The organism is Paenibacillus silvestris, assembly GCF_009882985.1.
Taxonomy (GTDB): domain Bacteria; phylum Bacillota; class Bacilli; order Paenibacillales; family NBRC-103111; genus Paenibacillus_E; species Paenibacillus_E silvestris.
In genome coordinates, this window is sequence record NZ_WTUZ01000014.1 from 69688 (window position 1) to 124676 (window position 54989).

Genomic DNA, 54989 nt, shown 5'->3' on the forward strand with positions numbered 1-54989 from the left:
TGTTCTCCTCATCGGAGAGCCATCCCTCAGGCTCCCACGCCACATGCGGCAGCTCCCACATGCGGGCTAACAAGCCCTCCTGCGGACGCTGTCTGATCAGCCATTTGCCCTCATTCTCACCCGTACCTTCAATCAAAGCCACTGCCCTCAGCTCTGGACGAGGCGGTTTGGCTTTCTTTTTGATGGGCAGAGCCTCTTCCATCCCGGCTTCGCGCGCAGAGCAATGCGCCATGACGGGACACGTTAAGCAGTGCGGCGACCGAGGCGTACATACCATAGCCCCAAGCTCCATCAGCGCTTGATTAAAGTCACTCGCCGTTCCTTCCAGAATCAGCTCGCGCGCCAGCTTCTCCATGCGGGTCCGAGTCGCCGGCTTCATAATATCCTCTTCAATGAGGAAATAACGCGACAACACGCGCATGACATTACCATCTACAGCCGGCTCCGGCTTATTGTAGGCGATGCTTAGAACCGCTCCAGACGTATAGGGACCAACACCTTTTAACGATGAAATCTCTTCTTTCGTTTGCGGAACGATACCGCCATAACGCTCGTGAACTTCGCGCACCGCATTTTGAAGATTCCTTGCACGCGAATAATAGCCTAGTCCCTCCCAGGCTTTCAGAACATTCTCCTCAGGTGCAGTCGCAAGGGCTTCTACTGTTGGAAATTGATCGATGAACCGATGGAAATAAGGAATGACCGTATCCACTCGGGTTTGCTGCAGCATGACTTCGGAAATCCATATATAATAAGGGTTTTTACTTCTTCGCCATGGTAAATCACGTTTGTGCGTATGGTACCAATCCAGTAAATTTGTGGAAAAATAAAGCATTTGTTCTTGACTGTACATGAGCTCTCCTTCTCTATGGGGCGCGTTCCAGTTATAATGAATGAATGGACATGACTCCATTATACGAGAATTGCGGAACATAAAACTAGAGGTGAATGTATGCAAAACGAGAAGCAAGTACATAAAAGGAAAATATGGATCGGCGAAGCACGTGCCCTCCTTCCTTTACTCTTCATCTGGGGTGCGGAATGGATATTCAGTGCGCTTGTGGATATAGCGATCTATTGGCACGACCTGGATTGGCTCAAACAAGCCGCACTCCTTACAGCTGTCATAGCGAGCTTAGTGCAGCTATGGAGTCTGCGGAAGGATTTCCGCGCTGACGGGGAAGGCTTGAAGGACCAAAGTGGCTGGGGACACCCGGCTTTGCTATTACTGCCAGGCGTGATGCTGATCGCCGCTATCGCTTTGCTTGAGGCCATCGGCGCTATCGGGCCTTTGTTCGCTCCTGTGCTGCGAGCTTTCATTCTCGCGATTGGATTTGTGCAGATCGGGCTGCTGCTGGGCAGACCTTTGATTTATTTGGGATTGTGGCTGTTCGCCCTGTCCGCTGTGATGGGCGTGTGGTATTTGGGCTACTCCGCCGTCATACTCGAAGGCATGGGCGGCATCAGCCTGATCGTAAGCGGATATATGCTGCGCGTTTGGGGGCGTTAAGATGGTTAGGACGGGTACGGGAACATCCAGTGGGAATAAAGAAGCCATGCTGCGTGCAGCATGGCGGAGGAGAATCGGCGCACTCATCGTTGCGCCGATGGTGCTCGCGTTAGCCGCGTGCGGCGGGGCTTCAAGTGGCGAAGCCACACCGAAGCCTCCAGCCGCCACCGCAGCAAGCGAGAGCAACCCTGCGTTCGTGAAGGCGCAGGAGCTCTTCACAGCGAACAAGTGCATCAGCTGCCACGGCGTTGATCTGGCTGGCAGAGCCGGCGCCAAGACCAATTTGACAAAGGTCGGCAGCCAAATGACCAAAGAGCAAATCGCCGGCCAGATCAAAAACGGCGGCGGCGGCATGCCCGCGTACAGCAGTAAGCTGTCCGAAGAAGAAGTCGGACTGCTGAGCGACTGGCTCAGCTCCAAAAAATAGCAGCCCTAGAGCTGCTCTACAATCGCATAGGCGGCAGCCATCGATTCCGTATGCGTTATGCTGATATGGATGCGCTGGTTGCCTATCAAGCCTGCCCGCTGCAGCGCTTCTTCACGCACGTGGCATACTGGCTTGCCCAGTCCATCTGGCAGCACCTCGACATCCTGAAAGCCAATCTGCTTGCCGATGCCGCAGCCGATTGCTTTGACAACCGCTTCCTTTGCCGCAAAACGGCCGGCAGCAAACTCCGCTAACCGCCCTCGGCGTTTATGCGCAAGCTCTCTCTCCTGAGGCGTCAGAATCCGTTCCAGAAACCTTTCACCTGCTGAACCATCCAGCATTTTGCGCACTCGCGCAATTTCCACTAAATCCGTTCCGACGCCAATAATCATCGCCCGTGAGCACCACTTTTCTGCTGCGTTTTGCGTCCACTGTACACGATTCGGTCCTCACGGTCAAGGGGACTGTTTACTTTCCGTTTGCTTACAGGGTGGTCCCGAGTTACTTTCGATGTGTTTCCTATCCACTTCTTAACCACTTCCAAATTACTTCTAGTTACTTCCAGGTAAGTAAGTTACCCTATTTTCAGTTCTTCTGCCAAGCAGGAACTAGGCGTATACTATACATAGATTAGAAGCTGGGAGGCTTACATAAATGAGAATAATGCCACTTGAGAAACGTGGAATATCGAATAGCCGAATTGCTTTTGGATGTATGAGCCTTGGCGGGGATTGGACAGCAGCTCCCTTGACCAAAGAAGATTATATCGTTGCCGAGAAAGCGGTAGAAGCTGCGCTTTCCATTGGCATCACCATGTTCGATCATGCGGATATTTATAAAAGAGGAAAGTCCGAAGTTGTCTTCGGCGAAGTCCTTAAACAAAGACCTGATCTTCGCGATCAAATCATTCTTCAATCCAAAGTGGGCATTCGTTTCCAGGATGATGTGCATCCACAGCGTTTTGATTTTAGTAAAAATCATATGATTCCCGCAGTCGATGGCATTCTTAGCCGTCTAGGCGTGGAGCATCTGGATGTTCTGCTGCTTCACCGTCCAGATCCACTTATGGATCCGGAAGAGATCGCAGAAGCTTTTAATCTTTTGCGTTCTGCTGGCAAAGTGCGTCACTTCGGCGTCTCCAATATGACTGCTGCGCAAATGCGCTTCATTCAAAATTCCTTGCCGGAACCGCTTGTTGTGAACCAGCTGGAATTAAGCTTGGCTCGCTTGGACTGGATTGAACAAGGCATTCTTGTCAATCAAAAAGCCGGCGTAGGCGTCAATTTCGCCGATGGCATCCTGGAACATTGCCAAATGGCGGATATTCAAATCCAGGCTTGGGGCCCGCTGGCTAAAGGCATCTTCTCCGGCAAAGTGTTGGAAAATGCGCCGGATACTGTTGTAAAAACAGCCGCCCTCGTCAAGCAGTTGGCTGCCGAGAAAGAAACAAGCTTAGAAGCCATCGTGCTTGGCTGGTTAATGAAGCATCCGGCTCGCATTCAGCCGGTCATCGGTACTTCATCTGTTGAGCGCATACTCGCTAGCCAAGACGCGATCCGCGTCTCTGAAAATATGACACGCGAAGAGTGGTATACGCTGCTTGAGAGCTCACGTGGCGTGCGCGTTCCATAGACTGCACGCACTCTACGTGCCTGCTCTTGCATGCACGTACGCACACAAACTCGCTCTTCAGCACTCGCTCATGCAAATACATGGAATTTCTACCGCTAAATTCTTGGCAGAATCACATTCCGCCCCATTAACTGGAATTTCTCCTGTTAATAATTAGCTTCAGACGCAATCAAGTAGATTTCCGCTGAATTAGCGTGAGTTTATCCCGTTAAATCGAGCAACTCCCCAGTCCGGAGTCGAATTAACGGTAGATTTTCCAGCTCATGCAGCTGTCGATCACTCCGGAGCACTCAACACAACACAACCAACCCCCGACCTGAAAAGGCCGGGGGTATTTATTTACAAGCTTAAACACCCGGAATCGGAATACGTTTATGCTCCGTTTTGAGATATTGCTTCTCCAGCTTCTCTTGGACGACTGGATCGATTTGCTTGCCTTCCAAATAGTCGCTGTTATCGTCATATGTAATGCCAAGCTCGTTCTCGTCCGTCTGACCGTCCCACAGGCCGGCAGTCGGCGCTTTATCCAGCACGCTTTGCGGAACGCCCAGCTTCGCTGCAAGAGAGCGCACTTGCCGCTTGTTCAGCGTGCTCAGCGGTGTGATGTCGACGGCGCCGTCGCCATATTTGGTAAAGAACCCCGTAATCGCTTCGGAGGCGTGGTCTGTGCCCACAACGATTAGGCCCAGTTCGAAAGCAAGAGCGTACTGCATCACCATGCGCGTCCGCGCTTTGATGTTGCCTTTGCCGCCACGGCTCACGTGTTGATGAACGCCGATATGCTTAAGCCCATACTCGACTTCAATGGCAATTTCGTCGACAGCTTCTTCAATATTGTTCTCGATTTGATATTTCAAATCGAATGCTTTGGCCACCGCGTAGCTATCTTCGATGTCTACTTGCTGACCGTAGGGCTGAAACACGCCAACCGTCTTGTACTCGGTGCCTTTCTCCGCAGTCAGCTCGTCCGTTGCCTGCTTACAAAGACCTGTCGCTACAGCGCTATCGATTCCGCCGCTGATTGCGATCAGCAGACCGTTTGCTTTTGCGCCAAGCACATAACTTTTCAGAAAGTCCACACGTTTGCGGATTTCTTCATCACTATCAATTTCCGGCTTAACGCCAAGCTTCCCGATAATTTCTGCTTGCAAACTCATGGCCTCTCTCCACCTTTTCTATAGTTTGAAACACAACCTTCTTTGAAATCTAGTATAGACTTTCAACCCCGAAATTTCAAAGAATAATCGCATTTTTCTGCCCATAAAAAGGAAAAGACCCACCATGCATCAGCTGCAATAGCGGGTCTTCATTCCTTATTTGCAATATTCGTTGAAAGCACCGATCAAATCGCCAGCGATCATATCGGCGGAACGGTCTTCAATTTGGTGACGTTGGATGAAGTGAGTAAGCTCACCATTCTTGAACAATGCGATGGATGGGGATGATGGCGGGTATGGTGCCAAATACTCACGAGCCTTCGCTGTTGCATCCTTCTCTTGACCTGCGAACACAGTGTATGTGTACGTTGGCAGTGTATCATTTTGAAGCGCTTTGGCTACACCAGGACGACATTGACCTGCTGCGCATCCGCAAACGGAATTGATAACTAGCAGCATCGTGCCATCTTTGGACTTCTCAATCGCTTCGTCCACTTGCTCCGGAGTCAGAAGCTCCGTAATTCCCAGACGAGTCAAATCTTCCCTCATCGGTTTAACCATATCTTTCATGTAAGAATCAAAAGACATTGCCATATGTTCCACCCCTTAGGATTTAATAGTTACTCTCAAAACGTAATCGTTACAACTTATATTATACATCCGATGGCCGCGAATGCAAAGTACTAGTCGACCTGTTCCATTAATTCGCAGGGAAAACTTGAACCATTTTAACCTGAGACGGTTTCTCCCTTCTACAAAAAAAGACCTCCCGAATACTATCGGCAGGTCTATAGCTGTATGAAAACTCGGCCTGTGTCTACGCCTCATCCTTCTTCTTCGTACTCGAAGCCTCTCCCGGCTCAAATGAAACATCTTTGTCCGGATGCGTAAAAATTCCGCTTTGCGGTAAGATGCCTTTTTCGAATAAATCGCGGTTCTCGGCGGATTGAAACCCAATATCCTTGTACGGATGAACCCACTCATCGCCTGCCATGACTTCGGGATCGGTCTCAGCCGTCCACTGCTCCAGGGGAGAGTTGTCCGATTCGTACTCATGATCGCCGATGACGACACCGTGTTCGTTCACGAACGCCTCACGGGGACCACGCCCCTGCTCAAATTGCGGGAGGAAATCGATCTCGAAAGGATCGAGATTGCTTGGGTCCTGAGCCGATTGGGCTGCTTTCTTCGGATCCTTACTCATGTCGATGGCCGGTTGGGTCCGTCCAGTTTCTTGTCCACAAAGCCCTCTTTACCTGCGCCTGATGACTTCTCGCGTTCCTTATTTTGCTGCTCTTGTTGAATTTGGGTTTTGGAATCGTTTTGACTCATTAAACTCAGCTCCCTTCTGCCAGTATTATGTGCCAAAGCAGGTAGAAGCATTCCAACTGCGAGCATGAAAAGAAAGATCAGTTGTGCCAAGCTTAAATAGAGCAGTTCTGGCTTCGCAGCAGCAAAGAAACTAGCTAGCATTCCTGCCGCGCCACCATAAATCAACGTGTATTTCAGTAAAATTCCACATCCGAAGCGATTCCGACGCCCCTCGTAGCCAATCTGCCAAATAAGCAGTGGCACAAGCAGCAGCGAAAAATAGACGCGATATGGCTGGAAACGGGATATTGTGCCTTCAACACCGATGCCCCATGGCCATGTAGTCGGCAATCCGTACGCTGGGATCAGCACACAATATACAAATACTGCCGCAGTGAGACCCGTTACGAATGCATCTAGAAAAACGTATAGCGGTATACGTTGTTTTGATATTTGAACATACATATAAATACAAGCCAATAGTAGTCCAATCACTATTTCTGTACTTGAACCAACCACCATAAGCAGTTTCAATGGACTTGTCCAAAGCAAGGAGGGCTGAGTGATGATAACGCCAAGCTTCCATGTGAGCAGTACAATAATAGCCCCAACAAAAACGATATCATCTATCGGTTTGGTCGCAGGCTTCTCTTCTTGACTGCCTAATTGCCGTGCTGCTCTTCGAATCAACCATAATCCCAAAGCGCAGGCTAGAAGCAGCGCCACAAGCTTCCCTTGCAGCTGCAGCGGTCCGAGCTGAAATACATCTGGCATCATTTACGCCATCCCCTCTCTCCATTACCTCCATCGTAACGAGCAGAGACGAGATGTGCAACTATCAAAGCCCTAGGAACTGAAATGTAAATGACGATTTCTGCAATTTCTCAAAACGGAAGCCGGCTGCTTTCAGCTTTTGGATCACGATAGGCAGCGCCTCAAGGGTTGTCGTCTTATATGTGTTATCGTGCATAAGTACGATGATGCGCTTCTTCCCTTTGCTTGCGCTCAGCACAGAGTCAATGATCATGTCCCTATCCTGCACGGGAGCAGCCGCGTCTGTCGAGCTAACGTTCCAATCAAAATACTGGTAGCCCTGCGCTTTCACCTCGGCCGCCACCTTACTCATAACGCCCATTCCGCCGGACTTACGGCTCAAATGATTGTTAGAACCTCCTGGAAACCTTAGAATGTCAGGTCGATAGCCTACCGTCTCCTCCAGCAGTTGATCCAATTTGCGCACATCGCTCATGAAGGCTTCAGGAGATTTATAAATACGGTTATAGTTATGCGAATAGGTATGATTCCCAAGTGCGTGCCCTGCCGCAGCGATTTCCTTATAAAGCGCTTTTCCCTCGCTCGTTTCTGTGCCTATGACGAAGAAAGTGGCCTTTACCCCATAGGTTTTTAAAATATGTAAAATCTTCCTTGTACTGTTTGACGGACCGTCATCAAAGGTTAGATAGGCGATCTTATTCCCGACAGGAGATGGCTTATGGTGGGGAGGTCCTGTATAAAAATGTCTCGTTTCCACGACTGTTGCATCAAAGTCCTCTTTCACCGGGGCAGGAGAAGGGTTTCCCTCCAAGACGTCACTCGCTATTTTAACTGACAACGGTTTACGAACTTGTGCCGCTTGTTCCGTATGTATTTGTTCGGCCGCACACCCTACTAAATTGGCACTAATCATTAACCCTATGAAATACACGCTTGCTCGCCGCTTCCGCTCGCTCATGACCGTTCCCCCTCTTCGCGCATTTTCTGTGCTACTCTAGTATGGCTATCCTCGCTTTCGACATTAAACCCAATATTTCCCGGGAAATCCGACAGGAACAGCCTCAACTCCTCTTTATGCGACTATGTAAAATTGGAGCACAAAAAGGCCTATCCTCAGGTAAATTTCTACCCAAGAATAGGCCCCTCGTAACTAGCCGCTTACTCAGCAGCGTTGCCGTTTAATTTCTCTTTCAGCAGGTTCATCTGCTCATCAACCTTTGCTTGCTTCGCTACATCAACAGGTGTGTAGCTGCCTACTGTGCCAGCCGGTACATATGGCTTGCGAGCGATTTCCGCTTCAACCTCCAGTTGAATGATCTTTTCTTCCATACGTTGGAAGCCACGGGATGCACTGCCGCTCTCGATCACACCGTTATAGGAAACTTGCGCCATTTGCTTTTTCGCTTTGGCGAGCTGAGCACGGGATACGAGCTCGTTGCGTTTGTTGCGCATTTTGTAGAATTCATCTTTCATTTCGTGAAGCTGTTGGGTCAGCTCATCAGCATGCGCTTTGGCGGAAGCATATAAATCCGTGTACTCGACAATTTTATCTTCATGATACAATTTTTCTTCAACGGCTTGGCGAGCAATGCCTTCTTGACCGTTTTTGATCGCCGTGGAAGCTTTCACTTCACGGTCAGCTACTAAACGAACGGACTCCTCAAGGCGTTGTTTCAATTTACGCTCACTTGCAATTTGTCTAGCTACAGTTACTTCAGCCTGTGCAATTTCTTGCTCCATGTCACGCAGATATTGATTCAACATGACGATCGGATCCTCAATTTTATCCAATACCTCGTGAATTGATGCTTTCGTCATATCTTTCATTCTTGTAAATACTCCCATGGTTTACACGTCTCCTTTTTTAATATCAATTGGTTGTTGTTCAAAACGAGCGACTTTGGCTCTTAATTCTTCCACTTCTCTTTGCAAAGCTTTCTTCTCAATATCTTTCATCATTTCATCGATGTTGTTCGTGTTTTTGCTTGCCTCATAAGCAGCGTTATAACCTGCGTGATGCGGAGGTACGTGACCTGGGTGCGGCTTATGCGCCGCCGTGTTCCAACCACCATTGTACGGAGGGCGGGAATACGAGCCCGCATACGGATCAAACGGTGGATGGTCGTAGCCAGGTTCCTTCGGGATCACAATAGCGGCGATAAAGTAGATGAAAATGACCGTTCCACCTGTAAAAAATGTCGTGATGACCACTAGCAGTCTTAACAGCGTTGCATCAACGTTCATAGCCTCGGCGAGTCCACCGCAAAGACCTGTTACCTTTTTATCTCTTCGTGAGCGGTATATTTTGCTCATGATTGTTTGCTCCCTCCTGATTCAGCCTACTCCGTAGGGCTTCAAGCTCAGCGTCTACTGCCGGATTCCCCGCACCGTAATAGCTTTCGCGGCCCATACGACGTACATCTCGGAGCGTTCTTGCATGAAGCTCCATATCGGATACGCGCTCTTCCAAGCGACCGAACATCCGTGGTGACGCATCCTGCGACACACTGCTGCGAGCATGTAATCTTTGCTGCAAGCGAGCGGATTCCATTCGTGCTAGGTAATAGCTGCGTTTATCTGCCACTTCTTTGTAATCTGCTTTAAGCTGCTGCAGCTCTTCATCCAAGTCTAGGATGGATTGCTTGGCTTGCTCATACAATTCGCGATATTGCTCGCTTTTCTCCTCAGCTTGCAGTTTCTCTTGAAGCACGATGCGTGCCATATGTTCTTCGCCGGCCTTCAAAGCCAGAAGCGCTTGATTCTCACGCTTCTCTTTGGTTTCTAATGCCGTCAAATATTGCTGCCGTAGCGAAGCTGCGTGAGTGACGCATTGCTGGTACAGCCTCTCGGATTGCTGAAGCTGTTCGCGCTGAGCAGCTAAGTATTGGTCGATCAAGCGAACCGGATCTTCGGACCGTTCCAAATGTTCATTCAGGGATGCTACGGTAATGTCTCTCATACGCCTTAATAGGCTCATCTCTCATACCACCTTTTCCACTCTGTTTTTCCAACCTATTAAACGGTTCTTCTTGTCAACATCGAAACCCCGTAACCAATCAATCCAATCGCCAGAAGAATAATGATCCAGCCCGCTAACTTGCTGACCAGGATGATACCTCCGATCCCTGCAATTAGCCAACCGAATTTATTGCCATTCTGAATGCCAATATATCCTAGACCGACCATACCAATCGGAATTAGGTATCCCATCACCGAACCAATAAAGGGTCCCATGTGAAGTCCCAGTTTGTTAAGCAGAATCAGCGCGCCGAACGCGATTAGCAGAGCGGCTAAGCCTGTATTTCTTTTCATGATTTCGTCACCGCCTTTCGTTATGTGCTGTGCTCTTGTTCATGTCTTTATTCTAGGTAAAATCGAGCCTTTCCAAAACGGACCGTGGACGGTATTTCATACTAGACCTTAGTCGGGGCGCTTCTACGACCTCTGTTCGGAGCATAAATATCGCGGTGGCAGATAGGCTTCCGTGTACATACAATAAAAGTGATTGGGAAGGGGGCCGAACCAATGCCTTCAGTGGTCTATGGCGGTGTCAAAATTCTAAGTGTGAACTCGGGTTCGAATGTCCAGTTTGGTGATACCGCCTTAATACGGCTATCGAGTAATTCCAAGATTTATGCGGGCGCCAACTCATTTTCCCCGGGGGATAGCTTCGGAAGTGTTCAGAACGTTCTTAACGGCAGTGCCAACACGGTTGATCCGGATCTCATCGATACGAATACCAATAATGTGGTGTAACGCAAAATGAACCCAGGAACAAGATCCCGGGTTCATTTCTTTTTCATTTTGACTGGCGTGGGAACTACGTTCCGCTATTCGTGCCCATTTCAGCCAAATTCAAACTATTGAGGGCAAATAAGACCATGTAGTCCCCTCTGCGTCTAAAATCAGCTGATTTGGCTCAAATAACGCCCTGTAGTTCCCCATCATCCTTCACATCTTAGCTGAAAGAGTAAATCCTACTAAGCTGCTGCCCTGCGCAACAAGCCATATGCGGCTAGTAAATAAACAGCAAGCAAAGGTACCATCCACCAAAATAACTCTAGATAATGATGGACGACCCAGGACGAAATACTTCCCCACATGCCAAACTGGGATAGTAACATAGATCCTCCAGTACCTATTAGAAGCGCTACAACGAAGAAAATTATCATGCCTAACGCTCCGAAACGTCTATGAATACTGGAAATAGCAAAACCGAGAAAGTACATTTGCAGCAGGAGAATCAAATAGATACCGAAAACCGCGATAGGAGAGAGATCCCCCAAAAAGGCGACTTTGAAAATATGCAAACGAACGCCCCATCCACCTGTGCCTTCTTCAATTAATGCCAAAATTACCAACATCGCCGCTGTACAGACACTATAGAGGAAAGTTGTTAGAGCTGTTCCAACGAAATAATCCTTTCTTCGGATGCTGAGTCCCAGAGCAAATGGGAAGGTGTCCTTAAGGGTCACGGCGCCTGAAACTAATGTGTAAATAAATATTGAGAACAGGCCACCTGTATTCATAGTTTCTCCGTCGTTCAAGGACAGCGAAATGATATAGCTGATAACAAAGTTCAAACCAAGAATGATCCAAGGGACGATTAACCACGACATTTTATTCCTCATATGAAGCTTAATGACGTTATTTACTCGATTCATACCCGCTCAGACCCCTTTCCCGCAAGTGGTGTACGTGTCAGATGCACAATGAGCTGCTGCAGCGATACCGGCGCAAATTCCAGCCCCAGCGACTCAGCTTCTTTCCGTTCACGATCCGTTAAAGCCCCCAAGATCGTAGCCGTTGCAGCAGCACCGATGGACTGACGTTCGAGCACTTCCTTGCCTCTTGAGAACGCCTCTACCGCCGTAGCCAACCCAGATACTGTGCAAGCACGACCGCGCAGCGCATCCGCATCTTCATCAAGGATCAGCTTACCGTTATCAATCACCAAGATATGCTCAAGCAGACGGCTTACTTCATCAATCAAATGCGTTGAAAGAATCACCGTTCGTGGGTACTCCGCATAATCCTCCAGCAGACGGTCGTAGAATAAGGCTCTAGCCACGGCATCCAAGCCTAAATACGGCTCATCAAATATCGTAAGCGGCGCACGGCTAGCCAATCCAACCACAATGCCAACGGAGGAAAGCATCCCTCTGGACAACTTCTTAATTCTTCTTTTCAGCGGCAACCGAAAATCTTCAATGAGCGATTTGGCATACGCATCGTCCCAATCTGGATAAAGTGTCTTGGCAATCTCCATCACATCTGCGACACGATAGCTCTCCGGATATCTTTGACTTTCCTTAATGAAGCAAATTTGATTCAAAACACGGCTATTTTCAAACGGTTTTTCACCAAATACCTTCAACTCGCCGCTAGTTGAAAACTGCTGGGCTGAAAGGATATGCATGATCGTTGTTTTCCCAGCACCGTTTCTGCCTAGTAAACCATAGATTTTGTTCGCCTCTACCTTGAAGCTAACATGATCAACTGCTGTTACGTTCCCATAGGACTTCGTCAGCCCGTTTACTTCCACGATGTGGGTCATCACACTTTTCCTCCTCTTCGCACCATTTCAGTTAGCTGTTCTACCGTTATACCTAGCTTTTCAGCTTCTTTTACCATCGCCACGACAAACTGTTCATAAAATAATTCTTTTCTCTTCTCCATCAGCTTCGTTCGCGCTCCCTCCGCTACAAACATGCCAATCCCGCGTTTCTTATACAAAATGCCTTGGTCCACCAACAAATTAACACCTTTCGCCGCGGTCGCCGGATTAATTTGATAAAAAGCTGCGAATTGATTCGTAGAAGGTACCTGCGATTCCTCCGGCATTCTTGCCTCAATAATGTCATCTTCAATGCGTTCCGCGATCTGCACAAAAATCGGGCGGCTGTCATCCATCGTCAAACCCATTTCCTCACCACCAGATTGGTTAGTTACTCATGTAATTAACCATACAACCAAAGGACTTCATTGTCAACAGGCAGCGTGCAATTTGGGCACTCCTTCAAACATAAATCCCCTCCAAACTGGGAATACCACTAGAACAAACCGTCATCCACTACTCCCATGAGAGGTAAATCAGCCTATGTTTTTATCTAAAATACGACTAACCTTCGTTGCCCTGTTGCTTATATCAACGTCAGTTACCACCTATCGCGCGGAATCAATGGTACAAGAGGTGCAGAGCACTGGGGGCCAGCAAGCTGGAAACAGAACAAACGAGGCTCCCTCTGCCCTGCAGGGACCCCCGTTGTTTTCCTTCTCCGTGCTTAGTGATACTCATATCATGACCACGGATAACGTGTCTCAATTGCTGCTCAGTCGCGCGTTGGCGGATCACCACAAGCAACGCCCAGAGAGCAAGCTGCTCGTCCTCAACGGCGACCTGACGGGCGGCAGCGAGGGCGACTATCGCAGCTTGATGGGGCTGCTCAGCAGCCAGCCGCATGCCCCTGTGCACGCGACCATGGGCAACCACGACTACTACGGCGTATGGCGTACGCCAGAGGGTGGCATGGATACATCGAAGATGAATCCAGCCTGGTCCAGTAAGCAAGCGGTCGCGTTATTCGACCGCGTATGGGGCTACGATAAGCCGTATCACGAGCTTATCGTGGAGGGCTACCGCTTCCTCTTCCTTAGCGGGGAAGCGTATCGTGACGTGAACGCCTCCAATAAGGAGGATGCGTTCCTCTCGGCCGAGCAGCTCACTTGGCTGCGCGACAGGCTTACGGCCGCGGGCACGGCGGATGCCGGCAAGCCCGTGTTCGTGTTCCTCCATCAGCCGCTGCCGCAGACGCTGGATGGCACGGATCGGGAGCTGGGCGTCGTCCAGCACCAGGAACTGCGGGAGCTGCTCGATGCGCACCCGAATGTTATTTTGTTCAGCGGCCATACCCACTGGAACCTGGAGACAACCAACCAAGTCAAGCAGCTGAAGTTTCTGGCCGCTTCCAGCGCCTCCATCCGCGAGGTATGGAGCGCTCAGAACGAGCCGGAGACGATTGGCGTCAGCCAGAGTCTCATCGTGGACGTCTACAAAGACCGCGTGGTTATCATGCGGCGTGAGCATACGACGAAGCGCTGGATTGAGCCTTCCATCGCCAAAGGCTACGACGTCAAATAAAAAAAGCCGCACTCCTATCCCCTATTATTGGGGGAAGGAGCGCGGCTTTTTATTCGATTAGTTCGTCGCTGCTGGAGCTTGCGCAGCTTCATCTTGCGAAGGTTTGCCTTTAGGGCCGAAGCCTTTTTGCTCGACTTGCTTTTTGATGCTATCTGTCATGCTGTCTTTGATTTTGCTGATCAGATCATCCTCGCTGATGCCTTTGGCAGAAGCCACTTCAGCAAGGGATTTCCCCGCTTCCAATTCGGTTCTCAGCTCTTCTTGCGTCATGCCCAGAATCTGTGTCAACGCTTCAGGGCTGCCGAAGAATCCAGGACCAAATCCGCCAGGACCGGGGTGATCGCCGCCTCTGCCTTCAGGACCGCCTTCAGGACGAGTGCTTTGCACTTCTTTCGTGATACGGTCGGATAGATCCGAAAGCATTTTATCCGCTTGCTCTTGCGTCAGCTTGCCAGCCGTAACTTCCGCGTTGATCGCCGTTGTTTCAGCAGCCACTAGCTTCGCTACGAAATCTGCTTCTGTCAGTCCTTTTTCAACCGCGAATGCGGATAATGTTTTGCCTGCCTTTAATGCTTCATGCACAGCACTTGGCTCAACACTAAGGATAGTTGCTGTTTGCTCAAGTAGTTTGTCGCCGCCATGCCCTTTGCCGCCTCGGTCACCGCCTGGGAAGCCACCTCGGAAGCCGCCTTTGAAACCAGTGCCATCGATTTGTTTCGTCAATTGGTCAGAGAGACCACTCACAATCTTGTCTGCTTGCTCTTGTGTAAGTTTACCAGCCGTCACCTGAGCTGTGATTGATGTCGTCTCTGCTGCGACCAGTTTCTGCAGGTAGTCGGCTTTCGTCAAGCCCTTCTCTTCTGCGAATGCGGATAGTGTTTTGCCTGCTTTCAATGCTTCTTGCACTGCGCTTTCCTCAACACCCAGGATCGTTGCTGTTTCTTTCAGTACGTTTCCTCCACGGAAGCCACCGCGATCACCGAAATCTCTTCCGCCCTTGCCTGGACCTGCTTTATGAGTCATATCGTTGGCGGAAGTGCTTGTTGGCGTAGCTGCAAATGCTTGATTATGTAGGGCTCCAACAAAACCGACACCAAGTACAAAAGAAGCGATTAATGAACCTGTAAGAATTTTTCTGGAGATAGTTTTCATCGTTTGTTCCACCTTTTCTTTCAATTATTTTTGTTTGTTCCTTACAAAACCAAGTATAGATGCCTAACCTGAATTTGATCTGAGTATAAACTGAAGGTTAGTTGAGAGGTTTCTGAGAATTGGCTGAAAAAGGAAACTCCTTGGGACGAGCGCATGGAGAGCTAATTGGTGGGTTTATGGGACTCTGACTTGTTAGCTACTATTGGCGGGGTTATGGGACTCTGACTTGTTAGCTACTATTGGCGGGGTTATGGGACTCTGACTTGTTAGCTACTATTGGTGGGCTTATTACTTTAACTAGTTAGCTGCTATTGGTGGGTTTATTACTTTAACTAGTTAGCTACTATTGGTGGGGGCATGTTACTTCAACCACCAAGTTACCACTAGCATCTCTGTGGGCTAACGGACTGAGGTGACTCTATTTGCTGTTTTGGGGATAGGATTTTCGTCTAACGGACTCACGAGTCGCTAATGGCTATAAAATTGCCTAAAACTACGACAAATCACTAGATAACAGCTCCTGAGTCCGTTAGCCTCCAAATTCAGCTGAATTTGGCAATATAACGGCTTCTGAGTCCGTTAGAAGTGCTGCCGTCGAGAGAGAGGGGCGCGGCCTGGGTTGAGCTTGGGCTCCTGTTCGGCCTCAGCCTCCAGCCAATCCCCCAAAAGCAAAAAACCTACCCCGGCATCCGCCGAGATAGGTTCTCATTTCACCCCAGGGAGGATCACCTTAAAGGTGGTTCCCTCCCCAACAATACTATGCACTTCAATCAATCCGCCGTGGAGCTGGACTATCGAATGTGTGATCGATAAGCCCAGACCAGCGCCGCCGCTCCGTCTTGCACGCGAGGTATCGATACGGTAAAACCGGTCAAACAGATGAGGAAGATGTTCAGGGGCAATCCCCTCCCCATTGTCATGGATGGCAATTTCCACGCCAGTTGGCGTCTGCGCTAGTGTAAGCCCGACCTGCCCGGTCATCGGGTGCGTATGCTGCACAGCATTGTGGAACAGGTTAAGCACAACCTGCTTGATTTTATCCGGATCATACAGACATCGGGTCTGGCGGGCTAAGTGGAAAGTAACTTTCCTGTCTCCTGCCAGTAGACGAAGCTGAGGCTCCATCTCATGAAGCATCTCATCCAGCACTCCTTCTGTCTTCTGAAAAGTGGGTGAACGGTCAAGCCGCGCCAGCAGAAGGAGGTCCTCGACCAGCTTGTTAATTCTCACAGACTCCCCATGCATGCTCTTCAATGCTTTCAGCAATGGTTCCGGCTGCTGATACGCTCCACGAAGCAGCACCTCTAGGAAGCCGTGTATAGACGTAAGCGGTGTGCGAAGCTCATGCGAAGCATCTGCCGCAAAACGGCGCATCTGCTCCTTCGCTTCCTTTTCCGCCTCAAAAGATACCTCCAACCGTTCTAGCATCCCATTAAATGAGGCGGCCAGACGATCCATTTCCAACTGTCCTTGATGTGCGGGGAACCGTTCGTTCAGGTTACCTGCATCAATCTGCTTGACCGTATCCACCATGTTGGAGAGCGGAACCAGCGTTCGGCGTAAGACGGGAAGGAAGCCCAGAAGACCAAACACCATCGCTAACAAAGATAGAAAAATAAAGGTCAGCAGCTGCTGCACCAGCACATCCCGAATCGGCGCAACACTGGTGCTAGCTTGAATAATGCCCTGAAATCCAGGCCCACCGGGGCCGCCCCGGGATCGTTCTGGCTCTCCGCCAATCTGATGAAAAACGACTAGCTGATCATTGCCGCTTTCATCTTTGATGATGCGGTGTTCTAGCTTCATCTTCTTCTTTGCCAGAAGACTCAGATATTCCTCTTGGCTTAATTGGGGAGTGGGCTGCTCAAAAGGTGAAGAGATCAGCTTATAATTTCCTTTGTCATCAATAAAAGCAATGGATAATTCCGATACGAAAATCCGCTCCTGCTCGCCCGTTAAACCAGGACGGTTATCACGGTTTGAGGGAAACACGGGATTTTGCCCCTCTCCAGCTCCCAAGCCCAGACGCAGCATATTCGGCGGCAGCGCAGCAAGTTGGTTGCGGATCGTCTCCGCTTTGTTTTGATACATGAAACGTTGCATAACCACATACTGAAACACACCAATGAGCAGCAGCAGCACGGACAGCACCAGTAAGGTCCTAGAAAGCAGTTGAAATTTCAGAGAGCCCGTCACAAAAAGATCGGCAAACCGGCCCTTCCTTTTCATGTCAAATCCATCCGGTAGCCGGCCCCGCGAATCGTGCGAATCAGCTTATGCTCCTTATCGTTCAGCTTATCGCGCAGAGACCGAATGTACACCTCCACGATGTTCTCTTCGCCTCCAAAATCGTAGCCCCAAACTTTATCGAGAATCATCGATTTGCTGAGCACAAGCCCATGGTTAATTGCCATAAATTTAAGCAGCTCATATTCGGTTGGGGATAGCTCCAGCACTTTGTCATGCAGGCTAATCTCTTTGCGCCGGTCATCCATACGAAGGGGTCCAATCACAACCTCGCCGAACAAATTCGGAAAATGATTGCGGATCCGCGCATAAATGCGGGCAAGCAGCTCCTCAAAGCTGAACGGTTTGACCATATAATCGTCCGCGCCGATGGTAAGTCCCTTGACGCGGTCATCGATTTCGTCCTTGGCTGTCAGCATGATAACGGCGACATTTTCCGTCTTTTTGATCATACGGCAAACTTCGAATCCGTCCATTCCTGGCATCATCACATCCAAAATCGCGATATGCGGCTGAAATTTATTGCACGTCGTGATGGCAGAAAGGCCATCCGATGCGGTCATGACCTCAAAGCCTTCATTCGTCAGGCCTAATTCTAAAAATTCCAAAATATGAGGCTCGTCATCTACGAGCAGAATTTTGATTCCTTTTAACTGGCGCATGGGGTTGTTCCTCCCGGGTTCAATTCGATACAGACATTTTCTATAGTCAGTATCCCATATCCTGCCTAAAAGCAACCTGAGCAAAAGCTGAAAGGTTGCTGAATACTTTTGCCGCCAGACCCCAAATCCGCGTGAATCTGAACTTTTCAGTAATTTTTCAGCTAACTATCAATTGAATCTCAGGTAACACTTCTATAATGAAATCATCAAAGTAAGGACACAAAGAAAAGAGGAAACACTTATGGAGCCATTTGCCCCTTCCTTCCATTCGTTCCATTTCCAATCGCTCAGATCTGAGATCGAATTATTGCTCCGCTGTGACGATCAAGAACGCACACTCATTACTAAATTAACCGATGATTGGTTTCGCAATGTCGACAAGCGGTTCAGCCCCGCTCTTGCTGACAGTGAAATCTCTCTGCTTAATACATTAGCTGGGGAAAACTGCATGGTTTCTAATACGATGTTGGAGGTGCTTTTTTTAGCTGAAATGTACCAAGCTGTGACTGATGGCTATTATCATCCTCTCCATGCGAATGGTCTAAGTGCCGCCGCCCTTCTGGAATGGGAAGTAGATCCTTCTACGAAATCGATTAAGCTCCCCTACAATGCCAACATTCAATTGAGAGGGCTGGAGCAGAGTTGGGCGGTCAAGCGATTAGCTGAATATATGCGAAAAAAGCTTTCCCTGGAGCAAGGACTAATTCTCGCGGGAGGAGAAATCACCGTCTGGGGGCGAAACACACAGGGAACAGATCCTTGGATTATCGGTATTCAAAATCCCTGGCATGATAGCGCCAAACTTGGCGCCATCGCTTTACCCGAGGGTTCCCTATCTACGTACAGCCGATTCGAAGAACCGGACGCAGGCTCCGCCCATGATGTCGTGCAGTGCACGGTTGCCGGCCAAGATCTTGTGGAATGCCAGGTGTGGGCTAGGACGCTTGCACAACTTGGAGTGAAGGAAGGGCTGGCGCTGCTGGCCAAACGCACTTCCGTATGTGAAGCAATCGTGGTCACTGCCGAGCAGGAACTTCACTATTTCGGAAAAAAAGCCTCTCTCCACCGAAGATGGCTGGATATGCGAATTGATCATTATCACTTCCAGGATAAGGTATCGTAAGGGCTTGGAACCTTTATCCACAAACTTGCGCACATTATCCACAATATTAAGATGATTTACCCACAAATATGATTATTTTATTCACAAGTTATCCACAGGTTGTTAGTAAGAACGAAAACATGATACAATTTTTCAAAAATGAACTAGAGGTATCGTATGAAGTATGATGTCATTGTCATCGGCGGAGGCTCGGCTGGCCTCATGGCCAGTATTGCCGCAAGCCGCCAAGGTGCGAAGGTTCTCCTCCTCGACAAAGGGGATAAACTCGGCCGCAAGCTTGGCATCTCCGGGGGCGGCAGGTGCAACGTAACGAATAACAAAGACATGGATGAGCTTATTCAGCATATCCCGGGCAACGGGCGCTTCCTATATAGTGCTTTGACGCAGTTCGGCAACAAGCACATTATCGATTTCTTTGAAAGTCTCGGAATCCGTCTGAAAGAGGAGGATAACGGACGTATGTTTCCCGTCAGCGACAAGGCCAAAACCGTCGTAGACGCGTTGGTCGGCCAAGTTCGCTCGCAGGGTGTGGAGATCCGGACGAACAGTCCGGTCAAAAGGGTCCTGTTCCAGGACGGCAGCGTCCAAGGCGTCCAGCTCCACTCCGGCGAGAAGATGGACAGCCGTGCTGTCATCATCGCCTCGGGCGGATGCTCTGTTCCGCATACAGGCTCCACGGGAGACGGGTATGCGTGGGCTGAGGCGGGCGGGCATACGATCACGCAGCTTTTCCCCACCGAGGTGCCGCTGACCTCGAAGGAAGCTTGGATCCGCAGCCGCGAGCTGCAGGGGCTTTCTCTGCGGGATGTGACACTTTCCGTGTGGAACGCCAAAGGAAAGGCTGTCATCTCCCACCGTGGGGACATGCTGTTCACACACTTCGGGCTATCTGGCCCGATTGCCCTGCGCTGCAGCCAGTTCGTCGTTAAGGAACTAGCCAAAACCGAGCGCAAGGAAGTTCTGCTCACCGTAGATCTCTTCCCTGATCTGAGCATGGACGAGCTGTACAAAGAAAGCATGGCGCTCACGAAAGCTGAGGCCAAGAAAGCAATCAAGAACGTGCTGAAGCCTCTCCTTTCCGAGCGTCTGATTCCTATGCTGCTGGAGCGTTCCGGTCTGGACGAGCAGCTTACACATGACAACATTCCGAAGCAGAAATGGCTCGATATGTGCAAGCTGATGAAGGCTTTTCCCGTGCATATACACGGGACGCTTTCCATTGAAGAAGCCTTCGTTACGGGCGGCGGCGTGCATCTCAAAGAAGTCGACCCCAGCACGATGGAGTCGAAATTGGTGAATGGACTTTACTTCTGCGGAGAAGTCCTTGATATTCACGGCTATACAGGCGGTTATAACATCACCGCTGCTTTCTCTACCGGCTTTATGGCCGGCCAGAATGCCGCGCAGCAGTAGACACGTAGGTGCCGGAAAATTAACGCCGATTACTCCTGCTATTTTCAGCAATTTGCTCCACTTTTGCAGCAGTAACTGGAATTTCTACCGCTAATATCGGCATATCCAGCAGGGTTTGGGTTGCTAACGGAGATTTAGCTGGAGGTTCTACCGCTATTTCGTTCCCTGCCAATCAGTAGCGCTGAGTAACGGTAGTTAATCCTGTTAATTACCTGGATTGGCTTAACTGCCCTACCAAGCCATGGCTTGCTTGAAATAACGCGAGGATTTCCCGTTCATACATCCAATCAAAAAGGACCCGCATCCCATGGATGCAGGTCCTTCGTCTTTTTAAAAGAGAGATTAAGCTGTTGCCAATTCGAGGTCATCTTCCTCGTCACGATCAAATGCCGCGCGGTCGAATTCGCCCTCGGACTCAGCTACAAGCAAAGCTGTAACTGTTGTACCAGTCGCGTTAACGGCTGTACGACCCATGTCGATCAGCGCCTCAACGCCAAGTACAAGACCCATACCTTCCAAAGGCAAACCAAGAGCTGTCAAGACAACTGTCGTCGAAATCGCAGCAGGTCCCGGAACACCGGCAACACCGATGGAGGAAATTACGCTTACTAAGATAAGGATGAAATAGTCAGATCCGCTAAGCGGCAAATTGTAAACCTTCGCTACGAAAATCGCTACAACCGCTGGCCACACACCGCCGCAACCGTTGAAGTTCATTGTCGCGCCGAGTGGTGCTACGAAGCTGGCAATACGCGGTGAGATGCGTAGACGCTTCGTGATTACTTCCAAGTTCACTGGCAGCGTTGCATAGCTGCTTCGTGTTGTGAATGCGACTGCGATTGTCGGGTACGCTTTTTTGAAAAACTTAATAGGGTTAACCTTCGCTACCAGAAGGACCAAACCACCGAAAATCAATACGAAGTGAATAATAAGTGCTACATAAGAAGTTAGGATAATTTTGGCAAGAGGAGCAAGAGTATCTAGGCCATATTTCGCCGCCATACCTGCAATCAATGCATATACACCATAAGGTGTCAGACGAATAACATACTTAACTACTTGGTGAATCACTGCTGTCGCTGATGTAATGAACGATTTAACAGCTGCAACGCTCTCAGGCTTCTTGGAACCAACGTGTACAATAGCTACAGCCACGAAGATTGCGAAGATTAGAACGGGTACAACTTTTCCTGTCGCCATATCGTTAATCGGGTTGGACGGCACCAGATCCAGAATAACTTGGGAGAACGTCGGAATTTCTTTTGCTTTAAAATCTTTCGGCACAGCCTGCGCAATCCCGTTACCCGGATCGAACGCCAGCGCAATAAGCAAACCAATCACGGATGCGATCCCTGTTGTTAGTAAGAACCAACCGATCGTTTTCAAACCTAATTTACGAAGCTGACCAAGACTGGATAAAGAAGAAATACTATTAATAACTAAGATAAGGACCAGAGGCATTACGAGCATTTTGATCAAGTTAACATAAATCGTTCCGATCGTGCTTACACTTTTGAACTCCAAATGCAATTGGTTAAACGCTACACCGGCGACTAGACCAAGACCTAACCCGATGAAAACGCGGTTACCAAAGCTTACTCTTTTTCTCCCCAAGAAAACGAGCAAACCAATAATTAATATTGATACGACTAAGCTGACCCAGTTCGATGACAATGCGGTAACTAGGTTATTTTTCACTAGAATCATCTCCTTAATTCCTACGAGCTTACTTGGTTTAATGGAATTAGAATATGACATTAGAAGTTACATGTCAATGGTTAATTTAAAAAAACATAAAAAAACCGAACTTTACACTCATAATCACGAGGTAAAATGCGGTTTTTTCGCACAATATTTAGGAACTTACGAACGAAATTTACATTGTATGCTGATCATGTACGACAGCCACCAAAACCCACTGCCCACCTGCGTTCTCGAATACGAGCCTTAAACTGGTCCAGTCCATCCCTTGATATTGCGGATCTAGTCCAGGAAAATGATACTCCACCGTAATATAGGTCGACGTCGGATAAATGCTGAACACATTATTAATCATGTTTCCTTTTCCAAGAATCATGTTGTAACTGATTTGCGGCGCTGCTGCAAAGTCTTGATTATAGACGAATTTATCCCAATAATCCGGAAAAGTAAGATCAATTGGATCGCCAGATCCGTCGTATTCCCCCCAGTGCGTGGTACTGGTATTCGCCCAAAGTGCAGCTAGTCCGCTGCCCATGACCTGAACATCACTGGCAGTATGAATGTAGGAATACGGCGAGAATTGCACGCCTTTCTTCGGATGTATCAACTCGGCAAGCTTCGCCATGTCATGCTCTTTCAGCACTTTTATCGTTTCCTTGGCACGCTGCTCGATCGCTTTCTTGGCGTCGGCTTCTTTGGCATATGAGGTTGAAGTTGGCATAGTAGAAGGAGCAGTGTTGGTTGCTGGTGATGAAGTAGAAATCGGACTGGACGTTGCGCTGCTTGTGTTTGTATGAGTGGAGTTAGTGGTTGGTTTGGGAGATGAACTTGCTGTTGAACTCACTGTTGAACTCACTGTCGAGCTTGCTGTCGAACCAACGGATGAGCTTTGGCTCGGAAGCACTTCCGCACTCGCATTAGCGCTGCTGCTCGTTGCCTGCTCATGCACACATCCTGACATCACACATGCTAACGCTGTTACCAGAACAATCCCTGTCATGCGTCCTCCCATATGACCCACTCCCCTATATTCCTTCTAACTACCAGACGCTTTCAAACCTTCAAATGTTACAAAACCTGAAGCATCTACAATAATAAGGCGTTTGCCTTTCAGGTAGTCGAAAAGGGCTCGCCCTTATGGACAGCCCCAATCTACTTCTCTTAACTCCGACTTATAAGCTTGTGTGACAAGACAACCTCGCCTTCAGATCCGAATCCCGGCGCTGAAGTGATTGTAGTCGTCAGAGGACGGGTCAAAAGCTGCCTCTTCCTCGCTCGGCACAGTATCCGCATCACGGGACGAAGCGTAGTTGTCAGGCCAATCCTCATTCACGGTGTGAGCCGGGATGCGGATGGAGCCCTCCAGATCATACGCCATAGCGTAGGTATCTGGCTCAGACTGCGTAGGCTGCCGTTCCACTAGACGGCCGCCGTGTGATTGCGCGATTTCGAGCGCTGAGGTCATCTCCTGGTCGTCGAGATGGATGTGCAGCGTCGTCCGTTCTCCTTCCAGCAGCTCAGGCTTATAGCCAAGCTCCTCCAGGGTATCCAGCGCAAGCAGCGCATCCCGCTCCTTATCAAAACCAAAAAAGATAGGAACAAAGTTCTTCATCGCATGGCATCCTTTCTTCCTCCAAATGAAAAGTCTGCCATTAGCTTCTGCAACTTGTTCCTTACCTATTCTACTTCATCGCTTCTTGGACGAATTTGAGCAGCTCCGCATGGTATTCAGGCACAGCGGCAACGATGTAAGCCGCCTTCCCGTGCTCAGCCTCGGCGCCTGAAACCTGCGCTCCGCCCAACAGAGCAAGCGGATTCCCCTCATAATCCGTCACCTTCACGCCTGCCTCCTGCGCTAACAGCAAGCCCGCGTACAAATCCTCTCCTTCGGAGTTGTACAGGACAATGCCGTGCAGGTCTCCTCTAGCAAGCATCGCCCAAGTCAAAGACGGTGCCCACATGCGCAGCACTCTTTTCACCGAATGCTCGAGATGATGCCGGAGTCTTAGCGCCCCCTGATCATCTTTGCCGACCGCATGGCCCTGAATCCATGAAATGGTGGATTTGACAAGTGCTCCGCTAGGCTTAGCCTCAAGCTTCGTCCCATCCTGCCATGCGCCTTCTCCCTGCAAGGATGAATAATTAAGCCCGAGCGCCGAATCGTGGATTACGCCGAGTACAACCTGGCCCTGATAGCTGAGCGAGATAGAAACTCCGTAAAGCGGTATCCCCAGAGCGAAATTATTCGTTCCATCCAGCGGATCAACGTGCCAGACCCATTCACTTGCCGCACCGCCTTCACCAGCTTCTTCACTATAGATACGATGGGTTGGAAATACCGCCATGATCTCATCCACAATGAGGCGATCCGCCTTCACATCAACCTCGGTTACCAAATCACCTCGCTCATCCTTGTGCTGTATATGCAACTTGCTGCCAAAGTGCTCTCTTGCCAGCTCCCCCGCCTTGGACGCTGCTTTCACAGCAACTTCTCTAGCTAATGTCCACTCATTTCGATTCATATCCTGAGGCCCCTTTGCACAAACATTCTTAGATGTAACCATTTTACCATATGTTCCCTAGGAAAGTTGCCTTGTGTGAAGCCCTCTGCATTGACAAGCTACCTCTTCATAAGTGATAATATAGCAAAATCTTAAGCGATATAAGCAGTCGAAAGGGGCATTACGAGCATGGTAAAGCATCATCAACACAAGATTTTGGATTGCACGATTCGGGACGGCGGTTTGGTGAACGATTGGGATTTTAGCGTGGAGTTTGTCCAAGACATGTATCGCGGCTTAAGTGCAGCCGGCGTAGAGTATATGGAGATTGGCTACAAGAACTCGGAAAAGCTGCTGAAAGGCGGAGCATCCGGTCCATGGAGATTTTTGAATGAGTCTTTCCTGCGTGATGTCATTACCAAAAAGACAGATACGAAGCTATCTGCGCTTGTAGATATCGGCCGTGTCGATGAGAAAGACATTTTACCACGTGAAGACAGCTTACTTGATCTAATTCGCGTTGCTTGTTACATCAAAGATGTGGACAAAGGTCTTGAGCTTGTTCAAAAGTTCAACGACATGGGTTATGAAACGTCCCTAAACATTATGGCGCTTTCCCACGTGATGGAAAATGAGTTGATCGAAGCTTTCGAAGAAATTAACAAAAGCCCCGTTGACGTTGTCTACATCGTAGACTCCTACGGCAGCATGGCTCCTAAGGATATTGATTACCTGGTAACGAAATTCCAACGCCTGCTTCCTGAGAAAGAGCTTGGCCTGCACATGCATAACAACATGCAGCTTGCTTTCGCTAACACAATTACTGGCGCATCCAGTGGTGTAACCTACTTGGATTCCTCCGTGTACGGCATGGGCCGCGCCGCAGGAAACTGTACGACTGAATTGCTGCTTAGCCATTTGAAAGGCGCACGCTACGATATTCGTCCTGTACTCGAAATCATTGAGAAACACATGATCACGATGCGTGAGAAATGGGATTGGGGTTACCTCATCCCTTACATGGTCGTAGGTGCACTCGATGAGCACCCACGTACAGCCATGGCGCTACTTAGCTCTGCGGAAAGAAATAACTTTGTTGATTTCTATGACCGTTTGACTTCCGTTGAAACCGTGCCTGCTTCTCACAAAGGCTAATTCATTCGCACTAAGAAACCCCTTGTCAGCTTATTCCCAAGGCATTGCCTGCGGAAAGCAACAAGGGGTTTTTCATTGTTTTCATCGTTTTCGTATGACCACGAAACAGGTTACTTGATAATTTTGGCTGACACCACATAATCCTCGGCAAATTCCCGGTCAATAAGGAAAGTGAAGTCCTCTTCCTCGCGGCGGGCGCTCCCCCTTTTACGGAACACCTCGATATATTCACTGTCAATGAGCTGCGTGCAGTCCTCGTCCGTATAAATCAGGCCGCCGTCCAGCCGTTTGATCGCTTCAACCATCACTTCACGCGACTTTAATCCGCCCTCGATTTGTACATAAACTCTCCCTATCGCATCTTGATCCTGCAGCAAAATCACTACTTTCTGAACAGCTTTGGCGTGCACTCTTTTATTTGGCGATATGCTCATCTGTTTGGCTCCTTTATCAGCATTCTCTGTGCTAGTTTATGTCACGGAGGCCAAACGCGGACTAGGCTAATGAACACACTATGAAAGACTGGGCAGCGAGGAACTGAGCACTCATGTATGTAAACGTGCCTTACCTGAGAAACTAAGACGATGAATTGATGCCGCTGTTCTGGCGGAGCTGGGAGTGAACATTTTTCCGAATGAGCCGCATATTGCTGATTGAGGACGAAGAACGTATCGCCCGGGTGCTGAAGCTGGAGCTTGAGCATGAGGGCTATGAAGTACATACAAAGTCAGATGGCCGCGCAGGACTGGATGCTGCCTTGTCAGGAACTGAATGGGATCTTATCTTGCTCGACGTAATGCTGCCGGAACTTAACGGTCTAGAAGTGCTGCGCCGTGTACGCCAGGTTAACGCTATATTGCCTATTATTCTGCTGACTGCCAGGGATGCTGTGTTGGACAGGGTTAGCGGGCTTGATCAAGGGGCTAACGACTATGTGACGAAACCTTTTGCCACGGTTGAACTGTTAGCACGAGTTCGCAGCTTGCTTCGGCAGCGTAATCTGCAGGACCAGCCGGCCGAGCAGCCTCATTTGCTGAAAATTGATGATTTAACTATGGACTTGAAAAGTAGATCCGTAGTCCGCGAGGGAACTACTATTGAGCTAACCCCGACGGAGTTTGAGCTGCTGCGTTTCCTGATTCAACATCAAGATGAAGTCATGACGAGGGAACAAATTATTTCCGAGGTTTGGGGATATGATTTTGTAGGGGATACGAACGTCGTTGACGTCTATATTCGTTATCTACGGCAAAAAGTGGACAAACCTTTTTCCTCCAAGCTGATACAAACGATCCGGGGAATCGGTTATTTGATCAAGGTTGATTCGGCGCAAGCATCCAGAGATACAGAGGAAACATCAGGTGCTGCTCCCAAAGAGAAACCCTTATGAGTCTTAAGCTGAAAATTACACTAGGCGTTACTGTCGGTCTCATGCTGATCCTTTTTATCAGCTTTACCTTTGCTTACTACATGTTCATTCGGGTTACCACCAAAGGCGAAGCCGATTTGCTCAAAGAGAAGGCGAGATCGCTGCTGCTCAAAGACTTGCCCAATCATCCTGAGTATTGGAAGGACAATTCCCAGATGGAAGAACTCCTCATCCCCCAGGAAATGCTGCGCTATATCGGGCCGGATTCCAAGGTGATTTATCAAATCTTTTCCGATGAGACGCTAATTCGTTATCCCGTCACTTATGTGAACAAAGATACGATAACCGTAGAAACGGCTTCGGATGGCATCTATGTCTTTGTGAAAATGCCTGTTTTTAAAGAAGGCCATCAGATTGCCACGCTCGAGATCGGGCGCAGTCTGCGCAGATTGGGTCAATATGCGGACATGCTCATTTCTGTTCTCCTATTGACCTCCACGGGAACGCTGATTCTTGCTCTTATCGGGGGTTATTTCTATACGAACGTTCTCTTCCGCCCTCTTCAAGACTTCGTAGGTACGATGCAGAACATTGAGCAGAGCGGCTCCTTCCGGCATATTAACCTGCCAGCGAAAGCAACAAATGATGAATTGGTGATACTTGGCGCGACATTCAACCGAATGATCGACAGGCTGCAAGATATGTTTCAAAAGCAGGAGCAATTCGTGGCTGATGCTTCCCACGAGCTACGCACACCGCTGACCATCATTGAGAGCTACGCGAGCTTACTAAGAAGATGGGCTTTCCATGATGAAAAGCTGCGGGAAGAAGCGCTCGAAGCGATTATTTCCGAATCGGCTCAACTGAAGCAGCTTACGCAGAATCTGCTTTCTCTCACGGATCGGGACAACTGCGAGCAGGAGGTCGCCTTCGACCTGCTGCCTCTCGCCCGCCAAACCGCAGCTTCCCTTCGCATCACATCCGGGAGAGAGATTAAAGTGCAGCTCGCCTCGGACTGGCAAGAGCTTCTTATGATGGGTGACTCTTATAAAATTAAGCAGCTGCTCATTATCTTGTTAGATAATGCGCTGAAATATAGCCAGCAGAAGATCGTTATGTATATCGATCTCACGGATGATAATTGGGTCATTCTTAAAGTCATCGATCAAGGGATTGGAATTGCTGAAAGTGAGATCCCCCATCTCTTTGACAGGTTCTATCGCAGTGATAAAGCAAGGAACCGCAAGCAAGGCGGTGTCGGTCTGGGGCTGGCCATAGCCCTGCATATCGTACAGAAACATAAAGGCACTATTGAGCTCCAAAGCCGTTTGGGAGAAGGAACTACGGTGATCGTGAAGTTACCGGTAAATTGTCAATAAAAATATTTTAATACAATTTTCATCATTCTCTCAGAAAGCGAAGGAAAACCAGCAATAGCACGGTGAAAGGGCTTACATGTAAAATATTAGGATAATTTTCATATGCTATACTTGGGGCATGTCAAACGTAACAGACATAATGTCACTCAATGGATGAGTCTGGTGAAGCAGTATTAAACAACTAAGATTCTAGGAGGCTACCATGATGAATAAGCAAACTAACTGGTACAAGAAATTAGTCGTTACGGCGTTGACAGTATCCATAGGTCTCTCCGCGGGAATGATATCCGCACCTCATCAAGCTGACGCAGCCACAGTTTCAACCACTGCATCGTCGATTACAGCAACCTCCCGTGGCAGCAGCGTCATTAGTATTGGCCGAAACTACTTGGGAACGCCTTACCTGTTCGGTTCAAAATCAGGACAAACGAACACGTTCGACTGTTCATCCTTCACCCAATATGTATTCAAACGCGTAGGCGTCAACCTGCCGCGTACATCTAAAAGTCAAGCCCAGGTGGGCAGCTATGTATCCAGAAGCAATCTTCGCACTGGTGATCTCGTGTTTTTCTCGAATCCAGGCAAACCAGGCGTCATTAACCATGTTGCGATCTACATGGGTGGCGGGAACCTCCTGCAAACTTATGGAGCTGGCGGCGTACGCATTACGAACATGCATAGCGGGACTTGGTCATCCCGTTACATGACAGCTCGCCGCGTCTTGTAAGTTTTCAGAATGAGAAATAAGCCCCCGTAGTTCCCAGGAACCCAAAAACAACGTATATAAACCAAATCGCGCTACGCAGTTCCCCAGCGCATATGACTAACCAAAAACCGTTCTTTCGTAAGTTGGCGGGTACCCCGGGGTACACCACCAACTTACGATAGGAACGGTTTTTTTGCTCCGACGCTGCTAATAACGAATGTAGGCTTCCGTATAGTTCTCTTTTAAACCTCTTTTACGCACTTTTATCTGGAGTAAACGCTGCTTGTAACTAACTCTCGCTGATCTTGGAAGCACAAGCGTCGGAAATTTAATAATTCGGCCCTTACCGCTGGTGAACCCGGTCAGCTTCAACTGATTTGATTTTACAAACACGCGCAGTGCCCTTGGATCTTCGCCTTTGGCGATTTTTACTTTGATAATGACATGTTCATGCGTTTCAAAGATCTCTGCACCTGACGGTCCATGCGAAGAAATGCTTGCATCCATGCCCGGCATTGCTTTTTTCAGCATGTCCTGTACATATCCCTCAACCCACGTCATATTATCTAGAAAGGTCTGCCCTTTTTCAGCGAACGGCAGCTTTTGCCCGAGAAACTTCTCTACATGATCCCATTTCAGCCAAGGATGGCGATTCAACCCGCTCAAGCCTATCACCTCGTTTTCTCTTGCAGTATATGTGCCTATGCCCTGATGTGACACCAATCTGAAAAACAGATCACCTCTGGGCGAATACCCTCATATACTAAAGGTGTGAGAAGCCTGAAGTCAGGGAGGCCGAATATGCCGTCTATTGTAGGAAACGTGAAAATTATCAGCGTTGGTTCTAGCTCAGTTGTCCACTTCGGCGATACCTTCATCATCGCACCTACCAGTTCTTCCAAGACATTCGCAGGAGCAGGATCCTTTAATACGGGTGATTTCCCACGTGTCTATAATGCATACAGCACTACCATCACTAATGATTCGGATCTCATCGAAGCGAACGCCACCAGCGGAGTAATCGTCTAGCATGAGCGATGTCAAACACAGCGAGGTGTTCATCTATGAACATGATCATTCACCAAACCATCATGATTCAGCAGCTAAAAGTGAACTCCGTTGCCAACTCCTCTGTACTTCAAATCGGCACCGCAGGTTCTATTCGTTCCTTATCCAACTTGTATAATACAGGCGGTTTTGTTGAGCCTACGCCAGCGCTGGGTTCTAGTGATGTGAATCCCGTTTCCCTCGTTCGTTTACCGCCACCTACCTGATCGCCGCTATGAATGGTTCTCTAATGAAACCGGAAGGAGGTGCCATATATGCATAACTCAATCACGTGGCAGCAATGGGCTCAACAGCTTTCCGCCTATATTGAAATGCAGAAGCAGCGTATCGATAAATTGGAAGAAACCGTCACAAAACTGCAGGCTGATCTCGATGCTGTAAAAGTCCAAAAACGAGTCCATATCGATAAAATCGAATACAATTTCGACCAACTGAAAGTCGAGAAACTGGACGGAACCCTGACCATAGGCATCAGCCCGAGCTCGCTAGATAATGTCGACGACTTCACTGTCAATGGCGCCTCAGTGGGCAAGGATGCTGGGCAGAATCCCAATCAGAATCCTTTTGTCCAGGGACAAGGGACGGGGATGGGCCAAGGTCAGGGACAAGAATTCGGAATTGGACCTATGCAGACAGATAATATGAGAAAGCAGCAAGGCACGGAAGGGCCAGCCCACTCAGGAGCTGCGATGCAGCAGGACGTTTCGAAGGGGATAGCGCATTATCTGCAATATGGGTTCGAGTCCGATATGCTCAATCTGGAAAACAAATACCAGTACCACTTGGACGAAGATTACAAAGAACTTATCGTGGACGATATTCGCAAACAATTGGATGCTCGTATCCAGCATTATGTCAATCAATACCGCGGCGTAGGATTTAAAGAACCGATGGAAGCTGTAACGACCAGCATTATTGATAAAACAAAACAAGATATTATCAGCGCAGTTGAAAGCTACATATCCAGTCTGCCAAGAAATGAGGGCTAATTATGATGAACTTACATGTGGAAAATAAGCAAATTTTCGTAGGTGATGTACGCATCGTCGGGGTTTCAAGCTCCTCCGTTTTTCTTATCGGCGATACAGAGGTCATCTCCTTGTCTTCGATGTTCGACACACCTCCGGAATCCGTCATCATCTCGCCGTTCGTCCCGCTCCCGCCTGAGGTATAAATGATGGCGCGCCTCTCCATTGTCGGCTATGTCTATGTGATTGAAATTGGCGCAAGCAGTGTCATGCAGGTCGGAGATAACGTCACGACCACACTGGACACCAACGTCTTTGCCGTACAGCGCGAAGTTCCCATTTATTACGGAAATGAAGGCAGCTTCAAGGCTTATCCCTTCTATCAGCGACCTATTCCCACACCTCAACCACCGGAGCCATTTACAATGTGTGTGGATAACTTAGGCTCCTATATCCGGGTGCGGGGCATCAAAGTTCTAGGCGTTGGTTCGACCTCCGTGCTCCAGATTGGCAGCAACCGCCTGATCGGAAGCCAAGCCCGAATCAAAAACATCCGTCAATTCATTACCGACAAGCCCGGTCCTCATGGGAAGCAAACCTTTATCAAACTAGGCTCCGAGGATGTCATCGGCGACGTTCTGCCAGCTATCAAGCCGCCGCTTGGCTTGTAAAGTTTGCATACACACCAAAGAACCGCCCCCACCCTAGTCGGTGGAAGCGGTTCTTTGGGCGTGCTCACTTCGTGAGCAGCGGCTGCGCGCGGCTTAGCAGCGCAGCCATCTCCGCGCGCGTCAAGGACGCGCTAGGGCGGAACGTGCCGCTCGCGTAGCCGTCGACAAGGCCATTGCTGCTCATCGCAGCAATGGCCTCCGCCGACCAGCTGCCTGCCGGCACGTCAGAGAAGCTCTTCGCAGCAGCCGAGCCGCCCTGCGAAGTCAAGTGCAAGGCGCGGGAGAGCAGCATGCTCATCTCCTCCCGCGTTATGATCTGATCCGGCGCGAAGCGCTCGTCGCTGATCCCTTGGATCAGCCCGCTGCTCTTCGCGATCCGGATATCCTGCCAGGCCCAGTGGCTGGCAGGCACATCCTTGAACGAGGCGCTGCTGGCAGCCTCGCCTGTCAAGCCGAGCGCGCGCACGATGATCGTCGCGGCTTCTGCTCTTGTGAGCGCCGCGTCCGGCGCGAACCGGTCTGCGGCGGTGCCTAGCATCCAGCCGCGGTTCGCAGCGGCGAGCACGGCCTCTTTGGCCCAGTGCTGCTGCACGTCAGTGAAATAGAAGCCGTCTGCCCACAGACCATAATAATCCCAGGTATCTGCTGTCTCCTGATTAAGGCTCCAGCTTCCCGTACCTTTCAAATTGTACTTGCTGACCAGCTTCAACTTCTCTTTCAACGATTGTTCGTTTTCAAACCAAACCGTGTAATCGCCCGGCTCTAGGTTACTGCCGTTAATGCTAAACGGTTCATCGGTTGGACGAATGGTAAAAGAGGCAACTGGCGACTGGCTGGCCGTGTCAAAGCGAACGGTTCCTCCATACATTTGAGTAAGCTTGCTTAGCGTTTGAGCGGATACGCCCGCTCCGTTATCGGCGGCATTTTGATTCCAGTACCTTCCATAAAACGGTATCCCAAGCACCACTTTATCTGCAGGTGCCTGTGAAATCGCATATTGAATCGACTTCTCTACAAAGGGCAAACTTGCCACAGGTCCAGGCGTTAGATCGCCAGGGTAGCTCTCGTCATAAGCCATGACCATCAAGTAATCACTAACATCCGATAACGCCTTATAATCATACAAGCCTGTCCAGCCTTGCTTTGTACCCGTTGGATTAGCAGCCACTGCGACGGAAACTTCCTTGTCGCTGCTTAATTTGCCACGAATGATTTTCACCAGTTCGGTGTATTTATCGCGGTAGGCGGCATCTACATTTTCGATATCAAATTGAATCCCGTCGAGATTGTTATCATTAATGGCCTTAACGATTTGATCCGCCAGTGCTTCGCGGTTATCAATCGCTTTTTCTCCAAGTGACCGATCAAAATCATTGCTAAGAAATGGAACAACCCGTTTTCCCCTCTGATGCATGTCCGCAATGAAAGAAGCTAACAGAGAATCTGAGAGTTCCAAGCTGCCGTCTGAGTTTACATGAAAATAACTAGGAGCAACAACATCTAGGGTTTGCCCACTTTTATCCACTTGTGAAGTATACGAACTCGGGCTTCCAAAATACATATATGACATATTGAACTTGCCCTGCGTCGAACTAGCTTGGGCCAGAGCATCCTGAGGTTCTGAGCTTGCTGCTATCGTCAGTATCCCCGCTGTTGCTAGTATAGCAACGAATTTACGCCATCGCTTCATCTCCGGCATTTACACTCATTCCCTTCTAGCAATCTAGCAATCTCACAATCTCTGAAATCGTCATTATTCTATCATCTTAGAAAGCGCATTAATTCGCTAGTAGTAAATATTGGTGAACGCAAAAAAACCGCTATACAGCGGGCTATTGTCCCCTATAACGGTTAGTTGAGAAATCTATTTGTCTACCGTTTTTTGATAAAATTGAAAGTGATTTCGGCCCTTGCCCTTCACTTGATAGAGCGCAATATCCACTTCTTTCATCATATGCGATGCCTCCGCCTTGCCCGAGTCATACATCGTAATTCCCATACTGACTGTTGCTCTAAACAGATTGCCTAGCACATCCCATGGCTGATCTACGCAATGCAGGATTCGCTTAGCCACACTATTCACATGCTCCTCGCAATCTACGGACGGAAGCAGAATGGCGAATTCGTCGCCACCCATCCGGGCAAATAAATCGATCTCGCGAAGACAGCCCTGAATACGATGGGCAAAATCCTGCAAGAAAGCGTCACCCACATCGTGACCCATCGTGTCATTTATCATTTTAAAATCATCGATATCTACATATAAAAGCGAGAAAGGCCTATTCGTTCGTTTGGCCTGCATAAACATTTGCTGTAATTGCTCTTTGAACAGCCGCCGATTAGGTAAACCCGTCAAGGGGTCATGGAAAGCCATAGCGATTAGCCGGCTCTCCTGATTCTTGCGCAGCGTAATGTCATTAAGTACGAAACAAATCTCCGCGAGATTACCTTCTTCGTTGCAGATCGGCATCGCGGTACATTCAAACCAATTGAAGCTCTCACTGGTCCCTTGCATACGGAACTCCAGCTTACTGCTGCTGCTTGTCTGCAAGGTTTTGATAAACATTTTATGTATATCCATCCGGTATTCGGAGTCGATAAAGTCTACAATTTGCTGAAAATCCTCTGGGATATGGCCGATCACGGGGTTAAAGCTCTTGGACGCATAGGTTAAATTTCCATGAATATCGAACATACAAAACAAATCCCAAGCTTGCTCAATGAATTGGCGTACGAAGTTATCCTTCTGCAGCCGTGGATGTGTGACGGGATTCAAATCAGCCGAATGACTCATTACTTTCGTCGCCCCCTTCTCTGCTCATGCTTAGAGACAAGGGTAGATTAGCATGGGAACATAAAGATTCCATAAAGGTCAGCTAAAATTTGCGTCAAATAAAGCAGGGTTCCGTGCATTTTCGTTATATTTCAGCAAAATTTGCGACTGGCAATAGGGCAAAGTACCCTCTTTCTACTAGAAACCACACCAAATCTCTTCATTTGTCAATAAAAGGATAGAAATTTTTAGGAGAATCGTTCTATAATGAAGGTAATATTTGTGAGCGGGATCTCCGCTCCCATCATGAGCCGTTCCGCTACCGAGGAGGATTTCTAGTATGGCAGGAGAAACAATTTTAGTCGTGGATGATGAACAAGAAATTGTCCAATTGATCCAACTCTATTTAGCTAGAGAAGGATACAAAGTCATCAGCGCCAACAATGGACAAGATGTTTTTGAGATCGTTAAGGAATACAAGCCCGATCTTATTGTTCTGGACATTCTGCTGCCAGGACTTGATGGCATAGAAGTTTGCCGACAGCTCCGCAAAACCAGCAATACGCCAATTCTGTTCATCTCCTGTAAAAGCGAGGATATCGATATCATCCTCGGGCTCAGCATGGGCGGCGACGATTATATGACGAAACCTTTCAGCCCAAGTCAACTTGTTGCCAGGGTGAAGGCCCTTCTGCGCCGCAATTCGATCCGCGAACAGCATCAGGATGATCCGCAGTTGGTGAAGTTTCCTGGTCTTGAGATTGATTTAGTCAGCCACATCGTTCGTGTGAATGGGCAGACTATCTCGTTATCCGCCAAAGAATTCGATTTGCTTTCCCTTATGGCCAAGACTCCTAACCGAGTTTACAAAATCGAGCACTTGTTTGAGCTTATCTGGAGCCTGGATAGTATGGGCGACCCGCGAACGCTCATTGTACATATCAGCAATCTGCGCAAGAAAATTGAAGTGAATCCGGCTGATCCTCGGTACATTATCACGGTGCGCGGTGTCGGCTATAAATTCAACGGTTCTGCCGTCTAGAACAATCGCTCCCACCAAGCAGAGAAGTGATTCTGCAGAGGCACAGCGGCTGCCGCTATAACAAGTGCCGGAAGCATATTGGCGACATTTATTTTTCTAATTTGAAGAATGTTGATGCCTACGCCAATAACCAGAATTCCGCCTACGGCTGTAATTTGAATGATCATCGCGTCCAGTGACGCTTGGCTGAATGCCATGGCAATCAAAGTTGCGGCCAAAGCAATCGTTCCCTGCATGATGAAAACGGATACGGCTGAGAAGATCACGCCTACCCCTAAAGTTGAAGCGAAGATAATGGATAGGAAACCATCCAGCAATGATTTCGTGTACAAAATATCATGATTATGCCGCAGGCCGCTGTCCAACGGACCCAGAATCGCCATAGCTCCGATGCAATAGATCAGCGTACATGTCACGAAGCCTTCGGATACGCTGCCGCGGTGTTGCGAAGAGCGTTTGTGCATTTGCGCCTGGAGCCAGTCACCAAGCTGCCCTAACCGGTATTCGATACGGAGCAGTTCTCCCACAATGCCACCAATGACGACGCTCAAAATGACGAGTACAATTTGACTCGATTTCAAAGCCATTGTAATCCCCAGCACAGTAATTGCGAGGCCTAGGCCCTGCATGACTGTGCTTTTTATGCCTTCCGAGATACGCGGCAGAAGCAGCCCTAATAATCCCCCTAGGATAATGGCGGCAGCATTCACAATCGTTCCCCATAATGCCATTCTGTTCAATTCCTTTCTGCCTGACAAAAGTATGTATTCCGTATATGACAACCTTATCATTCTACATGATTCTACTCATAATTTCCTCCATCCTTGGAAATGGTATGGGTAAGCAACAGGAAAGGAGGAATACGGCATGGCTAAAGACAAAACTATGGAACCGATGACAGGCGATATTGTGGAGACAGACGGTATTTATGCCAATGAGGCAGGGCAAGAGGTTACCCTCAAACGAGGTGATGAATTTCCCGCGGATCTCGTGCTTGGCCGAACAACTTGGGAATTGCAGGGCTTTGCGGAAGAAGCCGAGATTGATCACGAGCAGACGGAGCTTAATCCTATGCGCAAGCGCGCCGATAACCGAACCTAATCCTAGAACCGGGCTGCTGGGAGGCAGCTCGGTTTTTTGCCTCAATATGGTATACTAAGGGGATGATACTAAGCGCTGGGGGAACAAGCATGAACGGGAAACGAATAATTATTGTAACTGGCGGTACACTTGGCGATTGGGCTCTGGGCATCATTCAAGAGAACGATGTGCTGGTTGGCTCAGACCGCGGTGCCTTGTATTTGATTCAGCATGGCTATAAGCCTCATATTTCACTAGGGGATTTCGATTCAGTAACAGCTGAAGAGTTAGACCTTATTCGTTCTTCGAGCTCTTCGTTTATCGAATGCGATCCTATTCATAAAGATTTGACGGATACAGAAATGGCCTTCAATTGGGCTCTTGCTGAGCAGCCTGATCAAATCATCCTGCTGGGTGCCCTCGGCACTCGTTTTGATCATTCCTTAGCTAATGTGCATCTGCTTCGCAAAGGAACTGAGCTTGGTATTGCCTGCTCCATTATCGACGCCAATAACCAAATTATCGTTATGAATCAAACGACTCGCATTGAACGTGGCAGCTATTCACACATCTCTCTGCTTCCACTTAGCTTAGAAGTTACAGGTATTACACTCCACGGCTTCGCGTATCCGCTTCATCAAGCGACGCTGGAGATTAGCCAGTCCCTCGGGATCAGTAACATACTCAAGGAACCAGAAGGTCTCATTGAGCTTCAGTCAGGCCTCCTGCTGGTTATTCAAAGCAAAGATTAACGAGTTCTGGTATTTCCAGTAATCTCTTCTACGGATTAGGTATAATTCTCCCAACCATTGCTTACAAATAGAGTAATAGAATATTCCTCTAGAAATGGTTGGTGTGCCTATGAGCTTTCGAAGAAAGGGAATTCTGTCGTATTCGATATTTATCGGGATATGCACGATCATGCTGCTGCTCTTAGTTAGCTGCCTTCCCGCCGCGAACTACGGGACTGAGAAGGCGGCCTCCTACGTAACTTCTGCCGATGTGCAGCCTAAGCTTCCCGCTCTACAAGCGGACGAGCCCCAGGCAGAAACCGCGTCTGTTATTGCGCCTGATGTGGTGTCTGATGCGGCGCCTGATACGGTGTCTAATACTGTGCCCGATACGACGCCAGATGCGGTGCCAGACGTACCAGCTAATTCTTTGCCTAATGCTGAACCTAGTGCTGAATTTGGCCCTGATCTTAAGCAAGATTCCAGCGCAGGAGATACGCCGTTTCTTCCACTCACCGTGGACACGAATCCCGCTCCCCCTTCCGTCATCACGAGTACTTATGTCCCTATTCTTCCGCCAAAGAACACGGGCAAGACCTCGTCCAAAGTCAGTATTCCCGTACTCAACTACCACAGTGTAGCCATAGATCCAGGGAATATTGTTGTCATAACCCCAGATAAGCTGGCAGAACAAATGGCGTATTTGCATGATCATGGATACACGCCGCTCTCCCTAGAGACATTCTTTCGTCTCCTGGAAGGAAACACATCCGAGAAAGCCCCAGAGAAGCCTGTGTTGCTAACATTCGATGACGGCTATCTCGATAATTATGAGAAGGCTATGCCGATTCTGGCTAAGTACGGCTTTCCTGCCACTCTCTTTGTTTCTCCTGGCATGACGGAGCAGGACGGCTATCTCAATTGGGAGCAGATTAAGAAGATGCAAGCACGAGGCTGGGATATTCAGCCGCACGGCATGTCGCATCCTCACCTCCCCAAGCTGACGGCTGAGGAGCAAGCTTACGAAATCGTAGAAGCCAGGAAGCTCATTGAGGAGCATCTGGGTACGAAAGCTGATGTCTTCTGCTATCCATACGGTGAACGTAACAAAACGACGCTGAAGCTTCTAAAACAGCACGAGTTTCGATTTGCTTTTACAATCGATCAAGGATTTGCAACAAACGAGCAGTCCCCTTTCCTGCTGAAAAGGCTTTTTGTTAATGGAGAGGAAGATTTACAAGCATTCGTCAAGCTCCTTAAGCTCAAATAAGGGGCTTTTTCTTTGTAGATGTACCGTTCAAAACTTCTTCTCTTATAGTATAATATACCTATTAATGAAGAGGAGCATCTCCATGTCGCAACCAAATCAACGCTCCAGTTTCAGGCTGCATCTCCAAATACCCTTAACCGCCCTATTCAAGATTATAGGGATCAAAAATAAAGCTATAGACACGAAGCATTCCAAAATCATGATCAAGGATATCGGTGCAGGCGGCATTCGCATGCACACGCCCTTGAATCTTCCTACCGAGATGAGCTTGCTATTGGAATTTACTTTTCAACTCTTTCATCAAGAAATGAAAATACTAGGGATCATTAAACGAAAAACGATGCTGAACCCCTCCCTCTATGAATACGGGATTGAATTCAGCATCGCAGACAAGACGATCGAACATCAGTTGACTAGTCACTTGATTATGTTAGGTTCTCGCTTAAGGCATACCCCTGTACTGGCAAGCTGCAGCTTCTGTTCCGATGAAGATATGGAAGACATTTATTCCATGTCCTACGATATTACATAGCAGCAGCTAGAGCCTGCACGAACTGCTCCAAATAACGCTGATCGAGTTCATCAAAACGATTGAGACTAGGGCTATCGATATCCAGCACACCGATCAACTCATCCCCGTGAAGGATAGGAACGACAATTTCCGATTGTGAAGCGGCATCGCAGGCGATATGGCCCGGGAACGCATGAACGTCCGGTACAAGCACCGTTTCCCGAAGCTGGGCAGACGTACCGCATACTCCCTTACCTAGCGGAATCCGCACGCATGCCGGCAATCCTTGGAAAGGCCCCAGAACGAGCTCTTCCTTCTCTTGCGTCTTGTCCATCAGGTAGAAACCTACCCAATTTACATCTGTCAAAAACTGTCCGAGCAGCGACGCTGCATTCGCCAAGTTGGCAATTCGGTTCGGTTCATCATGTATCAATGCTTGAACCTGCTGAATCAGCAAGGTATAATTCTCTTCTCTTGTTCCTTCGTAACCTGACTTCGCAAACATCACCCATCATCCTTCTTCCCCTTAACATGCTTACTCTCTCATCATACCAAAAAGTGTACATGACCGCCAAAGGATAAGATTTACTTCACCTTCTGCCCTCGTGTGCCCACATCTATTCAAGTGGACTAGAGCTCCTCTCCGATGAACACGACGCTCATCGATCAAAAAAGGACAGCCGGCATCCGCGAGATGCTGGCTGTCCTTTTTTTATTTTTGCCCGTAATACGCGTTAACTCCGTGTTTCCTCAGGAAGTGCCGATCCAGCAGCGTTTGATCCATAGGCTGGATCGCCGGGTTCAACTGGAAGGTGCGATAAGCGATCTTCGCCACCTCTTCGAGCACAACCGCGTTATGCACCGCATTGTGCGGGTCCTTCCCCCAACTGAACGGGGCATGGCAGTTCACCAGCACACCCGGCACCATCGCCGGGTCGAGATCTTGGAACGTCTCGATGATGACGTTGCCCGTCTCCAGCTCGTAGGCTCCGTTGATCTCAGCCTCCGTCATAAGACGTGTGCAGGGGACTTCCCCATAGAAGTAGTCCGCATGAGTTGTCCCCAGCGCAGGGATGCCTCTCCCGGCTTGCGCCCAGCTTGTCGCCCATGGCGAATGCGTGTGGACAATCCCGCCAATGGCCGGGAATGCCCGGTATAGCGCCAAATGGGTTGGCGTGTCTGAGGAAGGCTTCAGCGTGCCTTCAACAATTCGCCCTTCCAGATCAACGACAACAAGATCTTCGGCCTTCAGGTCCTCGTAAGGCACACCGCTAGGCTTGATCACGACAAGCCCTTGCTCCCGGTCAATCCCACTGACATTGCCCCACGTAAATGTGACGAGCCGATATTTCGGCAAATCCAAATTCGCTTCCAGTACCGCTTGTTTTAAACTCTCCAGCACGTGTACTCAACACCTTCCAAAGGAATGTACGTATAATATATGATTATACACTTGTACGTACATGTTATCTAGATAGTGCGGATATAAAGTTTGAGGCGTACAACTTGTATGTACACCTCATTGTTTTATGCCGTTAATGATTAAGCATGTATGATTGAGAAAATAATGGTTTTGCCATCCGGCTCAAGCCGCGTTTCTACGGAGAAGTTACCTATTTGCTTCGTCGTTGTCTCCAATACCCCCTTCGCTGCAGCCCGCTCACACGCATCCGTGAAATGGCGGTAGAAGATATCCGCATCATAGCCAAAAAGGAAATCCGTAAACTTGCGAATGCTCTCCATATTACGGGCTAGAGTTCCATCCTCAAGGCGAACCGTTACGCCATAAGTCAGAAATTGAGGATCAAGCCACAGCGAAGCTTCATTGCTATTCCGCACCCCAGTCGTCGCCCCGTTCACGGCAAGTGCTTTGGCATCCGCATCCCGGAACAGGCGAAGCGTTGTTTCTTCCAAATCGTAGTTCGTCCCGCGCAGCTTGCCTGCGTCTTCCATCACGCTATAGGCATCCAGCATGCGCTGATCAGGGAATATCAGTTTTTTATAGCTGCCATCCTTGGTTGGAACGACTTTGATGAAAGCGTCACCTTCGTTCTTCACACTGATTCGCTTGGACTTCGTCTGCAATCGAGTAATGATCTGTAAGGCTTCCGCACGGGTAACATCTCGACCCACACCAAAATACCCATTCGGGTACCCTTCCATAATCCCCTTCGTCATCGCTTCGCCAATAAATTTCTGCTGCCTGGTGGTCGCACTTTGCAGATCACCGAACTGGGAAGCCGCTTTGAGGCTGTATACCTCATCTTCCAAGTACTCGGTTTCTTTCAGCAGGTAATACAATATCTCCGCTACGTCCTCGCGTTTTAGCTTCGCTTTATAATCCGTGAATTGTCCCTTACTGATGAAATGAAGATCGCTGGCCAGATCCAGGTACGGCTTCGCCCAATACCCAACCGTGCTTGGCTTGAACGTGAAATCCCGGTAATCCTGCTTCAAAATGCTCTGATTGCCCGCGCTCAATGCTTGCAGGAAGCTTGTTTTCCAATTGCGCTCGCCATTCGGAAACTTGTCTGTGAAGGCAAGTAAAACGATTTTCACAAACTGGTCAGCTGTCACTGCATCATCTGGTCGAAACGTCCCATCCGGGAACCCGTCCAGCAGCCCCTGCTGAGCCATCTGGGTTATTGTCTGCTCTGCCCAGTGACCTCGTACGTCTGACAGACCAGCCGCTTCACTCTTTGTTTGTCCAACCCCTATCGTCATTACACAGCAAACCACTGCTATGGCTATCCATTTATTCAACTGCCCCATGTTAAGATTCTCCGCCCTCTACAAATTTTTGATACCAACTTGTACCATCCTCTAGGATAAGGCTTCTATTAATCTTTGAGAATAGCCTTAAAGCCCAGTAAGAGAGGCGTGCCAAGCACTACCAGGCGTGGGTCTATAGCCGCAGGGCCTAGTTTAGATATTAGAAGCTGACTACGTCTTTCTGCGTATCAAAAAGGACCATATCGTCTACATACGTAGAAAATATAGTCCTGCTTTTCCAACACTTAGCCTAACTTTCTGCCAGCGCCTACGGTTTTCATTGAGTTATAGTATCGCAGCCAATCCGTTATGTATAACATTTTCGTTAGGAAGTCCGGTGCATTTCCTTGCAGGTAAGCGTATTTCTCCTGCTGCAGCAGCTGATGCATCTCGAAGCTTTTCTGAAATATCGCTTTCACAAAGGCCTCTTCTGTTTGGGGTTTGTGAAGATCCGTTCCCCGAGAAAGCTCAATCTCCTCGAAAATCACACCTCTATAGTAAGGATGCACATTGACCTGTCGCCCCATATCTACGTAAGCAAGACCTGTATATTCAAAAGGCAGCCAAATTAAATTCGTCTTCTTATCTTCCAATTTAACGGTATACACCAAGCCCATATTCAAAGCAATTGGCTGAGGGTAATTGTTAATGACGCCGGAACGCAGGTGATCCATGACATGCTCAACGAAATTCATCGTGTTCTTCCTCTCCAAAGGACCTGATTTACATGCAGTATCCTTCCTACATATTGCGTGCTAATACCTTATATTGTCAAGGCTGCTATTCACGTTCGGCCTACTATTTGCACAAAAAATTCCAATCCTTGTGATACTAGTCCAAACACATAATGAAGTGAAGAGGACGGACAGCTAAATCCATTGAAATTGGCTTTGCCAGCGCAACAGCCTGCAGTGTCTTGGGGATCAGTCTAGGCTTCATCTTAGAATGGGGTCCAATTATTTGGGGACTTATCTACGGTTTTGGCGGCTTCCTGCTTGGGTTCAGTATCGGATTCCTCATTAAATCCAAACACAGCCTCCCCCATCAAAAGCATAAGCTTCCCGAAGTAACCGTCCTTGTACAGTATCTGAATGAAGAAGAAGCGACTCTCATTCATGAAACTTTTTGGCGTTACAAAGCGATTACAGTAGGTAAAATCGAGCACCAACTCGCTGATTCCACCCGTTAAGCGGCTGAACAACACGTTGGAACACTTCAGCCGTCTCAGCGGGATGAACGACGCGTCTTTTCTATATAAAGGGATCATTCTCTTCCCCTGCAGAAATCTCCTCTAGATTCCGACCTATCTCTTTCTCCAAATTCAACTTCATTCTCCGACTCTTGCGGCAATATCCTTGCGAATGATATAAGTATGGAATTGTTCCGTAAAATATTTTGGGCGTTTTGCGAACTTTTTCTAACCTGCAAGCGTCTAATTCAGAGAGGTGAGAGAATGGAGACGACCGGTGTCCATGTATTTGAGTATTTAAAGTACGTATCTGAAACGACGGATCAAAAAGTTATTCTTCGTAATTTGATGGAGACCTATGGAAACGACGTATGGAATTACGCTTTCAGCATTTGCCGCAACTCAGATTTAGCTGATGATATTGCCCAAGATGCCTTCCTAAAAGTTTATCGCAATCTTACTACATTCCGCGGCGAGGCTTCGGTTAAAACCTGGCTTCTTACTATTACACGCAATACGACTTATGACTATTTACGCAAAGCTTTCTGGCGCAAAGTTACCCTTGTTGGCTTCATTCAATCAGCAGGTACATCGAACTCCGCCGAAACAGAAGCAATGGAGAAATTATACGCTAGCGATATTTGGAAAAAGGTCATTTCCCTGCCACCGAAATATCGGGAAATTCTTATTCTGCATGCCCACTATCAGCTTTCAACGAAAGAAATGGCGTCTATTCTTAATATTTCGGAGGGAACCGTTAAATCACGGCTTCATCACGCCAGACTCAAGGTGGTCAAATTGAAGGAGCGTGAGGCTCTTGAACAATCCTGATCCGGATGATTTACGCAAGCAATTGGAATCAGGACCGCTTGAGCGACCCGGCTTTACTTCCAAGCTTCAGCGTGATATTGAAGAAGCGGTTGAGCGCAAAGAACGAACGAAGCCACGGATCAAACCTGTGCTTTGCTTCGCAGGCGTCGGTGCAATCGCGGTCGCAATCTTGCTTTTCCCTTGGAATACGCTACATACCCAAAGTGATGCCGCACCTGCGACAGATGCAGCAGTCACAGCAACAGCAGCGTCCATAGGCCTCTCTCCTGCGCCGATTACCACGGCTCTGCTGATTGGCTTAAGGACGGAGCACGAACCTGCCAGCGAGCCTGGACGCTCACTGAAACCCATGCGCTATAGTACCTATCGCACGATGCTGATCGCACCTGTTCGCGGGCAGCTCCAGAAAACGTCCGAAGGCACAGGAATTCTGATGCCGTATAAGCAAAACTTCTGGAAGATTGATTCGCTGGTCCATCGAACCAAAACGGATGAATTCCACTATTTATCCGCCCATTTGGCCGATCAGCCTGTGAAACCGGAAGCTTTCCCTGATCAGGAAAACGAGCAGCTCAATCGAACAGAAACCCTGCTGTTTGCAGGGAATCAATATGTGTCTATTGCCGAGTCGGAACAGACTTTGCGAGGCAGCGCGCCTTACCAAGCGGATCGCATCTGGGTCCGAACGCTGCCGCAATTAAAAGAAGGTCACACCATCGAGTTCTACAACAAGCCGGTGGACAAGAATCATGTGTCCATCGCCGATGTCTACGGCACCAACACGAATATCAGCGGCGTGCTTGGAAGTATATCCAGCAGTTTGCGCGGCGAGGTGTCTGGCCAAAGCTGGACGGTTCAGCGCGAACCCGGCCACTGGGTTGGCAAGGTCGCTGAAACACCGCGTGCGACGGCCGCTGCGGCAGCACCAGACAGCTATGCGCTGCATGACTTCCCGCGAGAGCTGCCCGATAAAGTCGTCAACCACGACGATCTATGCTGCAACTGGAACGGGATTCAGTCCTCCTGGCCGCAAGCGACCGACGCTCTGACTTCTCCGATGAACGATATGCTCGTCATCTTTGAGGACAGCAAGCTCAAATTCTATCCTTACGGTCAGGCACCAGGCAATGATCCGCAACTTATGCTGGATCTGCTCCCCGGCGAGCAGCTTGTTATGGCGCAATGGGCCACAGATCATTATGTCGAGGAATGGATCGATAAGGTTGGCCAATATTTGGAACCAGAGATGGATAGACGTGTGCAGTCGATTGATTAAATAGAATAAGGGTCCATTCTCCAGTTTGCTGGGAATGGACCTTTTTTTTCATTGTCATTTGCTTCATGTCCTGAATACAATGTTACAGCTAAATGCCTAAGCCTAAAGAACTTAAGGATGAAAGGATGACGATAAGGAACAATGAAAAGATCATATAAACTCACCGAAATCGCTGGAAAAATCGGAAAAACACGTGCATCTGTAGTAGAATGGTCCAATCACTTTCGCGAATTTCTTCCGATCGTGGCTGTTAATGGATCACTCCGGTACCCGGAAGAAGCCATCGAAATGTTTCAGGCCATTGCCAAAATGAAAGATGCCAATAAACCGCTTAAGTTTATAAAAGAACAGTTACAGGAAATGTATGATAAGAATGCTCTATCTATTTCCAAAGAGATACAGCCTGTACCTCCTGCCCCTTCTGCATCCTCTACTCCTACTAGTTCACATTTACCGCCATTAGCTGTTAACAAATCAAACTCGCAGTTTAGTAATGAAACAATGGAATTACGTAATTCGGTACAGCTCCTCAAGCAAAAAATAGAATCGAATAAAACACCAGAAAAGTTAAAGGACTATGCTGATAACCTCAATCAAAAGGCTAGTATAGCTTCCATTGCGACTGCCAAGGCTTCTTCACCTGTGATGGATCACTCCAACTTTCAATTTGACCTGTTAACGCATAAATTCACAGAGCTAAGTGCCATCGTCCATTCTCTCATGCAGAAAGTTATCAAAACGCCGGAACAAACAAGCAGCGAAGAAAACTTGATAACCACCGTTGAAGTGCTGAATACACGATATCAAAGTGTTTCGGAGGAAATCACGGAGCTGCGTAGCGAAATTCAAACTCTCGCACAAGCGCAAGCGCAAACACAAGATCAACCCGAGGTTTCGGAGTCGGAGCTCAAGAGTGAAATCCTCTCAGCCGCAACGGAGCTGCTGAGCCCACAATTCGATGGTGTTTCGGAGGAAGTACAGAAGCTCGGCAACCGATGTGATGCCCTTATGGAAGAAGTAACGGGGCTGAACAGCGTCAATCAGATTCTCGTTAACAAGGTGGCTGAGCTCATTGAACAGGACATCCGGAGTGAAATTGCTACAACGATTGAATTGCTGCACAGACAATTTGAGGGTGCTTCTATCAAAGTAAAAGGATTACAGAATGTGATTCAAGCCGTTCAACAACAGGTACAAGAAGCTGCAGAGCAAGACGTCAAAGGGGAAATACTTATAACCACAACGGAGCTGCTAAACCAGCAGTATGAAGGCGTTACCGGGGATATGAAAGAACTGAAGGAAGAACTGGACGGGAAATACGATGACATATTTCAAAAAATGAACGCACAGCAACGATTGCTTGATAAAATCGCCGAATTCTTAGGCTATCCGGTCAACAATTAATCGTCATGGATTGCATAAATAATAGAGCTTTCACGCAGCAAGCAGCTAGCGGGCTCTATTATTTATGCTCTTGCTGTTTCATACGCTCAGCTTACATGTGAAGTCGTCTTCACATGGTGCGAGCTCATGAAGACATCAATGAATGTCTGCGCATATCGGGGATCCCACTGCGTCCCCTTGCCTTCCGCGAGAATGGCCATAGCCTTCTCGACAGCCATCCCCTTCCGATAAGGGCGATCGGAGGTCATGGCATCGAACGCATCAGCCACCGCAATGATGCGCCCAAATTCCGGGATTTCCTGGCCTTTCAGGCCGTCCGGATATCCCTTGCCATCATAGCGCTCATGGTGCGAACGCACGCCCGGAAGCAAAGGCGCCATCGCTTCCGCTGGCTCAATTTGCTTCAGAATCGATTCGCCCAGCACCGGATGCAGCTTGATTTTCTCAAACTCCTCATCGGTCAATCGACCTTCCTTCAGCAGGACATTGTCGCGCACGCCAATCTTCCCGATGTCATGCAGCAGCGCTGTTTTGTTCAATAAATCGAGATCTTGTTCACTTAAAGCTATAGCTTTTCCAATCAGCAGGGAGTACTGCGCGACGCGCGTGGAATGCCCTGCCGTGTAAGCATCCCGAGCATCTAGAGCAGCTGCTAATGTGGAATAATAGCTCTGCAGCAGCTGATTATTCATGCTCTCGCGAGCTTCAAGCCCTTTGACCATATGATTGAAACCCGCAACCAATCTTGAAAATTCATCCGAATATAAATCCGAAGCCCTAACCTGCAAGTCCCCGGATTGCACTTCTTTCATTGCTCGGTACAAATCCCCGATAGGCTGTTGAATATCTCTAGCCAGCATCCGTGCCCCAAGCGAGGAAAAACCCACGCCAAGCAGCAAGATGATGCCCGCCCACTTCCAATAATCCACCGTGAAATCCGACGACTGTGAGATAAGACGAATTTGCGTTGCCAAGCTGAAGAGAAATAGCGGCATTGTTCCAATCAGGAACGCGCTAAGCTGGAATTTGCGCTGAATGGAGACAATCACACGCCCATCCAAAGAGACGTCCTCGCCATAAAGTCGCTGACCTACCTCGCGTATATGGATAAGAACCGGCCTTATCGCCTGCGCTGTCGTGAAAAATTCAAGCAAAGCATGCATGCTAGCCACAAGCACAGCACCAATTCCCGCAAGCCCAATGTAGTAAGCCGGCAGTGATAGCCATCCCATTGCAATCCCGATTGACGCCATCGTCATAGCTGGAATCGATAGACCAAGAAAATGAGGACCCAGAATCCGTCTCACGGAGAGCGCTGGAAAGCGGTGTGTTTGCAAATAAGCGTCCCGGATAGCCGCTAAATCAGGAGCCTCCTGCTCCAGCAGAGCTCGAATGGGTTGCATGTGCCGCCGAAACACCAGAAGCTCCGCCAACATCATTACGCCTAGTGAAATCGTCATAATGAAGAAAATACGCCCCATTTCTGTATTCGAAATGGATAATGTTGTCGATATAATGACCCCGCCCACCACAACAACTGCAATACCCGAGCCTATGATATAATTGCGGATCAAATCTCGCAGGAACCTTTGGTAGATCATCATAATTAAGGCCTCATTTCACTCTAAACTTAGTCCCTATTGTATAGCAATTCGACCTTTTGCGCTTATAAAAAAAGCCCTCAGCCCCAGGGGCCAAGGACAATCGACGAGATTCATTCCGTTTCCTTATTCACATTAGGCGCAATGTCCTTGCCAAGGAAGGCGCGCGCGAGCTCCGTCACACTCTGACCTGTTAATGTCTGAGTAATTTCAGGCACTTGGGAGATCATTTTGACAATGTCGCCTGTGATCTTGTTTACGCCGGATGTTGCACCGTCTTGGGAGATCACCGTGATTTTGTCCACGTTACTCAGTGGTGCTGCAATCTTCTCCGCTAACTCCGGCAGAATGCGAAGAATCTCCACCGTCACCGCCGCCTGCGTGTACTGCTTGTAGGCTTCCGCTTTCTTCTCTAGCGCCTCCGCTTCAGCCAGACCTGCCAAGCGAACGACTTCCGCATTCGCCTTCCCTATGGCGAGCTCCGCCTCAGCCGTCGCTTCACCGCGTTTTCTCGTCGACTCGGCATCAGCCTCGGCTTCGAGAATTTGCCGCTGTTTGCTCACCTCGGCGCGCATAATTGCCGCCTGCTTTTCCGCTTCGGCCGGCTTAATAACGGACGCCTCGAGTTCCTTCTGCTTCAGCTCAACTTCAATCTGCCGAACCGTCTTATTGGCTTCAGCTTCCATCTGTCGGATCTTCACCTGTTCCGTCACGAGCGATTGCTGAATCTGCTTCTGTTTCAGCTCATAGGCCAAGTCCGCTTCAGCCTGCCGGCTCGTCGTTTCCTGCTTAAATTCCGCTTCTCTCATGCTAAGTTCCTTGCGGTACTGTGCTTCTTTGGCCGAAGCAACCGTCTCGGCTTCAATCTTAAGCTGGTGTGCTTCTGCTTTGCGAATAGCGGATTCTTTCTCCGTATCGGCTTGCCGGATCTGAATGTCTCGTTCAACCTCAGCTCTGGCAATGCTGGCGCTTTTGCGAATGCGCTCCACTTCTGGCACGCCAAGATTCTCAATATAACCTTGATCATCTGCCACACGTTTGAGAACGAACGAGATCAAGCTCAGCCCCATTTTATCCAAATCCTCCGAGCACGTTTCCCTCATCTTGCTGTTCAACTCATCCGGATTCTTAAGAATGGATTCCACCGTTAATTGCCCTACCAATCCGCGCAGATGTCCTTCAACGGAATGCAAAATCATCATCTCCCGCTCCAGCAGCGTATGGTCCAGAAACTGCTCGGAGGCTGTGCCGATGGCGATGGGGTCGCTTTGAATTTTGATCTGGGCAACCGCCTCGATCTTAAGTCGTATCCCCTGCTGGGAAAACATCGGCTGATCAGGCTTGACGTCGAAGCTCATGAGCATCATCGAGATCGTCTTGAAACTCTGAAAGCCTGGGATCACGAATGTTCCCCCGCCCTGTACGACACGTTTGCCGCCCAAACCGAACACAATCATCGCCTCATTCGGCGGAACTTTCTTATACGCTCTAACAATAGTAGTAAGTAGAATGAAAACAACAACCACAATCGCAATAACCGTATACATAACCGTTAACATAATCGAATAACCTCCCGGAAGTTAGTAGTGCCCTCAAGCTTAGTCGCTAAATTGACTTACTGTAGCGACTCCTTTGTCCATATGAAGAATGACCACCCTCGCTCCTTTGGCTATTGATTCTCCGAGCTCAGATCGCGCGCTTATGGACCGTTTGGTCCCCTGCATCACAATCACCATCTCGCCGATGCCCTTCCCGTTAATGGGCACAATCAGCTTCCCTAACTGTCCATTGAGTGCAAAATCGCTTTCTTTCATACTGTCATCATGCTTATAGATGACTTTGGCATAGAAAAGGAAGAACAGCCAACCCACGAAAAGCCCAGCACCAGCGGCAATGAGCAGGATGAGCAAACTGCTGGCCATCCCTACCTCACTCAGCATATACCCCATCCCGCCGAATACCGTTAAGCTTGCTAGAAGGGAAGACAAGTTGAAAAAGGACGGTCCCCCATGACCATGGGCTCCTCCGGTATCTCCGTGGACTTCAAAGAAATCTCCGCCAAAAAATGTAACAAGAACGGTTAGTACAAGGCCTACAAAAAAACATACGGCAAACAAAGTCATCATAGACGTCACCTCCTTGTGGCCTCCTGCAGGAAGCATATTCCATCTAATAAATATAGACGAAATTGGTAATAAAAGGTTTCGGTAAAAAAATAATCCGTTTGCATGCGAATCCTTCTTGTGTGCGTCGCGTATAATTATTGCACGTCTTTTGTTATTTCTATTAAAACTAAGGAGTAGATCAGCACATGTATACGAAGAAATTGACTTGGTGGGTATCTGCCGCCATGGTATTCCTGCTGCTTACGCTGACAGGTTGCCAAGCTGTGCAAGGCTTAGACATTGCTGCGGCAATCAAAAACAGTGCAACTGTAAAGTCCTCCGAATCCAAAGGCACCCTGCAGATTGAACTAGTACCCGGCGACACCTCCAAGCTAACAGCTGACGAGCAAAAGTCGCTAAGCGCGCTGCAAAACGTAAAAGTTGAGTTTACGAACGTGAAAACACAGAATGCACAGCAGATTTCTGCAGAAGGTACAATTACATACGGAAAGGGCTCCATCCCCTTCAAGCTTGCCACTGAAGGCACGAAGATTATTTTGAATATTGAAGGCGCGAAAAAACCGATTGTATATGACCTTTTAGGCGGATCGAATGTAACGTTCATGAAAATGCTACCAACCATCCTTCAGGAACAGTTCGGAAACAAAATAGCCGAGATTAAGCCTGCGATTATTGGACTTATTTTAGCGAATACAGCCAATCCTTCGAACATTTCAGTCTCAGCGGTTACGGACAAAGTTAACGGTTCTGACCTGTCTCTCCAGCAAGCACACATTGAACTAAACGGCACTGAGCTCGCCTCGCTGCTGCGTAAACTGTTCAGCAATATCTTGGCCGATGAAGCCGGATTGCAAGAGCTGCTGAGCCAATTGTATGATGCTTTGTTACCTGTTATTCAAGAGCAAATCGATGCAGGCTCCACCGACTTCTCCTTAAAAATTTTGAGCAACAAGCAATTAGCCCTTGGACTTGTCAATCAGCCTATCCGTGACTTCCTGGAGAAAACGGCAGCTTCTTTCGAAGAGGCCATTACTGGGGATGCCGAGCAAGGTGTCATGCCTATCAACGGCTTATTTGACAGCAAAACCACGTTGAAAGCTGATCTTTACATCGATGCCGACCAATTCATACGCAAGCAAACACTTGCCGTGAACATGCCGCTTCCAGATAAGGGCACTGGCGTTGCAGGTCTTAAACTTACCATCGCTAGCGAAACTTGGAATACGAATAAGCCGGTTACAGCCGATACAATTGATATCTCTGGCGATGCGGTGCTAGTTGGAAAGGACGCTTCCTCCATCTACCACGTGCTGAGTAACTTGGATAAACAGTCTCTTTTCTACAAAATGCTTCGCGAAGATCTGAAAGTAACGAAGAAGGAAGTTAACTTGAAGCTGACAGATGACGTGGCTGGTTCAACAAGCGATACTCCGCAACCATTTATTAACGCAGACAACAAAACCATGGTGCCCGTGCGCTTTATTTCTGAGAAACTTGGCGCTGAGGTTGGTTGGAACGGCGACTTACAGGAAGTAACCATCAAAGACCTGTTATCTGGCAAGACGATTGTCCTGAAGCTCGACAGCAAGATAGCGACGGTTGACGGTGCTTCCATCGAATTAGAAAGTGCTGCAACGCTCCATAATGGATCTACATTCGTGCCGATTCGTTTCATTGCGGAATCGCTTGGCGGTATCGTATCCTTCAACGATGAGACTCGTGTCGTGACAATTAAACGCGACTAGTATCTTGGAACAAGTGTTTAGGCTAATGCACCTTTTTCGGACGGCTGAATAGTCTGTAGTGAACCTAGGCAATAAGCCTACCGCTGCGCGCAGCCGTACGAAAAGGAGCGAAAGCTATGTATATGAATCCTTCGCAATACCCCGGACATCACGGATCGCAAGTTCTTTATCAAGCAGATCCCAACTGGCAGCATGAGATGATGCAAAAGAGGAATACGATTATGGGTGCTCTTCACCCCCATGTTGGTCGAACGATTCGCGTCACAACCTTAGATGGGCATACGTATGAAGGTGTGCTGGTGAACGTGGATGGGCACCACGCTTATCTGCAGGTCAACACGCATGCTCAGCATCACGGGCAGCATAGACCCATTTATACGCCTGCCCAGTACAATCAGATTTTGACGCTAGTGCTGTTCGAATTGCTAGTCATTGTATTGCTTGCTTAAAATGAAAGCCCGCCCTTACCCGGTCTACAACGACCTCTGGTGAGAGGCGGGCTTTTTTGCGGTAATCCATCGTATCGTCCCAGCTGGCATAGCGGGAGAAACTACCGTTAAATTATGCTGTACAGTGGAAGTGGATGGATTAGCGGGAGGAACTCCAGCTAACTCTTCGGCAGCTGACGAAATTGGCTCGATTCCGCGAAATTAGAGGGAGAAAATTCAGCTATTTGGGTTAATTTGGATTAATTCCGGTAAATAGCTGGAGTAATCGGCGTTAATTAGAAGCAGCCGCCACCCGGCGGTGCAGCCATCTTGCACGAGAGCGGGCAATGCCCCAACAAACACAATATACCGGCATATTGAGCCCCCGGACCAAATTATCGAAGATATGCAAATGAATTTTTCATGAAATTGGAATAAGCTCCCTTCTAATTGGATATATTATCAAAGCTGCGTTAACAAGCTGTCAGGTTCTGAATGATCCAGAAGCAATACGCAGGAACAAATTATTGGAGGTTTATGTCTACATGGAAACAGGTACGGTTAAATGGTTTAATGCAGAAAAAGGTTTTGGTTTTATCGAAATGGAAGGCGGCAATGATGTGTTCGTTCACTTCAGCGCTATTACGGGGGAAGGTTTCAAAAGCTTGGATGAAGGCCAACGCGTACAATTTGAAGTTGTTCAAGGTAACCGCGGACCGCAAGCTGAAAATGTAGTCAAGCTGTAGTCCTTACCACATATTGCTATACACTGCTTGCGAGTCTGAGGCTGAGTCTATAATGACAAGGAGGAGTTCATATGTACTTTTCAAAGAAATCGATGGAACCTGTGCCCGAAGAGCAAACGAACATTTGGACCTGCAGCACAGAACAGTGCTCATGTTGGATGAGAGATAACTTTTCATTCGCCGAAAGTCCAGAATGTCCGATTTGTCATTCTGCCATGGTCAAGGATTCAAAGATGCTCCCAACCTTATCGAACACAAGCAGCAGGCGATAATTAGTAATAGCAGCCTACGGCAGTACCCAAAGCCCTAACTGTCTCCTACATGGAGGCAATTAGGGCTTTGCTATTAGCAAAGAAAAGGAGACCCACTAAGGAGTCTCCCGCATCCACTTTTATAAAATCGTTCGTTGAAAATCTGCTTCATCATAGGCTGTGAATTCATGGGAGGGCTTCGCCAGAACAAGGATTTTCCCTCTATCCAGCTCACCTTCCAAACGACTAGCCTCCATATCGGGCACGCCGAGTGCCTTCATCTTCGCCCTAAGCTCATCGCCGCGGGATCGGAACAGATTCGCAATGGCCGTCAGCATGCCCTCCTCCTCTAAGCTAATCTGCTCTGCACCCGTATAATTCGCGACGAAATCGGTACCTTCAGCACTGTGCGTCAGCACATAAATGTGTTCTCTCGAAAAGCCTTCCCTGTACAATTGCTGTACTTTGTCCTGCGCTTCTTGAAGATTGGTTGTCACACTCACTCTTGTATAAGTACCCATGGTAATTCCTCCTCTTTCGATTGATTTTATAGGGTAAAGCGATTGTTACTGTGAGTTCATGCCATCTAGCTGCGAACTAGATGCCTCGGCGTCTGCCGAAAATCAGCGATACAACAAACATGATCAGGAATACGAAGAACAGTACTTTGGCAATTCCTACCGCCGCTGAAACAATTCCAAAGAATCCGAATACACCAGCTACAAGTGCAATGATTAGAAACATGACAGCCCAGCCTAACATAGGAAACACCCTCTTTTCATCGATAATTTGTGTTGCTTGGCTATGCTATCTATTAACCGCTTGTCCGTGGAATGAAACACTTATTGGCGAGAAATCTGCCGCTCCATTCTCTCCAGCCTCTGATCCATCCGTTCGAGCAGCTCCTTCATCTCCATATTCTCCTGTTCAGCCCGATAGTTAATGGCAAAGTCCAGAATAGCCTCCTGCTTATCTCGATTCGCCTGGCGATTCTGGCTCATGAGAATAACCGGCGCTTGAAACGCTGATATACAGGATAGGATCAAATTGAGCAAAATGAACGGCGGCTTATCGTAAGCGTAGCGCGTCAGATTGAGCACCATCCAGCTCACCAGAAACAGAGCAAACAGCAGGATAAACGTCCAG

Annotated in this window: 65 protein-coding genes (2 of these 65 only partly in view); 29 read left to right on the forward strand and 36 right to left on the reverse strand. The window is 48.5% G+C overall.

Annotated features, from left to right (window positions below; all coding sequences use genetic code 11):
• Window positions 1–853: the 5' portion of an A/G-specific adenine glycosylase gene (mutY, locus tag GQF01_RS10105; RefSeq protein WP_161406667.1), read on the reverse strand. Its footprint begins 269 nt before the window's first position; the window shows 853 of its 1122 coding nt (coding positions 1–853); the start codon lies at window positions 851–853; the stop codon falls past the left edge of the window.
• Window positions 854–952: 99 nt separating this feature from the next.
• On the opposite strand from mutY, the gene GQF01_RS10110 reads away from it, so the two are divergent.
• A complete protein-coding gene (locus tag GQF01_RS10110; protein ID WP_161406668.1) occupies window positions 953–1510 on the forward strand; it encodes a hypothetical protein in 558 nt (185 codons plus the stop codon).
• A gap of 1 nt (window position 1511) precedes the next feature.
• The gene (locus GQF01_RS10115) at window positions 1512–1937 is read left to right on the forward strand and encodes a c-type cytochrome (RefSeq protein WP_161406669.1); all 426 of its coding nucleotides are present in this window, start codon (window positions 1512–1514) and stop codon (window positions 1935–1937) included.
• A 5-nt stretch (window positions 1938–1942) separates the two neighbouring features.
• On the opposite strand, the gene acpS is transcribed toward GQF01_RS10115, so the two are convergent.
• Entirely contained in the window at window positions 1943–2329 is a 387-nt protein-coding gene (gene acpS / locus GQF01_RS10120; protein ID WP_161406670.1) for a holo-ACP synthase, read from the reverse strand.
• Window positions 2330–2591: 262 nt separating this feature from the next.
• Between acpS and GQF01_RS10125 the strand changes: the two genes are divergently transcribed.
• A complete protein-coding gene (locus GQF01_RS10125; protein WP_161406671.1) occupies window positions 2592–3569 on the forward strand; it encodes an aldo/keto reductase in 978 nt (325 codons plus the stop codon).
• A gap of 347 nt (window positions 3570–3916) precedes the next feature.
• Here GQF01_RS10125 and nadE read toward each other — a convergent pair whose 3' ends face one another.
• The 9 genes from nadE to GQF01_RS10165 all read right to left on the reverse strand — a co-directional run bounded on the left by nadE (window position 3917) and on the right by GQF01_RS10165 (window position 10123).
• Complete coding sequence (gene nadE, locus GQF01_RS10130; RefSeq protein WP_161406672.1) at window positions 3917–4726, reverse strand: ammonia-dependent NAD(+) synthetase; 810 nt, start codon at window positions 4724–4726, stop codon at window positions 3917–3919.
• A 156-nt stretch (window positions 4727–4882) separates the two neighbouring features.
• Window positions 4883–5320, reverse strand: a complete 438-nt coding sequence (locus GQF01_RS10135; protein ID WP_145669054.1) for a BrxA/BrxB family bacilliredoxin — start codon at window positions 5318–5320, stop codon at window positions 4883–4885.
• Between the two features lie 223 nt (window positions 5321–5543).
• Window positions 5544–5930 carry a DUF3905 domain-containing protein gene (locus tag GQF01_RS10140; protein ID WP_161406673.1) on the reverse strand — a complete coding sequence of 129 codons (387 nt, stop codon included), beginning with the start codon at window positions 5928–5930 and terminating at the stop codon, window positions 5544–5546.
• On the reverse strand, window positions 5927–6814 hold the full coding sequence (locus GQF01_RS35900; RefSeq protein WP_202556256.1) for a prolipoprotein diacylglyceryl transferase family protein: 888 nt from the start codon (window positions 6812–6814) through the stop codon (window positions 5927–5929). Before GQF01_RS35900 ends, GQF01_RS10140 begins: the two co-directional genes overlap by 4 nt.
• Window positions 6815–6875: 61 nt before the next feature.
• The gene (locus GQF01_RS10145; RefSeq protein WP_161406674.1) at window positions 6876–7769 is read right to left on the reverse strand and encodes a polysaccharide deacetylase family protein; all 894 of its coding nucleotides are present in this window, start codon (window positions 7767–7769) and stop codon (window positions 6876–6878) included.
• A 200-nt stretch (window positions 7770–7969) separates the two neighbouring features.
• A complete protein-coding gene (locus tag GQF01_RS10150; protein ID WP_161406675.1) occupies window positions 7970–8656 on the reverse strand; it encodes a PspA/IM30 family protein in 687 nt (228 codons plus the stop codon).
• 3 nt (window positions 8657–8659) lie between these two features.
• A complete protein-coding gene (locus GQF01_RS10155) occupies window positions 8660–9124 on the reverse strand; it encodes a PspC domain-containing protein (RefSeq protein WP_145669074.1) in 465 nt (154 codons plus the stop codon).
• Complete coding sequence (locus tag GQF01_RS10160; RefSeq protein ID WP_161406676.1) at window positions 9093–9788, reverse strand: PspA/IM30 family protein; 696 nt, start codon at window positions 9786–9788, stop codon at window positions 9093–9095. Before GQF01_RS10160 ends, GQF01_RS10155 begins: the two co-directional genes overlap by 32 nt.
• 38 nt (window positions 9789–9826) lie before the next feature.
• Entirely contained in the window at window positions 9827–10123 is a 297-nt protein-coding gene (locus tag GQF01_RS10165; RefSeq protein ID WP_145669081.1) for a LiaF transmembrane domain-containing protein, read from the reverse strand.
• A gap of 213 nt (window positions 10124–10336) precedes the next feature.
• Here GQF01_RS10165 and GQF01_RS10170 point away from each other — a divergent pair, with 213 nt between their 5' ends.
• A complete protein-coding gene (locus GQF01_RS10170; protein ID WP_145669084.1) occupies window positions 10337–10567 on the forward strand; it encodes a spore germination protein in 231 nt (76 codons plus the stop codon).
• Between the two features lie 224 nt (window positions 10568–10791).
• On the opposite strand, the gene GQF01_RS10175 is transcribed toward GQF01_RS10170, so the two are convergent.
• The 3 genes from GQF01_RS10175 to GQF01_RS10185 are packed head-to-tail and all read right to left on the reverse strand — an operon-like array spanning window position 10792 to window position 12736.
• A complete protein-coding gene (locus GQF01_RS10175; protein WP_161406677.1) occupies window positions 10792–11475 on the reverse strand; it encodes a hypothetical protein in 684 nt (227 codons plus the stop codon).
• Window positions 11472–12368 carry an ABC transporter ATP-binding protein gene (locus tag GQF01_RS10180; RefSeq protein ID WP_202556239.1) on the reverse strand — a complete coding sequence of 299 codons (897 nt, stop codon included), beginning with the start codon at window positions 12366–12368 and terminating at the stop codon, window positions 11472–11474. The genes GQF01_RS10175 and GQF01_RS10180 overlap by 4 nt, the downstream gene beginning before the upstream one ends.
• Window positions 12368–12736, reverse strand: a complete 369-nt coding sequence (locus tag GQF01_RS10185) for a GntR family transcriptional regulator (RefSeq protein ID WP_161406679.1) — start codon at window positions 12734–12736, stop codon at window positions 12368–12370. The genes GQF01_RS10180 and GQF01_RS10185 overlap by 1 nt, the downstream gene beginning before the upstream one ends.
• Before the next feature lie 256 nt (window positions 12737–12992).
• Between GQF01_RS10185 and GQF01_RS10190 the strand changes: the two genes are divergently transcribed.
• Entirely contained in the window at window positions 12993–13952 is a 960-nt protein-coding gene (locus GQF01_RS10190; RefSeq protein WP_268894346.1) for a metallophosphoesterase family protein, read from the forward strand.
• A gap of 57 nt (window positions 13953–14009) precedes the next feature.
• On the opposite strand, the gene GQF01_RS10195 is transcribed toward GQF01_RS10190, so the two are convergent.
• From GQF01_RS10195 to GQF01_RS10205, 3 genes are all read right to left on the reverse strand, one after another.
• On the reverse strand, window positions 14010–15104 hold the full coding sequence (locus GQF01_RS10195; RefSeq protein ID WP_161406681.1) for a hypothetical protein: 1095 nt from the start codon (window positions 15102–15104) through the stop codon (window positions 14010–14012).
• A gap of 705 nt (window positions 15105–15809) precedes the next feature.
• The gene (locus tag GQF01_RS10200; protein ID WP_161406682.1) at window positions 15810–17333 is read right to left on the reverse strand and encodes a sensor histidine kinase; all 1524 of its coding nucleotides are present in this window, start codon (window positions 17331–17333) and stop codon (window positions 15810–15812) included.
• Window positions 17330–18013, reverse strand: coding sequence for a response regulator transcription factor (locus GQF01_RS10205; protein WP_145669100.1), 684 nt, complete (start codon window positions 18011–18013; stop codon window positions 17330–17332). The genes GQF01_RS10200 and GQF01_RS10205 overlap by 4 nt, the downstream gene beginning before the upstream one ends.
• A gap of 241 nt (window positions 18014–18254) precedes the next feature.
• Here GQF01_RS10205 and GQF01_RS10210 point away from each other — a divergent pair, with 241 nt between their 5' ends.
• Window positions 18255–19136 carry an FAD:protein FMN transferase gene (locus tag GQF01_RS10210; RefSeq protein ID WP_161406683.1) on the forward strand — a complete coding sequence of 294 codons (882 nt, stop codon included), beginning with the start codon at window positions 18255–18257 and terminating at the stop codon, window positions 19134–19136.
• Between the two features lie 156 nt (window positions 19137–19292).
• Entirely contained in the window at window positions 19293–20549 is a 1257-nt protein-coding gene (locus tag GQF01_RS10215; protein ID WP_161406684.1) for a BaiN/RdsA family NAD(P)/FAD-dependent oxidoreductase, read from the forward strand.
• A gap of 342 nt (window positions 20550–20891) precedes the next feature.
• On the opposite strand, the gene GQF01_RS10225 is transcribed toward GQF01_RS10215, so the two are convergent.
• The 4 genes from GQF01_RS10225 to GQF01_RS10240 form a co-directional block, all read right to left on the reverse strand.
• Window positions 20892–22247, reverse strand: coding sequence for a dicarboxylate/amino acid:cation symporter (locus GQF01_RS10225; protein WP_161406686.1), 1356 nt, complete (start codon window positions 22245–22247; stop codon window positions 20892–20894).
• A gap of 178 nt (window positions 22248–22425) precedes the next feature.
• Window positions 22426–23262 (reverse strand): hypothetical protein, encoded by an 837-nt coding sequence (locus tag GQF01_RS10230; RefSeq protein WP_161406687.1) that lies wholly within the window; start codon window positions 23260–23262, stop codon window positions 22426–22428.
• A 192-nt stretch (window positions 23263–23454) separates the two neighbouring features.
• A complete protein-coding gene (locus GQF01_RS10235) occupies window positions 23455–23862 on the reverse strand; it encodes a hypothetical protein (protein ID WP_161406688.1) in 408 nt (135 codons plus the stop codon).
• A 70-nt stretch (window positions 23863–23932) separates the two neighbouring features.
• Complete coding sequence (locus GQF01_RS10240) at window positions 23933–24772, reverse strand: inositol monophosphatase family protein (protein WP_161406689.1); 840 nt, start codon at window positions 24770–24772, stop codon at window positions 23933–23935.
• A gap of 168 nt (window positions 24773–24940) precedes the next feature.
• Here GQF01_RS10240 and GQF01_RS10245 point away from each other — a divergent pair, with 168 nt between their 5' ends.
• On the forward strand, window positions 24941–25906 hold the full coding sequence (locus GQF01_RS10245) for an aldolase catalytic domain-containing protein (protein ID WP_161406690.1): 966 nt from the start codon (window positions 24941–24943) through the stop codon (window positions 25904–25906).
• Between the two features lie 110 nt (window positions 25907–26016).
• Here GQF01_RS10245 and GQF01_RS10250 read toward each other — a convergent pair whose 3' ends face one another.
• The gene (locus tag GQF01_RS10250; protein WP_161406691.1) at window positions 26017–26340 is read right to left on the reverse strand and encodes a hypothetical protein; all 324 of its coding nucleotides are present in this window, start codon (window positions 26338–26340) and stop codon (window positions 26017–26019) included.
• Between the two features lie 200 nt (window positions 26341–26540).
• Between GQF01_RS10250 and GQF01_RS10255 the strand changes: the two genes are divergently transcribed.
• From GQF01_RS10255 to GQF01_RS10265, 3 genes are all read left to right on the forward strand, one after another.
• Entirely contained in the window at window positions 26541–27296 is a 756-nt protein-coding gene (locus GQF01_RS10255; RefSeq protein ID WP_161406692.1) for a response regulator transcription factor, read from the forward strand.
• A complete protein-coding gene (locus tag GQF01_RS10260) occupies window positions 27293–28654 on the forward strand; it encodes a sensor histidine kinase (RefSeq protein WP_161406693.1) in 1362 nt (453 codons plus the stop codon). The genes GQF01_RS10255 and GQF01_RS10260 overlap by 4 nt, the downstream gene beginning before the upstream one ends.
• 205 nt (window positions 28655–28859) lie before the next feature.
• Window positions 28860–29381, forward strand: coding sequence for a C40 family peptidase (locus GQF01_RS10265; protein ID WP_161406694.1), 522 nt, complete (start codon window positions 28860–28862; stop codon window positions 29379–29381).
• Window positions 29382–29567: 186 nt separating this feature from the next.
• Here the strand turns inward: GQF01_RS10265 and GQF01_RS10270 are convergent, their stop codons facing one another.
• Window positions 29568–30026, reverse strand: coding sequence for an Hsp20/alpha crystallin family protein (locus GQF01_RS10270; RefSeq protein ID WP_161406695.1), 459 nt, complete (start codon window positions 30024–30026; stop codon window positions 29568–29570).
• A gap of 135 nt (window positions 30027–30161) precedes the next feature.
• Between GQF01_RS10270 and GQF01_RS10275 the strand changes: the two genes are divergently transcribed.
• The 5 genes from GQF01_RS10275 to GQF01_RS10295 are packed head-to-tail and all read left to right on the forward strand — an operon-like array spanning window position 30162 to window position 32067.
• Entirely contained in the window at window positions 30162–30389 is a 228-nt protein-coding gene (locus GQF01_RS10275; protein WP_145667755.1) for a spore germination protein, read from the forward strand.
• Window positions 30390–30424: 35 nt separating this feature from the next.
• Window positions 30425–30634: a spore germination protein GerPB gene (locus tag GQF01_RS10280; protein WP_161406696.1), complete on the forward strand. Its 210-nt coding sequence runs from the start codon at window positions 30425–30427 to the stop codon at window positions 30632–30634.
• A gap of 48 nt (window positions 30635–30682) precedes the next feature.
• Window positions 30683–31417, forward strand: coding sequence for a spore germination protein GerPC (gene gerPC, locus GQF01_RS10285; RefSeq protein ID WP_161406697.1), 735 nt, complete (start codon window positions 30683–30685; stop codon window positions 31415–31417).
• Between the two features lie 5 nt (window positions 31418–31422).
• On the forward strand, window positions 31423–31602 hold the full coding sequence (locus GQF01_RS10290) for a spore gernimation protein GerPD (protein ID WP_161406852.1): 180 nt from the start codon (window positions 31423–31425) through the stop codon (window positions 31600–31602).
• On the forward strand, window positions 31603–32067 hold the full coding sequence (locus GQF01_RS10295; protein WP_235959364.1) for a spore germination protein GerPE: 465 nt from the start codon (window positions 31603–31605) through the stop codon (window positions 32065–32067).
• A 64-nt stretch (window positions 32068–32131) separates the two neighbouring features.
• Here the strand turns inward: GQF01_RS10295 and GQF01_RS10300 are convergent, their stop codons facing one another.
• On the reverse strand, window positions 32132–33757 hold the full coding sequence (locus GQF01_RS10300; RefSeq protein ID WP_235959366.1) for an S-layer homology domain-containing protein: 1626 nt from the start codon (window positions 33755–33757) through the stop codon (window positions 32132–32134).
• 174 nt (window positions 33758–33931) lie between these two features.
• Window positions 33932–34861, reverse strand: coding sequence for a GGDEF domain-containing protein (locus GQF01_RS10305; protein ID WP_161406700.1), 930 nt, complete (start codon window positions 34859–34861; stop codon window positions 33932–33934).
• 319 nt (window positions 34862–35180) lie between these two features.
• Here GQF01_RS10305 and GQF01_RS10310 point away from each other — a divergent pair, with 319 nt between their 5' ends.
• A complete protein-coding gene (locus GQF01_RS10310; protein ID WP_145667767.1) occupies window positions 35181–35882 on the forward strand; it encodes a response regulator transcription factor in 702 nt (233 codons plus the stop codon).
• On the opposite strand, the gene GQF01_RS10315 is transcribed toward GQF01_RS10310, so the two are convergent.
• Window positions 35879–36613, reverse strand: a complete 735-nt coding sequence (locus GQF01_RS10315) for a DUF554 domain-containing protein (RefSeq protein ID WP_161406701.1) — start codon at window positions 36611–36613, stop codon at window positions 35879–35881. The genes GQF01_RS10310 and GQF01_RS10315 overlap by 4 nt on opposite strands.
• 136 nt (window positions 36614–36749) lie before the next feature.
• Between GQF01_RS10315 and GQF01_RS10320 the strand changes: the two genes are divergently transcribed.
• From GQF01_RS10320 to GQF01_RS10335, 4 genes are all read left to right on the forward strand, one after another.
• Window positions 36750–36983 carry a hypothetical protein gene (locus tag GQF01_RS10320; protein ID WP_161406702.1) on the forward strand — a complete coding sequence of 78 codons (234 nt, stop codon included), beginning with the start codon at window positions 36750–36752 and terminating at the stop codon, window positions 36981–36983.
• Between the two features lie 89 nt (window positions 36984–37072).
• Window positions 37073–37714, forward strand: coding sequence for a thiamine diphosphokinase (locus tag GQF01_RS10325; protein ID WP_161406703.1), 642 nt, complete (start codon window positions 37073–37075; stop codon window positions 37712–37714).
• Between the two features lie 109 nt (window positions 37715–37823).
• Entirely contained in the window at window positions 37824–38963 is a 1140-nt protein-coding gene (locus GQF01_RS36265; protein ID WP_235959375.1) for a polysaccharide deacetylase family protein, read from the forward strand.
• Between the two features lie 82 nt (window positions 38964–39045).
• A complete protein-coding gene (locus GQF01_RS10335; RefSeq protein WP_161406704.1) occupies window positions 39046–39495 on the forward strand; it encodes a PilZ domain-containing protein in 450 nt (149 codons plus the stop codon).
• Here GQF01_RS10335 and GQF01_RS10340 read toward each other — a convergent pair.
• The 4 genes from GQF01_RS10340 to GQF01_RS10355 all read right to left on the reverse strand — a co-directional run bounded on the left by GQF01_RS10340 (window position 39488) and on the right by GQF01_RS10355 (window position 42941).
• Window positions 39488–39979, reverse strand: coding sequence for a GAF domain-containing protein (locus GQF01_RS10340; protein WP_161406705.1), 492 nt, complete (start codon window positions 39977–39979; stop codon window positions 39488–39490). The two genes, GQF01_RS10335 and GQF01_RS10340, sit on opposite strands and share 8 nt — an antisense overlap.
• Window positions 39980–40186: 207 nt before the next feature.
• Window positions 40187–40876, reverse strand: coding sequence for an L-ribulose-5-phosphate 4-epimerase (gene araD / locus GQF01_RS10345; protein ID WP_161406706.1), 690 nt, complete (start codon window positions 40874–40876; stop codon window positions 40187–40189).
• A gap of 140 nt (window positions 40877–41016) precedes the next feature.
• Window positions 41017–42246 (reverse strand): S-layer homology domain-containing protein, encoded by a 1230-nt coding sequence (locus tag GQF01_RS10350; RefSeq protein WP_161406707.1) that lies wholly within the window; start codon window positions 42244–42246, stop codon window positions 41017–41019.
• Window positions 42247–42491: 245 nt separating this feature from the next.
• On the reverse strand, window positions 42492–42941 hold the full coding sequence (locus GQF01_RS10355) for a hypothetical protein (protein WP_161406708.1): 450 nt from the start codon (window positions 42939–42941) through the stop codon (window positions 42492–42494).
• 221 nt (window positions 42942–43162) lie between these two features.
• On the opposite strand from GQF01_RS10355, the gene GQF01_RS10360 reads away from it, so the two are divergent.
• The 4 genes from GQF01_RS10360 (at window position 43163) to GQF01_RS10375 (ending at window position 46946) form a co-directional block, all read left to right on the forward strand.
• Window positions 43163–43435, forward strand: coding sequence for a hypothetical protein (locus GQF01_RS10360; RefSeq protein ID WP_161406709.1), 273 nt, complete (start codon window positions 43163–43165; stop codon window positions 43433–43435).
• A 264-nt stretch (window positions 43436–43699) separates the two neighbouring features.
• A complete protein-coding gene (locus tag GQF01_RS10365; RefSeq protein ID WP_145667779.1) occupies window positions 43700–44266 on the forward strand; it encodes an RNA polymerase sigma factor in 567 nt (188 codons plus the stop codon).
• Window positions 44253–45542 carry a hypothetical protein gene (locus tag GQF01_RS10370; RefSeq protein ID WP_161406710.1) on the forward strand — a complete coding sequence of 430 codons (1290 nt, stop codon included), beginning with the start codon at window positions 44253–44255 and terminating at the stop codon, window positions 45540–45542. The genes GQF01_RS10365 and GQF01_RS10370 overlap by 14 nt, the downstream gene beginning before the upstream one ends.
• Window positions 45543–45683: 141 nt before the next feature.
• Window positions 45684–46946, forward strand: a complete 1263-nt coding sequence (locus tag GQF01_RS10375; protein ID WP_161406711.1) for a coiled-coil domain-containing protein — start codon at window positions 45684–45686, stop codon at window positions 46944–46946.
• Between the two features lie 86 nt (window positions 46947–47032).
• On the opposite strand, the gene GQF01_RS10380 is transcribed toward GQF01_RS10375, so the two are convergent.
• The 3 genes from GQF01_RS10380 to GQF01_RS10390 form a co-directional block, all read right to left on the reverse strand.
• A complete protein-coding gene (locus tag GQF01_RS10380) occupies window positions 47033–48550 on the reverse strand; it encodes an HD domain-containing phosphohydrolase (protein ID WP_161406712.1) in 1518 nt (505 codons plus the stop codon).
• A 110-nt stretch (window positions 48551–48660) separates the two neighbouring features.
• Entirely contained in the window at window positions 48661–50106 is a 1446-nt protein-coding gene (locus GQF01_RS10385; protein WP_161406713.1) for a flotillin family protein, read from the reverse strand.
• Window positions 50107–50145: 39 nt separating this feature from the next.
• Window positions 50146–50673, reverse strand: coding sequence for a hypothetical protein (locus tag GQF01_RS10390; protein WP_161406714.1), 528 nt, complete (start codon window positions 50671–50673; stop codon window positions 50146–50148).
• Between the two features lie 185 nt (window positions 50674–50858).
• Between GQF01_RS10390 and GQF01_RS10395 the strand changes: the two genes are divergently transcribed.
• The 4 genes from GQF01_RS10395 (at window position 50859) to GQF01_RS10410 (ending at window position 53864) form a co-directional block, all read left to right on the forward strand.
• On the forward strand, window positions 50859–52418 hold the full coding sequence (locus GQF01_RS10395) for a copper amine oxidase N-terminal domain-containing protein (RefSeq protein ID WP_161406715.1): 1560 nt from the start codon (window positions 50859–50861) through the stop codon (window positions 52416–52418).
• A 116-nt stretch (window positions 52419–52534) separates the two neighbouring features.
• A complete protein-coding gene (locus GQF01_RS10400; protein ID WP_161406716.1) occupies window positions 52535–52867 on the forward strand; it encodes a hypothetical protein in 333 nt (110 codons plus the stop codon).
• 524 nt (window positions 52868–53391) lie between these two features.
• Entirely contained in the window at window positions 53392–53592 is a 201-nt protein-coding gene (locus GQF01_RS10405; RefSeq protein ID WP_028555458.1) for a cold-shock protein, read from the forward strand.
• Window positions 53593–53663: 71 nt separating this feature from the next.
• Window positions 53664–53864: a cold-shock protein gene (locus tag GQF01_RS10410; RefSeq protein ID WP_161406717.1), complete on the forward strand. Its 201-nt coding sequence runs from the start codon at window positions 53664–53666 to the stop codon at window positions 53862–53864.
• A 119-nt stretch (window positions 53865–53983) separates the two neighbouring features.
• On the opposite strand, the gene GQF01_RS10415 is transcribed toward GQF01_RS10410, so the two are convergent.
• From GQF01_RS10415 to GQF01_RS10425, 3 genes are all read right to left on the reverse strand, one after another.
• Window positions 53984–54364 carry a general stress protein gene (locus tag GQF01_RS10415; protein WP_161406718.1) on the reverse strand — a complete coding sequence of 127 codons (381 nt, stop codon included), beginning with the start codon at window positions 54362–54364 and terminating at the stop codon, window positions 53984–53986.
• A gap of 76 nt (window positions 54365–54440) precedes the next feature.
• Window positions 54441–54605 (reverse strand): DUF1328 domain-containing protein, encoded by a 165-nt coding sequence (locus GQF01_RS10420; protein WP_127458160.1) that lies wholly within the window; start codon window positions 54603–54605, stop codon window positions 54441–54443.
• 80 nt (window positions 54606–54685) lie between these two features.
• Window positions 54686–54989: the 3' portion of a DUF1003 domain-containing protein gene (locus GQF01_RS10425; RefSeq protein ID WP_235959398.1), read on the reverse strand. The gene runs 230 nt beyond the window's last position; only the last 304 of its 534 coding nucleotides appear in the window; the start codon falls outside the window, past its right edge — the gene reads right to left on this strand; the stop codon is at window positions 54686–54688.

Excerpts from the sequence above, each read along its gene's own strand:
- GQF01_RS10190 (WP_268894346.1), top strand. The coding sequence starts at position 12,993 with ATGGTACAAGAGGTGCAGAGCACTGGGGGCCAGCAAGCTGGAAACAGA.
- GQF01_RS10415 (WP_161406718.1), bottom strand. The coding sequence starts at position 54,364 with ATGGGTACTTATACAAGAGTGAGTGTGACAACCAATCTTCAAGAAGCG.
- GQF01_RS10150 (WP_161406675.1), bottom strand. The coding sequence starts at position 8,656 with ATGGGAGTATTTACAAGAATGAAAGATATGACGAAAGCATCAATTCAC.
- GQF01_RS10310 (WP_145667767.1), top strand. The coding sequence starts at position 35,181 with ATGGCAGGAGAAACAATTTTAGTCGTGGATGATGAACAAGAAATTGTC.
- GQF01_RS10240 (WP_161406689.1), bottom strand. The coding sequence starts at position 24,772 with ATGAATCGAAATGAGTGGACATTAGCTAGAGAAGTTGCTGTGAAAGCA.
- GQF01_RS10340 (WP_161406705.1), bottom strand. The coding sequence starts at position 39,979 with ATGTTTGCGAAGTCAGGTTACGAAGGAACAAGAGAAGAGAATTATACC.
- GQF01_RS10405 (WP_028555458.1), top strand. The coding sequence starts at position 53,392 with ATGGAAACAGGTACGGTTAAATGGTTTAATGCAGAAAAAGGTTTTGGT.
- GQF01_RS10320 (WP_161406702.1), top strand. The coding sequence starts at position 36,750 with ATGGCTAAAGACAAAACTATGGAACCGATGACAGGCGATATTGTGGAG.
- GQF01_RS10205 (WP_145669100.1), bottom strand. The coding sequence starts at position 18,013 with ATGCGCCAGTTAAAAGGAATCAAAATTCTGCTCGTAGATGACGAGCCT.
- GQF01_RS10375 (WP_161406711.1), top strand. The coding sequence starts at position 45,684 with ATGAAAAGATCATATAAACTCACCGAAATCGCTGGAAAAATCGGAAAA.
- GQF01_RS10180 (WP_202556239.1), bottom strand. The coding sequence starts at position 12,368 with ATGACCCACATCGTGGAAGTAAACGGGCTGACGAAGTCCTATGGGAAC.
- GQF01_RS10165 (WP_145669081.1), bottom strand. The coding sequence starts at position 10,123 with ATGAAAAGAAATACAGGCTTAGCCGCTCTGCTAATCGCGTTCGGCGCG.
- GQF01_RS10380 (WP_161406712.1), bottom strand. The coding sequence starts at position 48,550 with ATGATGATCTACCAAAGGTTCCTGCGAGATTTGATCCGCAATTATATC.
- GQF01_RS10325 (WP_161406703.1), top strand. The coding sequence starts at position 37,073 with ATGAACGGGAAACGAATAATTATTGTAACTGGCGGTACACTTGGCGAT.
- GQF01_RS10110 (WP_161406668.1), top strand. The coding sequence starts at position 953 with ATGCAAAACGAGAAGCAAGTACATAAAAGGAAAATATGGATCGGCGAA.
- GQF01_RS10210 (WP_161406683.1), top strand. The coding sequence starts at position 18,255 with ATGGAGCCATTTGCCCCTTCCTTCCATTCGTTCCATTTCCAATCGCTC.
- GQF01_RS35900 (WP_202556256.1), bottom strand. The coding sequence starts at position 6,814 with ATGATGCCAGATGTATTTCAGCTCGGACCGCTGCAGCTGCAAGGGAAG.
- GQF01_RS10300 (WP_235959366.1), bottom strand. The coding sequence starts at position 33,757 with ATGAAGCGATGGCGTAAATTCGTTGCTATACTAGCAACAGCGGGGATA.
- GQF01_RS10250 (WP_161406691.1), bottom strand. The coding sequence starts at position 26,340 with ATGAGCATATCGCCAAATAAAAGAGTGCACGCCAAAGCTGTTCAGAAA.
- GQF01_RS10410 (WP_161406717.1), top strand. The coding sequence starts at position 53,664 with ATGTACTTTTCAAAGAAATCGATGGAACCTGTGCCCGAAGAGCAAACG.
- acpS (WP_161406670.1), bottom strand. The coding sequence starts at position 2,329 with ATGATTATTGGCGTCGGAACGGATTTAGTGGAAATTGCGCGAGTGCGC.
- GQF01_RS10185 (WP_161406679.1), bottom strand. The coding sequence starts at position 12,736 with ATGGGTTTGACGATGGATGACAGCCGCCCGATTTTTGTGCAGATCGCG.
- GQF01_RS10400 (WP_161406716.1), top strand. The coding sequence starts at position 52,535 with ATGTATATGAATCCTTCGCAATACCCCGGACATCACGGATCGCAAGTT.
- GQF01_RS10175 (WP_161406677.1), bottom strand. The coding sequence starts at position 11,475 with ATGAATCGAGTAAATAACGTCATTAAGCTTCATATGAGGAATAAAATG.
- gerPC (WP_161406697.1), top strand. The coding sequence starts at position 30,683 with ATGCATAACTCAATCACGTGGCAGCAATGGGCTCAACAGCTTTCCGCC.
- GQF01_RS10420 (WP_127458160.1), bottom strand. The coding sequence starts at position 54,605 with ATGTTAGGCTGGGCTGTCATGTTTCTAATCATTGCACTTGTAGCTGGT.
- GQF01_RS10235 (WP_161406688.1), bottom strand. The coding sequence starts at position 23,862 with ATGAAGAACTTTGTTCCTATCTTTTTTGGTTTTGATAAGGAGCGGGAT.
- GQF01_RS10200 (WP_161406682.1), bottom strand. The coding sequence starts at position 17,333 with ATGAAAAGGAAGGGCCGGTTTGCCGATCTTTTTGTGACGGGCTCTCTG.
- GQF01_RS10350 (WP_161406707.1), bottom strand. The coding sequence starts at position 42,246 with ATGGGGCAGTTGAATAAATGGATAGCCATAGCAGTGGTTTGCTGTGTA.
- GQF01_RS10140 (WP_161406673.1), bottom strand. The coding sequence starts at position 5,930 with ATGAGTAAGGATCCGAAGAAAGCAGCCCAATCGGCTCAGGACCCAAGC.
- GQF01_RS10365 (WP_145667779.1), top strand. The coding sequence starts at position 43,700 with ATGGAGACGACCGGTGTCCATGTATTTGAGTATTTAAAGTACGTATCT.
- GQF01_RS10280 (WP_161406696.1), top strand. The coding sequence starts at position 30,425 with ATGAACATGATCATTCACCAAACCATCATGATTCAGCAGCTAAAAGTG.
- GQF01_RS10115 (WP_161406669.1), top strand. The coding sequence starts at position 1,512 with ATGGTTAGGACGGGTACGGGAACATCCAGTGGGAATAAAGAAGCCATG.
- GQF01_RS10125 (WP_161406671.1), top strand. The coding sequence starts at position 2,592 with ATGAGAATAATGCCACTTGAGAAACGTGGAATATCGAATAGCCGAATT.
- GQF01_RS10295 (WP_235959364.1), top strand. The coding sequence starts at position 31,603 with ATGATGGCGCGCCTCTCCATTGTCGGCTATGTCTATGTGATTGAAATT.
- nadE (WP_161406672.1), bottom strand. The coding sequence starts at position 4,726 with ATGAGTTTGCAAGCAGAAATTATCGGGAAGCTTGGCGTTAAGCCGGAA.
- GQF01_RS36265 (WP_235959375.1), top strand. The coding sequence starts at position 37,824 with ATGAGCTTTCGAAGAAAGGGAATTCTGTCGTATTCGATATTTATCGGG.
- GQF01_RS10170 (WP_145669084.1), top strand. The coding sequence starts at position 10,337 with ATGCCTTCAGTGGTCTATGGCGGTGTCAAAATTCTAAGTGTGAACTCG.
- GQF01_RS10195 (WP_161406681.1), bottom strand. The coding sequence starts at position 15,104 with ATGAAAACTATCTCCAGAAAAATTCTTACAGGTTCATTAATCGCTTCT.
- GQF01_RS10255 (WP_161406692.1), top strand. The coding sequence starts at position 26,541 with ATGAGCCGCATATTGCTGATTGAGGACGAAGAACGTATCGCCCGGGTG.
- GQF01_RS10290 (WP_161406852.1), top strand. The coding sequence starts at position 31,423 with ATGAACTTACATGTGGAAAATAAGCAAATTTTCGTAGGTGATGTACGC.
- GQF01_RS10260 (WP_161406693.1), top strand. The coding sequence starts at position 27,293 with ATGAGTCTTAAGCTGAAAATTACACTAGGCGTTACTGTCGGTCTCATG.
- GQF01_RS10275 (WP_145667755.1), top strand. The coding sequence starts at position 30,162 with ATGCCGTCTATTGTAGGAAACGTGAAAATTATCAGCGTTGGTTCTAGC.
- GQF01_RS10145 (WP_161406674.1), bottom strand. The coding sequence starts at position 7,769 with ATGAGCGAGCGGAAGCGGCGAGCAAGCGTGTATTTCATAGGGTTAATG.
- GQF01_RS10155 (WP_145669074.1), bottom strand. The coding sequence starts at position 9,124 with ATGAGCAAAATATACCGCTCACGAAGAGATAAAAAGGTAACAGGTCTT.
- GQF01_RS10390 (WP_161406714.1), bottom strand. The coding sequence starts at position 50,673 with ATGATGACTTTGTTTGCCGTATGTTTTTTTGTAGGCCTTGTACTAACC.
- GQF01_RS10355 (WP_161406708.1), bottom strand. The coding sequence starts at position 42,941 with ATGAATTTCGTTGAGCATGTCATGGATCACCTGCGTTCCGGCGTCATT.
- GQF01_RS10395 (WP_161406715.1), top strand. The coding sequence starts at position 50,859 with ATGTATACGAAGAAATTGACTTGGTGGGTATCTGCCGCCATGGTATTC.
- GQF01_RS10385 (WP_161406713.1), bottom strand. The coding sequence starts at position 50,106 with ATGTTAACGGTTATGTATACGGTTATTGCGATTGTGGTTGTTGTTTTC.
- GQF01_RS10160 (WP_161406676.1), bottom strand. The coding sequence starts at position 9,788 with ATGAGCCTATTAAGGCGTATGAGAGACATTACCGTAGCATCCCTGAAT.
- GQF01_RS10245 (WP_161406690.1), top strand. The coding sequence starts at position 24,941 with ATGGTAAAGCATCATCAACACAAGATTTTGGATTGCACGATTCGGGAC.
- GQF01_RS10230 (WP_161406687.1), bottom strand. The coding sequence starts at position 23,262 with ATGGGAGGACGCATGACAGGGATTGTTCTGGTAACAGCGTTAGCATGT.
- GQF01_RS10265 (WP_161406694.1), top strand. The coding sequence starts at position 28,860 with ATGAATAAGCAAACTAACTGGTACAAGAAATTAGTCGTTACGGCGTTG.
- GQF01_RS10315 (WP_161406701.1), bottom strand. The coding sequence starts at position 36,613 with ATGGCATTATGGGGAACGATTGTGAATGCTGCCGCCATTATCCTAGGG.
- GQF01_RS10215 (WP_161406684.1), top strand. The coding sequence starts at position 19,293 with ATGAAGTATGATGTCATTGTCATCGGCGGAGGCTCGGCTGGCCTCATG.
- GQF01_RS10135 (WP_145669054.1), bottom strand. The coding sequence starts at position 5,320 with ATGGCAATGTCTTTTGATTCTTACATGAAAGATATGGTTAAACCGATG.
- GQF01_RS10335 (WP_161406704.1), top strand. The coding sequence starts at position 39,046 with ATGTCGCAACCAAATCAACGCTCCAGTTTCAGGCTGCATCTCCAAATA.
- GQF01_RS10305 (WP_161406700.1), bottom strand. The coding sequence starts at position 34,861 with ATGAGTCATTCGGCTGATTTGAATCCCGTCACACATCCACGGCTGCAG.